Raw genomic sequence first — 53,627 nt, 5'->3', positions numbered from 1 at the left:
GATCAAGATCAAGATCAAGATCAAGATCAAGATCAAGATCAAGATCAAGATCAAGATCAAGATCAAGATCAAGATCAAGATCAAGATCAAGATCAAGATCAAGATCAAGATCAAGATCAAGATCAAGATCAGCAGAGTTGCTATTGAACCGTGGGCACAGCGATATATTGATTGGCCCCTCGCCGAAGATACCAGCGAAAGGGCCATGGAGAGAAAGGGAACTTACGGTGAAATAGGATCACTCGCCGGGAATGTTTCATCCAGCGCATTATCGACAGCGCTCTCCTTCGGCTGGGTCACCTCACCACATTTACATTCGGCCATACGACAAGACTCGCCATCACGATGGCCCATCGCGCAGGCCTCGCAGCAATAGGCCTTGCCATCCTGGACCACCGCATTGGCATCCACAGTGCAGGAACAGTGGTTGCAGGCACAGCGTTGCTCATTCATCACGGTTCTCCCCTATCGTCATCGAGCACCACCTCATCGCTCCACGGCTCGCCGTCCAGCGGCGCAGAACGGGCCAGTTCGGACTCGTCCAGGCCGATGCCGCCACCGATCTCGTAGGCCTCCACCTGGCGCAGGGTCATATCTGCCGGGCCGGCTGCCGTACCGGACTCATCCGCGTCCCAGGCATCGGTTTCATCAAACAGTGTCTCGGGACTCAGGTCATCAAGGCTGGCATTGTCCTCGTGCAGGCTGTCGGTCAGGGTCTCGCCTCCGGTCATGCCGCTTTCCGCGACACGCCGCGGCGGGTAGTCCTCAGCGATCTCCCGCGCCGGGCGCTGGTCGCCGACACGCCCCTGGCGTTCATCGCGACGTTCGCTGAAATCCAGCTCGTGGACGCTGCCCATGCGGTCCTCCGTGTCGTCGATCTCAATCTGCGGTCTTGGGGCATCGGGTTTAGGCATGAACGTTCTCCGTCAGTGGGTTTCACACGGTCGACTGCCCCAACGAAGAAATGATTCAGAGTTTCTTCAAAGGCACCGCCCCGCGCTTTTTTTGAACTCCGCGCCGCGCCGTCACCTCCCAATCTTGAGACCCGCGAACCGTCCCGGAGCCCGTCATGGCCAAGCCCCTGCAGGAGTACCAGCGCAAGCGCGATTTCAACGCCACACCCGAGCCGGCTGGCAAACGCGCCAGCGCACGCTCGGCCCATGCGCTGCAGTACTGCATCCAGAAGCACGATGCCAGCCACCTGCACTACGACTTTCGCCTGGAACTCGACGGCACCCTCAAGAGCTGGGCGATCCCCAAAGGCCCCTCCCTCGACCCCAAGGTCCGGCGCCTGGCGGTACATGTAGAGGACCACCCGCTGGACTACGCCGATTTCGAAGGACGCATTCCCGAAGGGCACTACGGTGCCGGCGATGTGATCGTCTGGGACCGGGGTGTCTGGCAACCCGAAGGCGACCCGCGCGAAGCCTATGCCAAGGGCAAGTTGCGCTTTCGCCTGCAGGGAGAAAAGCTGTCAGGGGTCTGGAACCTGTTCCGCACCCACATGGCCGGCAAGAAAGCGCAGTGGATGCTAGTCAAGTCCCATGACGGGCAGGCTCGCAGCGAAACCGACTACAGCATCGTCGAAGCCCTGCCAGATAGCGTGCTGAGCGAGCGCACCCTGCCGCCGCGGCGCCCCGCCAAGGCGACCACCTCCACACACAAGCCCAAGGCCGGGCACAAAGCCCTGCCGAAGGTACTGCAGCCGCAACTGACCACCTTGGTCGACTCCCCACCCAGCGGCGACTGGCACTACGAAGTCAAGTTCGATGGCTACCGGATTCTGGCGCGCATCGACGCTGACGACATACGCCTGTTCACCCGCAATGGCCACGACTGGAGCGCCAAGATGCCCCGTCAGATCGAGGCACTCGGCGCCCTGGGGCTCGACGCAGCATGGCTGGACGGCGAGATGGTGGTGGTCGGCGACAACGATGTGGCCGACTTCCAGGCCTTGCAGAACGCGTTCGACACCGAGCACGACGAACGCATCACCTATTACCTGTTCGACTTGCCCTGGCTGGGAGGCGAGGACCTGCGCGAACTGCCACTACAGGCGCGTCGCGTCACTCTGGCCAAGCTGCTGGAAACCAACGCTTCGCCGCTGCTCAGGTATTCCGCCGATTTCCAGGAACCGGTCGATTCGCTGCTCGACAGCGCCTGCCGGCTGGAACTCGAGGGGCTGATCGGCAAGCGTGCCGACAGCCCTTATGTGTGCCGGCGCAGCAGCGACTGGATCAAGCTCAAGTGCAAGCAGCGCCAGGAATTCGTGATCGTCGGCTATACCGACCCCAAGGGCAGCCGCCACGGCTTCGGCGCCCTGCTGCTGGCCCTGCACGACCACGCCAGCGGCCAGTTGCGCTACGCCGGCAAGGTCGGCACCGGCTTCAGCGCCACCACCCTGGACAGCATCCTCGCTCGCCTGAAACCGCTGCAGACCGCCAAGCCGCCCTTGCCCAACCCTCCCACCGGCGCCGAAGCGCGCGGCGTGCATTGGCTCAAGCCACAGCTGCTGGCAGAAGTCGCCTATGCCCAGATGACCCGCGAAGGCATCGTGCGCCACTCGGTGTTCCACGGCCTGCGCGACGACAAACCCGCCACCGCCATCGGCCTGGAGCAGGTCATGCCCGCCAAGCGCACAGCACAGACAAAACCCGAAACCCTGGGCACCCTGCGCCTGACCCACCCCGATCGCGTGGTCGACGCAACCACCGGTGCCACCAAGCGCCAGGTCGCACAGTACTATGCCCAGGTCGCCGACTGGCTGCTGCCACAGCTGAAGGATCGGCCTGTCGCTCTGGTTCGGGCACCGGACGGCCTGGGCGGCGAACTGTTCTTCCAGAAAAACGCCGGCCAGCTGCATCTCCCCCACGTGCTCAGCTACAGCAAGGCCCAGGCCGGCCAGGCGGCCATGGTGCTCAACCGCGTCGACAGCCTGCTGGGCGCGGTGCAGATGAACTCGCTGGAACTGCACACCTGGAATGCCACCACCAAGGACTTCGACAAGCCCGACCGCCTCGTGCTCGACCTGGACCCCGATCCCGCGCTGCCCTGGAAAGCCATGCTGGAGGCCACCCAGCTGACCCTTACCCTGCTCGATGAGCTGGGCTTGAAGGTATTTCTCAAGACCAGCGGCGGCAAGGGCATGCACCTCGTCGTGCCACTGACCCGGCGCGCGGGGTGGGACGAGGTGAAGGACTTCAGCCATGCCTTGGTCGAACACATGGCCGGGCTGTTCCCCGATCGCCTCAGCGCTGTGTCCGGCCCGAAGAATCGGATCGGACGGATCTTCATCGACTACCTGCGTAACGGTAAGGGCGCCACCACCGTCGCCGCCTACTCGCTGCGGGCCCGCGAGGGCCTGCCGGTATCGGTGCCGATCTGGCGGGAAGAACTGAGCCAGCTCAAGGGTGCCAACCAATGGAACATCGGCAACCTGCAGGCACGGCTTGCCGAGGTGGACGATCCGTGGGCCGAAATGGCCAGGACCCGCCAGTCGATTACCGTACGTATGCGCAAGCAACTGGGGATCGACTGATGGAACGATGGCTGGACCTGCGTGGCTGGAAGAAGAACACCCAAGGAGCACCGAGCCCATGAGCATCGACTATGACTTCGACCTGACCCACCTCGATCACCTTTTGCGCCGTTTCGGCGCGCGACCGCAGGCCATCGACCTCGATACCCTGCTGCAAGAGCTACTGCATGCGCTGCTAGCCGATCACCTCGACCTGCTCCCCCTGCCGGGCCAGGGGCGGACACTTGACCGCTGGCGGGCCCTGGCACGGGTCGCAGGTTGCGATCTGAGCCTGGCCAAACTCTATGAAGGCCATACCGACGCTTTGGCGATCCTTGCCGAATGCGGCGCCGCTCATCATGCCGGCGAAGGGATCTGGGGCGTGTGGGCTGCGGAGCCACCGGATGCCCGCACCCACATCATCGCCCAGCACGGCGAACGTGTTCGCCTGCAAGGCCGCAAAGCCTGGTGTTCAGGGGCGTTGCAGATCGATCGCGCGCTCGTGACCGCCTGGGAAGGCGACCAGTCGCTGTTGGTTGCCATCGAGCTGTCCGATCCCAGCCAGCGCATTCAGGTCGAGCACTGGCAGGCCGTTGGCATGGCCCGCACCACCAGTGTCACCCTCGAGTTCGACAATTCGCCGGGGCTGGCCATCGGCACGCCCGGCCAATACCTGGCCCGCCCGGGATTCTGGCAGGGCGGCGCGGGCATCGCCGCCTGTTGGTATGGCGCAGCGCAAGCCCTGGCGCAATACCTGCGTGAACACTGCCGCAAACCCCGCCCCGACCCACACGCCGATGCCCACCTGGGCGCGGTCGATGCGGCGTTGTTCGGGGCCCGTGCCGCCCTGCGCGAATGCGCCGCCTGGATCGACCAGCACCCTCACGACGACGCCAGTTTGCAAGTGCGCCGCACCCGCGCCCAGGTCGAGCAAGCGGTCGAGCAGGTCATCCATCATGTCGGGCGGGCGCTCGGCGCCACACCGTTCTGCCGCAGCGGCCATTTCGCCCGGCTCAGTGCCGACCTGCCGGTATATCTGCGCCAAAGTCACGCTGAGCGCGACCTGGCCGAGCTGGGCCAGCAATTGACGGGCATGCCGGCAAGCGTATGGCAACTATGAGCCAGAACCTGATACAGGCCGCCACCGGCACGCCATGGAGCGCCTGGCAGCAGTCCACTCAACTGGCCCGCGCCACCTGGCTGATGCCCGTCCGGCTATGCCCGCCCGGCAGAAGGCTGGTGCTGCTGGCGCCGCATCCGGACGACGAGATCCTCATGGCCGGCGGTCTGTTGGCCAGCTTCCAAGGCCGTGAACAGGACGTGCTGCTGATTTCTGCCACCAATGGCGAGGGCAGCCACCCGCATTCCTCGCAGTGGACCGAGCGGCGCCTGCGTCATCAGCGCCCCCTGGAAAGCCGGCATGCCTTGCAGTTGCTGGGCCTGGACCTCAACCGCCTCGATTGGCGACGGCTCAACCTCAAAGATGGCGCCCTGCCCCATGATGAAGCCTTCCTGGTCAATCACCTGGAACAATTGCTGCAGCCCGACGACCTGCTGCTGACCACCTGGCGCAGTGACGGGCACTGCGATCATGAGGCGGCAGGCCGTGCCTGCGCCCGGGCGGCCCACGCGCGCCGTGTGCAACTGGCCGAGGTGCCGGTGTGGGCCTGGCATTGGGCCGCACCCGACGATCCGCGACTGCCTTGGCCCAAGGCACACCGCCTGCAGCTCGACGAAGCGCGCCTGGCGCTCAAGCGCCAGGCCCTGGCCGCCCATGCCAGCCAGCTGCAGCCCGATGGTGAACGCCCTGCGGTGCTGCCGGATCAGCTGCAGGCCTGCCTGCTTCAACCCTTCGAGCTGGTCTTTCTGTCAATGGAGCCAACATGAGCCTGGACACACAGTACTTCGCCGACTTGTATGCCGGTAACGATGACCCTTGGGCCTTTCGCACCCGCTGGTACGAACGACGCAAGCGCGACCTGGCCTTGGCCAGCCTGCCGCGGCAATGTTATGAGCGCGTATTCGAGCCAGCTTGCGCCAACGGCGAGCTGAGCGTGCTGCTGGCCGAGCGCTGTGCCGACCTGCTGTGCCAGGACCTCGACGCAACGGCCGTGGCCTTGGCCCGCCAGCGTCTTGCAGGCGTAGGCCATGCCCGCGTCGAACAGGGCCACCTGCCGGGCGACTGGCCGGGCGGGCAGTTTGACCTGATCGTGCTCAGCGAGATCGGTTACTACCTGGCCCCCACCGACTGGCTGCAGGTGATCGAGCAATCGGTGGCCTGCCTGGCCTATGACGGCGGTCTGCTGGCCTGCCACTGGCGCCATCCCATCGCCGGCTGCCCGCAGGATGGCCGCGAGGTGCATGCCCTGCTGGCCAGGCATCTGCCGCTTTATCCGCTGCTGCGCCACGAGGAGGCGGACTTCCTGCTCGAATACTGGTCGTGTCAGCCCAGCGTCGTGGACCTCGACGAGACCTGCCCATGATCGCCGTCATCATTCCCGCCCACAACGAAGCCCGTCGTCTCGGGCACTGCCTGGCCGCCGTCAAGCAGGCCGTGGCACAGGCCGAGGCGGCGGGTCTGGTGGTTGAAGTGCTGGTGGTGCTCGATCGTTGTGTCGACGCTAGCGCGCGCATCGCCCGCCGCCACGGCGCACATACCCTGGCACTGGAGGCTGGCAATGTCGGTATCGCTCGGCGCCTGGGCGCGGCATGGATGATCGAGCGCGGCGCCCAGTGGCTGGCATTCACCGACGCCGACAGCCGCGTGCCAGGGCACTGGCTGGTGTCACAGCTGCAATGGCGTGCGGATGCGGTATGCGGCACGGTGCATATCGAGCGCTGGCAGCCCTGGCAGAATGCCGCTTTGCGCCAGCTCTACCTCAGCCGTTACCAGGCCCGGGATGGGCACCGGCATATCCACGGCGCCAACCTGGGGGTATGCGCCAAGGCCTATGAACGCGTCGGCGGTTTCCAGCCCTTGCCGGCCCACGAGGATGTGCAGCTGGTGCTGGCCCTCGAGGCCAGCGGTGCACAGATCGTCTGGACCGCGGCGCACAGCGTGGCCACCAGCAGCCGGCGGGACAGCCGCGCACGCCAGGGCTTCGGGGATTACCTGAGGGGCCTGGAAGGCCAGCTGCCGTAGCGATTGCGCAATGGACTATGACGCTTTGCGCGGTCGCTTGGCCGCCGGTTTCTTCGCCTTGGGCTTGCCGCCTAGGCTGCGCTTGAGCAGCTCGGTGAGGTCGATGATGTCCGCCCCCTTCTCGGCCGTCGTGCCCTCGCCTTTGTCCACGGTCGCGATCTTGCCCTTGCTGGCCTTCTCCTCCACCAGGTCGAGGATGGTCTGGCGAAACGCATCATGGTATTCGTCAGGCGTCCAGGCCCCGCTCATGTCTTCCACCAGGCGCCGGGCCATGTCCAGCTCACGCTTGTCGACCTTGCTTTGGGTCACGCTGTTGTCCAGCTCCAGCGTCTGGAGTCCACGCACCTCCTCGGGCCAGCGCAGGGTAATCAACACCAGGGCATCCTCCAGCGGGCGCAGCATCGCCAGGTGCTGGCGGGTGTGCAGCACCACGGTGGCCAGGGCCACCTTGCCGGTGCTGTGCAGGGTCTCGCGCAGCAAGGCATAGACCTTGCCGCCACGACGGTCGGGGCTCAGGTAGTAAGGCGTGTCGAACTGCTGCAGCGGAATGTCGCCGGCGTCGACGAACGAGAAGATATCGATGGTCTGGGTCGCCTCGGGCCTGGCCTTGCGAATTTCCTCCTCGCTGATCACCACGTAACGGCCCTTTTCGTACTCCACGCCTTTGACGATGTGCTCTTTGTCGATTTCCTTGCCGGTGATCTTGTTCACCCGTTTGTAGCCAACCGGCTCCATGCTGCGCTTGTCCAGCCAGTCGAAATCCACACGCTCGCTGCGCACTGCGGTGTTGAGCGAGACGGGGATGTGCACGAGGCCGAAGCTGATCGCGCCTTTCCAGATTGCCCGGGCCATGGTCGGCTCCTACGTATCGAAGGGTTGACCGGTCTGGCTGTAGCGCAACGCGCCACAGCGATCGCAACACTGGCAGTGAAGCCCGGCGAGTTCACACACCAGCAGGCTGCGCCACTGGCAGCCACGCAGCAGGCAGACAAGTTTCATCAGCCACCTCCCTGGCCCTGGGACGTCCAGGCCCTTATTGAAACTGACTGCACGGCGCCGCGAAGGTTTATCCGGATTACTCAGGGCAACGAGTTGCCACCGGTCACGCCGAACACTTCGCCGGTGATCCAACTCGACTCTTGGGTAGCCAGCAGTTCCACCAGTAACCGGCAAGGCTTGACTCTACCGTTAGGGGCAGACTTTACCCTTGGCGCTTCATTACCTGGAGTTCGCCATGAAGAGCAAACGCATGCTCGTAATCCTCGGCCACCCTTCGAACGACAGCTTTTGCGGAGCGGTGACCGAACGTTATGTCGAGGCCGCCACGCAAGCAGGCCATGAGGTACGTCTGCTGCGCCTGGACACCCTGGAGTTCGATCCGGTCTTGCACGATGGCTATAACCAGATCCAGTTGCTTGAGCCCGATTTGATCGACGCACAAAACGACATTACCTGGGCCGAACACCTGACATTGGTGTACCCGATCTGGTGGGGCGGCATTCCGGCGTTGCTCAAGGGGTTCTTCGACCGTGTGTTTCTGCCCGGTTTTGCCTTCAAGTACCGCAAGGGCTCGCCCTTCCCGGACAAGCTGCTCAAGGGCCGCACGGCTCACCTTCTGGTGACCATGGACACGCCGCCGTGGTACTACCGCTGGGTGTATCGCATGCCGGGCCTGCACCAAATGCGCAAGACCACCCTGGAGTTCTGCGGCATAAAACCGCTGAAAACCTTGACCTTCGGTCCGGTACTGGGCTCCAAGCCGGAACAGCGCGAAGCCTGGCTCAAGCAAGTCCAGGCGGTCGCCAGCCGCTGATCGGCCCCGGTTGGGCCGTGCCCCTGCGCGGCCCAGCCAAGTCTCCCTCCTGTGACACCTTGTCCAACCACGCTTCCCGCCCCCTGACGCTTGTGCAAAGATGTCGCGCGCCTGTACGAGCGCACGACATCTTTTCGCTTCTGATGCGTCAAAAAAGGGACTTTCATGTACATCGGCAAAGCCGCCCAGCTGTCGGGCACCACCGTCAAAAGCATTCGACATTACGAAGAAATCGGCCTGTTGCCGCCCCCGCAACGCGAAGGCAAATACCGCATCTACAGCCAGCAAAGCGTCGAGCTGCTGACCTTCATCAAATGCGCCCAGCAACTCGGTTTCAAACTCAAGGAAATGCAGGCCATTCTGCAGGACCATCGCGGCCAGGAGCTGCCCTGGGATCTGGCCATGCAGGCCATCGATAACAAAAAGCAGGAATTGATGGGGCAGATCCAGGCCTTGCAGCAAGTGCATGACGGCCTGGTCGAGTTTGAGCTGAGCCTCAAGGATGCGCAGATGCAATGCCAGTTCGAGCACCTGGAAAAAGCCCGCTGAATCCGCACCGCCGCCCCTGAACGGCCATGGCGCCCCGCGCCCTTTGCAGCACGCAGGCGCCCCGGCGATTTAGCCTGGCACGCCCTCACCCCTCGGCTGCTCGCCCTCTTGCACCGCTGGCTGCGGCACAATCGAGGCAAAGAACCACGGCGAAATCAGCGTAACCAACAGAATGGTCATGAAGCCGCTGGATGACAGCGCCAGTATCACCAATACGCCCAGGTCAATGACAGGTTTGTAGGCGGAGAACAGCAGCGCGACAAAACCCATCGAGAAGATCACGACGTTGACTACCGTCGAGCGCCCTACGCCCTGCATGGCCGTCAGGATGGCCTCGTCGATCTCGATACCCTTGTGCACCAGCATCTTGATCCGTGACAGCAGGTGAACGGCGTAATCCACCACGCCCACCACCAGGAACGTCACCAGTGTGGTACCGATGTTCAACTCGATGTCCAACAGGTACATGCAGCCGTACACCGTCACCGACGTGGTCAGCAACGTCAGCATGCCGAGGATGCCCAGGCGTACCGACTTGAGCCAGAACATCATCATCAAGGTCACCGCCAGCAACGCCAGCGAGAAGCTCAGCACCTGACCCTGGGTGATTTCCTGCAACACCCCGGTCCAGATGTACGGCGTGCCGGCATGGGTGACTTGCAGGTTGGCCGGTTTGTTGATGAGCAGCCAGGCGTCGAGTTTGTCGAGCATCGCCTGGTAATCGCCCGCCACGGAGGACGTCATGGTGAACAGCGTCACCGCCTTCGAGTAATCGGCATTGAGCACGTTCTGCAAGTCGGTGCCGCCACCGTTCTCGAACATCATGATGTGCTGTTCGATGAGCGAATTGCCGTCGACCTCGAAGGTCTCCGGTTTGCCGTCATCATCGACCACCGTCACCTGCTCCACCGCCTGCGGCACCCGCAGGAAAGCAGGGTTCATGTCGTTGAGCACCAGGTTCATGCGCTTGATGTAGGTCGCCACCGAATAGGTGTAACTCACGTTCGGCTGGGCCTTGATGAACTGGTCCAGACGATCGAGGAACTGCACGGTTTCAGTGGTCAGCGCGCCACGCGGCGTCTTGGTGTCGAAGGCGATCCAGCCCGGCGATGTACCCGCGACGCCGGCCCGGTTGATGAACTCGTCGGACATCCGCACCGGGCTGTCCTTCTTGAAGTAAGCAATGCCCGAGTCTTCGATATCCACCCTGAACGTGAACACCGTCATCATCGCCAACAGCGGCAGGGTTACCAGCAACACCGGCTTGCGCCAGCGAATCAGCCAGGCACAGAACACCACCAGATAGTGGGAGATCAGCGACTCTTTGCGTTGCACTTTGCGCGGGACGGCATCTTTGCCCCAGATCGAAATCCACGCCGGAATCAGCAGCAACGAGATGATCAACGCCGCCGTCAGGCCGATGGACATGAACACGCCAAAGTTGCGGATGCTGACAATGTTGTTGGTGGTGGAAATCATGAACGTCGCGATAGTCGTGACCGTTGTCAGCACTACCGGCGTGACCATCAGGCGCTGGGTTTCACGGTTGGCTTCGCGGAAAGACTTACCCGAATTGAGCTGTTCGTAATACTCGGCCATGACGTGGATCGCGTCGGCACAACAGATGGTGAACAGGAACACTGGCAAGACGCTGGTGAGCAAGTCCATCGGCACACGCAAGAGCGCCATCAGGCCCAGGGTCCAGATGGTGCAGAACAGAATGTTGAACAGCGGCAGCACCACGCCCAGTGGTTTGCGAAAGAAGAAAACCAAGAGGGAGGTCACCAACAGGAACACGATCGGGAACAGCATCGCCAGGTCGTGATCGATGATCTCCTGCTGGGCGGCGATAAAGATCGGCATGCCGGCGATGAACACCTCATCGGTGAACTCCGGGTGAGCGGCCTGGTACTTCGCGATGATCTCGCGGACCTGGTGATAGGCACGCAACTGAGCCTGAGCGTCGTCCTGTTTGGTGCCCAGTTCGGCGACGACCATGGCGACTTTCTTGTCCGCCGAGACGACGCCACCGACCATCTGCTCGTTGCCCATGATCTGCGCTTCGACCTTGGCCGGGTCCATGTCCAGGGCGTGCAGGGTCTTGTGGATCCACAACTCGCCATCGGCACTCAGGCTGATGTTCTCCAGGTCAGCCATCGAGGCCATTTCCTGGATCGGGTTGAGCCGTTCGGCAAGAAAGCTCAGGAACTGCAGGTCATGGCTGTCCCAGTGCCGGACAATGCCATGGTCGCGCAGCGCTTTGGCGGCAGCGTAATCGTTCTGCGAAAAGCCCTCGGCGAGGATCTGCTCCAGCAAGCCCTGGGCATCATGGTCGCCACTGTGCAGGCCGACGATGCGCTGCAGTTCGACACGGTCCTCATCGTTGGCCAGCATCAACCGGCGAATGGCCTGGGACAGCTCGAACTGGGCGTTCAGCGACGTGGTGTTGAAGACACTCTCGGGGTTGTTCAGCGCCACCATGACCGAGTCATAGGTGCCGGTGAACTCGCGCTGCAAGTCAATGATGGTCTTGCGTGCCGGGTGAGTGTCCTTGAGCAGATACGGATTGGTGTCCGACATCAGCGCGCCGAGGGTGTAGGTGAAGTAGGCGGTGATCGCCACCAGCACGAACACAATCGCCCGCGCATAGCGCTCGACGAAGTTCAGGTATCTTTCCATGAATGAAGGTTCCAGATGGACCGAGGGCGGCACTTAGCGGGCAGACACGGCGTATTCCGGCAAGTCGCCGGCTTTCAGCCCGCGCTTGATCGCGGTCTGCGTGAACAGGCGGTCGTCCAGCGCGACGTTGTACTGCAACTGGTTGAAGCGCAGTTGAGAGCGCGTACCGGCGATGAAATCCTCGGTTTCGCTGAAGGTAATGCTGTCGATCTGGTCGATGGTTTCAGTCTTCAGGGTGCGCATCTGCTTGAACATCACACCTTTTACATCGAAGAAGTCCTGGCGCAGCACCAGTGAGTTTTTCTTGTCGATCCAGACCTTGAGCTTGTTGTAGCCGGTCTTGGCCAGCACGGCAGGCGTGGCCGGCTCACGCTCGATCACGTAGCAATCGCGGCCCTGCAACTGCTCTTCGCCGACCAGCGTCTGGCGATAGTCTTCGGCGCGAATCTTGTCGAGGTCGGCATAGGAGTAGTCGCTGCCCATGAACGCCCCGCGTTTGTCGGTGGTGGAAATTCTTCGGGTCTGTCGGCTGACCGGCAAATACATCCATTGGCTGTCTTCGAGGCCCAGGGCTTCGCGCGGGTTTTCGATGTGGAAGGCGACGTCACGCACATCGCTCGGCGCCGAGAAGTACATGGTGAATTTGTCGCTGTCCGGGTAATCCTTTTGCAGGTAGCTGAACTCGCGGACGCGGCTATTACCTTGCTTGTCGATCAGGATCAGGGACACCTGGGACATGAAGCTCTTGCCGTCATCGCGGTCCCGGGCCTGGCGAATGATGTCGTCGGCCGTGCGGGTTTCAGCTGCCATCGCGGCAGCGGCGCTCAGCAGCAATGCGCTGACAGTCAGGGTCTTGAAGATGGGCAACATGGCGATTTCCTTTTCATTGTTTGAGTGATTCGCACACCGGCACCGGTGTGGTCAGAACAGATAGCCGGCGGACAAGCGCACCTGGTCGCGGTTGTCGTACTCACCGAACTGGCGGTCGGGCTTGCCGAAGAACACATCGACTTCCAGCCCCAACTTGAGCCAGTCCACCGGTTTGTAGGTGAAGATCCCCTGAACGAAACTGTCGTCCTGCGCTGGCGGCGACATGCCGAAAACCAGGCGGGTCTTGAGGCGATCCTGGAACTGCGAGCCTTCGGCAGACAGGGTTAACAGGTCGTCGCGTTTGCCCTGGACCATGCCGGGCTGCCAGTCGAGCAGCCGCTGGTGTTGCCACTGCATCGAGATCAGCCAGTCCCGCAGCAGGTAATCGACGCCCAGCAGCGACTTGGTCATCGCCGTCCGGTCGCTGCCGTAAGCGCGGTAAGGATTGGTGACGCGCCAATTATCGAAGTAGGCGACTTCACTGCGTACCACGATGCTGTGGCCGGCATCGATGGCCACACTGGCGCCGCCCATGGAATAGCGCGGGAATTGCCGTTCGAGGCGAATCAGGCCCTCTTCGGTTTGGCCTTCGACAGCGTAAACCGGGTCCTGTTGGCGGGCGTTGAGGGCAACGAAACTGACGTCCACCGTGCCGATCCGGCCGTTGGCACTGGCACCGTAACCAAAGCCACTGTGACCGTCATAACCGGGCCGCGAATCGACCACGAACATCTGCGGATCGGGTGTGGCAAAGATCGGTGCATCGAACTCGCTGCCGACGGCCGGCGCCTGGTTTTTCACAAAATCAGTGATCACCAGCGCTTCCAGCTCCCACTCGGCGACCGGCTGCACCAGGCGAATCATCGGCACGGCGATGCGGCTGTCTTCCAACAGGCCGATCACACCCTCGCGATAATCCAAGGGGTTGATCTGATCGAGCACCCGTAATTCATCTGCACGCCCCCACACCACCTGCTGCCAGCCCACCGTCAGCTCGCCGTCACCGACGTAATGCCCCCAGTAAAGGTGCCGCCAATCGGCGGTCGCCCGGTAATCGTCGCGGGCTTGGGCGCTGTAGGGGTTGTTGCCGTCATAACGGAAGTCGTAACGGGCTCGGCCCTTGGCTTTGTAGTAGCCGCTGTCCCAGGCATCCTCCAGGCTGAACTTGAGATACACGGCCTTTTGCGTGACCTGGTCGTCACCGTGCAGACGCACGGCCGTGGCAACGCCGATCTCCGCTTCATGATGCTCCGGCAACCACCCGGCGATCGCCACTGGCGAGCCTAGGCTGACCAGAGCGGCCAACAGGCCGCGATTGAGTCCCTGTCGAGCCATGGCTACATTCCCAACCCGGCACCGCCGTCGATCATCAGGCTTTGCGCCGTGACGCCACCCGCCTGCGGGCTCGCCAGATAACGGACCATGGCCGCCACTTCGTCACCCTGAATGAAGCGCCGCAGGGGCAACTTCTTCTTGGCATTGCGCAGGATCTGCTCGTGGGTGATCCCGGCGATGCGCGCCTGAGCCGCCAGTTCGCCCTGCAGCATCGGCGTGTCGATCCAGGCGGGCAGGATGGCATTGACCGTGATTCGCCGTGGCGCCAGGTCCAGTGCCAAGGCTTTGGTCATGCCGATGATGCCGTGCTTGGAGGCGCAGTAAGCGGTGTTGCGGACCTTGCCCGCTCGGCCGAGGATCGACGACATGTTGACGATCCGCCCACCCTCCGCCATCAATGGCAGGCACAACGAGGTGACGTAAAAGGTGCCGTTGAGGTTGACCGAAATCACCTTGTGCCAGTTGTCGAGGTCTTCGGGCTCGTTCTCGTCGCAGACCCCGGCGCTGTTGACCAGCACATCGATAAAGCCGACCCGGTTGGCCAGATCCTTGAACAGCAGTTGCAGGCCGGCCAGATCGGCGATGTTCGCTTGATGGGTTTCGATGCGAGCGGCAAATTCGCCCTCGGCGACCCACCCCTGCAAGGTTGCCAGGTCAAGATCCAGCAAGATCAAAAGGTGCTCGGCCTGGGCTGCAAAACTTTCCGCGACGGCGCGGCCAATACCCTTGGCCGCGCCGGTAATCACAATCGTGCGTGCCTGGCTCATAGCATTTTCAACCCGCCGTTGACGGACAAGACTTCGCCCGTGACGTACAGGCCGCGCTCGGCCAGATACAGCACCGCGTCGGCAATTTCTTCAGGCCGGGCGAACCGTTTGATCAACAGCCGCGACTGGATTTCCTGCTCATGGGCGCCGACCAGGGCTTCACTCATGTTGGTGCTGACGATGCCGGGGGCTACCGCATTGACCCGGATATTGCGCGGCGCCAATTCCACCGCCAGTGCGCGCGTCAATGCATCTACACCACCTTTGGCCGCGGCGTAGTTGCTCTGGCCCTTGCCGGGCTTTTGCGCGGCCACGGAACTCAGGTTGACGATGCATCCGCTGCGCTGGCGCATCATGCAGGGCAGCACTTGCTGACAGCACAACAACGTGCCGATCAGGTTGGTCTGGATGACCTCGGTGATGTCATTCAACGATTGCGTGGCGAGCAAACCGTCACGGGTAATACCGGCGTTGTTGACCAACAGGTCGATACGTTCGAAACGCTGCTCGATCCGTTCAAAGAACGCCCGAATGCTCTGCGCATCCTTGACATCACACTGCACGGCCAGGCATTCCCGGCCCAGCCCCTCGACCTGCGCCTGCAAGGCAGCGGCAGACGCCTCGTCACGGACATAACTGAAGGCAACCTGATAACCCGCGCCGGCCAGGGCCAGCACGATGGACTTGCCAATGCCGCGACTGCCGCCGGTCACGACCGCTATTTTCTGAGTCATGACCGCTCCTTACAGTGAGTTCTGAGTTTTGAACTGCGCGAGGGTGAAGCCGTGGGTCGCAGCCAGTGCGCGGACCTGCTGAACCTGCTCGCGGCTGATATCGCCGTAGGAACCGTGCTGGCTCATGCCGGACAAGCCCATCAACACCGACTCGGCCATGCACGCATACAGCTGACCTTTTTTCAGGTAGGCCCGCACGTTGGGCGCCAGGCCGTCGTCGAACGGCGTCTGGACGATGCCACCGTGCATGTAGAGGACGTCTTCGCGTTGGCCCGGCAGGTCTTGATGGACGTTCAGCGGCACGGCGATATCGCAAATCACGCTGCGCTCGGCGAAATGGTCGGCGCCGAGGAATGGCTGAGGCGCATTGGCCGCGCACAGGATGATCCGTGCGCCCTTGAGGGCGTCGAGATCGTTGGTGACAGTGATGAACGCGTTCGCGCCAAGGCGCTCATCCACCAGACGGGCGATGTGCAAACCGAGGTCGGCTTTTTGTCCATGTGAGTGCAACAAGCCATGAAAACCATCAAGGGTCAGCAGTCGCTGCGCCAACCGGTCGTGTTCGGCCGTGCCCTTGAGGATCGAACGGGCCGCGTCGGCGTAAATCAGTTGGGCAGTTTTCTCCAGGCGCCGAACCGAGCCTTCACGACCGCTGCCAATCAGAATCAGGTGATCGACGGTGGCGGACAGCACCGAGGCATAGGTCGACGCAACGTTACCGGCGGCACCGACAACGGCAGCGGTTTGCTCGCGCAGTGCCAGACCCTGCTGCACACAGCCTTGCTCGATGGCTTCAAGCCCCATGCCGATGGTCAGGGCATTGCCGGACGTCAGCGCCATGTCGGCAATCTTCAGCGCCTGACAATTGTTGGTGACGATCGAGGTGTACATCCCGAGGCCGGCGATGGTGCAGCCGTCGGCGCGGGCATCGGTGACACGTCTGCCGACTTCGTCGCGAATGGTGTCCAGGTCACCGCTCTGGATGTACTCGGCCATGGCATCCGAATCCATGCACAGCGGATACAACGTGAACTCCACCGCCATGCCGAGGCGCGATCGAATGATCACCGGGCCGACTGGCGCAGCGCGGCGTTCAGGCTTGGTGCGGTTGATGAACGTGCGTTTTTGTTCCGGGCTCAGGGCCGCCAGCGAGGGATCGACGTCACCGAGGATATCGGCATCGATCAGGTGATTGATGAACGCTACCCGAGCGACAACTTCGACCTTGGCATCGACTTTTTCAACGGGCTCGGCCACCCGATAATCGTCCTGGCGGGCTGGCACGGCGGCAATCGAGTCCGCGCAGATACCCGCCGCCAACGGCAACGCATCGCCACGGCGCAGCATGTCGCAGACCCGTTGCAGGGCACCGATCAGGCCGTCGATTTCGGTCAGGGTGATACAGGCTGGCGGCTCCAGACGAATCACGTTGGAGTTGCTGCCCGACGGTGCTACCCGCATCGCTTCGAACTGCAACAGGTAACCGGCGATCAAGTAACCCAAGGCATCGTTGTACTGGGCCGACGCCTGAACCAGCGAGCTGCTGACACTCAAGTCGTGCAATTCGAGACCCACCAGCAAGCCACGCCCACGCACATCGGCGATCACATCCGGATAGGCCGCCTTCAGTTCATTGAGCGAGGCTTTGAGGTAGGCGCCCTTGCTGCGTATGTCCTTGAGTATCGCGTCATCATTGGCGAACAACCGGCGCAATGCCGACAGCGCGATATGGCAGGACGCATCGTCCTCGGCGAAGGTCGAGCTGTGGATGTAGCTGAACTCGCCTTCGTAGTGGCTGCTGCGGATCACCGTCGCGGCGATTTTCATCAAGCCGCCGCCGAGGGCCTTGGACAGGCAGTAATAGTCGCCTTGCAGGTTGAACTGACTGCTGGCAAGAAAGGTCCCGGCGCGACCAAAACCCGACTGCACTTCATCGACGACCAGCGGGCATTGTTGCTCGTTGCACAGTTTGCGCAGCCCCAGATAGAACTCGGCCGCGAACTCGTTGATACCGCCTTCGCCCTGAATCGGCTCCAGCAACACGGCGGTAATCGCACTGAACGGCAGTTGCAGCACGTTCAGGTGCTCGCCGTCCCATTGCAGGCTCAACCAATGGTGCGTGTGCCGGGCAGGCAATTCCTGCAACTGATGGGGCTGCTGTGGGTCGATGAACTCGACGTTCAGACCAAAACGGGCAAACGGCGCCCGGTACTGACGGCCATAGGTCAGTTGCACGGTATTGACCAATTTGCCGTGGAAGCTGCCGCGCAGGGCGACAAACACAGGTTCGATGTGCAGCTGCGCCAAGTTGTGTTGGCGAACGGCTTCAACCACCTGACGCAAGGTCACGCTGTTCAGGGTGGCCGGCAGGACACCCGCAGGCAGGTCGAGGTCAGCCACATCCAGCTCGTGATAAGCGCGTTCGCTGGCGGTCAGGCTGGCCAGGGTGAAATCGATGTCGTCGAACTGCTTCTGCAGGCGCTTCTGGCGACTGAACTCCGCGTGCTTGACGGCAATTTCCACCGCCTCCGCGCCGCTGTTGGAGAAGGTCGAAATATAACGTTCGCTGTTCTTCAGTTCGCGATTGAAGGCGTCGCTGAGCGCTCGCCCCAACTGCCCGGCCGCACCGCGGATCGACATTTGTGCGTTGAACGGCACGTCGTTGCGCAGCAGCGCACAGAGCTGATCGACAAACTCCGGGTCGTTATGGCCAAACATTGCCGCACCGTAACCGCCGAGAAAGTCGGTGACCGTGACCGTGTCGCCCTTGGGGTTGCGGTAGAACAACTGGGTACCGAGGGCGCGCTCAAACTCACATTCCAGGCCCAGTGCCTGGAGCAGGCCGACGAATTTTGGCCGAACGAAATCGCGATAATCCATGACAGTCATATCCCTTGAAAATAAAAAATAGGTGGTCGTCAGCGTCAGTCTTGAGTGACCTTTGCGCTGTAGAGCACTTGATAGGCGGCGCTGAATCCGTTGTCGTCGCGGTTCAGCACCAGGCAATGAGCAAGGCTCGCGGGGTGGGGCGCGCCCTGAATAAACGGCAGGTTCGCTACTGGCTGCTGCAAACCGGCAATCGGCGGTACGCTTTGGGCCTGCAATGCGCAGCGCGCAAGAATCAGATCCACCAGGCTCGGCGCCGCACTGAGAATGCCGTTGATCGCCAACCCACTGGTGATGTGCGAGGCGCGCGCAAGGGCCAGCGTCTGGCATAACACGCGGTCTTTGTGCGCATCGCCGGTGCCGCTGCACACCAACACATCGGTTGGGCTGTCGGGCAGGCTCAAGCGACCGAGGGTGGCATAGGCCGTCATGTCGGCGAGGCACGCCTGAGGACCGGCCGGCAGGTCTTCACGCCGACGCAGCACCAATGCTGCCGCGCCTTCCCCGGCAATGCCGCCGGTGCCCCGATGGTCAAACGGCAGCAGCGTGTTCGAGCCGTTGGCGCTGATGACACCCGCCTGGACCAACCCGGACAGCGCCAGAGCATCCAGCTCACTGCCCGCACCGACAACGATTGCCGCGTCAATTCGGCCGTCCTGCAAAGCGGCCGTAGCCTCACGCAAGGCTGCCAGGTTGCCGGCGACACCTTGCATATAGGCGTTGCACTCCCCCACCAGTTTCAGCGCCAGGCTGGTGACACCCAGCAAGCAGTTGCTCAAGCCTTTGAGCACCAGAAAAGGGTCCTGGGCACGGTCTTGCAGGATCCGTTTGGCGAACGCCGCCATGTCGGCAACGCCGTCCTGCCGACAGCCGTGCAACAACTCGGCATAGGATTCCAGAGACGGATGGGTGTAGCCGCCCTGACAGCAATACAAACCGAATCGGACATCCGGCTGCTCACCGGCCAGGCCTGCTTCTTCCAGCGCCTGACGTACCGCGCTGACACCCCAGATCACTGCCGGCGTGCAGTAGCGCTGAAGGTTTTGCGCAAGGTCTTGTCGGCTGCGTTGATGGTCCTGATCCTGGATTTGCCCGAACGCCACCACGCGTTCGCTGCGAAACCGTCGGGCGTTCAGCGCCGTAATCGCACTGCGCCCTTCGTTCGCGGCCGCCCAAAAAGACTCGACGCCCCAGCCGCTGGGCAGCACGCAACCCGCACCGGCAATCGCGACCGCCTGTTTCATCGCGGCGCCTCCCGGTACTTGCCCAGCGCAAGCGAAGTGTTGAGACCGCCGAAACCGAAGGAGTTGCTCAGGGCAACGTCGACCTTGCGTTTGACCGTTTGATGGGCGCAGTAGTCGAGGTCGCATTGTTCGTCGGCATCATGCAGGTTCAGGGTCGGCGTGACCCGATCATCCCGGCAGGCCAGGGCCGTGAGCATGAACTCCGGGGCCCCGGCGGCCGCAATCAGGTGGCCGAACTGGGATTTGTTGGCCGTCACCAGCAAGCGCCGATAATGTTCGCGCTCGGTAAACAGGGTCTTGATCGCCAGGGTTTCGGCAGCATCGTTGAGGGGTGTCGAGGTACCGTGGGCATTGATCAGATCGACCTGTTGCGGCGCAAGCCCGGCATCCTTCAGGGCCGCCTGCATCGCCAGCACCGCTCCCCGGCCCTGCGGGTCGGGTGCGGTGATTTTGTAGGCATCCAGGCTGCTGCCGTAACCCAGTACTTCGGCGTACGGCGTGGCCCCTCGGGCGAGCGCCCGCTCGAGGGTTTCGAGCACGACAAAACCACCGCCTTCACCTGCGATCAAGCCACTGCGATGGCGGTCGAACGGCCGACACAGTTCGCTGCCCCAACGCTGTTCGCTGCTGGCGGCGCCGAGCAGATACAGCGCGGTCATGGTGTCCAGGCTCAGCACCGAGTCGGCGCCCCCGGCAATGGCCAGCTCGACCTCGCCGCGGCGGATCATCTGGAATGCATTGCCGATGGCCTGGGACGCTCCCGCGCAGGCACTGCTGATATTGATCACCGGGCCTTCACTGCCGATGCCATCGGCAATCACCCGCGCAAGGCGGTCGTTGCTCTGACACAGCGAACTGTCAGGATCGACCTGCGCTTGTCGCGCCATCAATTGCGCCCAAGACGGCGCCTGTGCCGGGTTGTCCGCCAGGCTGAGCAGCATGTCCTGCAAACGATGAGCGGGTGCGCCGGACGCTGACAATACCGCCGCGCCGCGCAACTGTTCGGCGCTCAAGCCGCTGTCGGCAATGGCTTGGGTGGCCGCAACCCAACCAAAGCGGGTGCGTTTTTCCAGCGACAAACCCCAGGCCGGATGGTCTTTCAAGTGTGCGGGCATCAAGCCCATATCCACGGGCGCCGCGTAACGCACGGGGAACGCACCCGCCTCGACGCCTTCCGGTTGCCATGGCCGAATGCAATGCTCGCCGGCCAACATCTTTTGCCACATGGACTGCCACTCGAAACCGAAGCCGGTGACGGCGCCCATGCCCGTGATCACGATCCGTGTGGGGCTCATGGGTAACTCTCCATTGTCTCTGTGTCCGACGACGCTCTGGCCAGCAGCACCGCGCCCCAATGCCCGCCTCGGCTGTGTTCGAGCAACAGCGTGTAACGGCTGGAATCCAGTGCCCAGGTCACCGCGATTTCGGTGAGCAAGGCGCTGGCGCCCAAGTCACCTACCAACGCCTTTGAGTGTTCGAGGGTGTGCCCCGACAGGCTGAACAACGCGGCAATCTGCGGATCCTGTGCATCGGCGACGACTTGCCCGACATCGCTCAGGCAAAGTTTTTCGTTGTTCAAGGCACGCTCAATGACGTCGCGACCAACCGCCAGTCCACGCTCGGGTTGCGCGCTGTAACCACGGGCAAACCCGACAATGCGCAGCGCAGATTGCGCACCACTGCCCGGGTTGGTCGTCAGCAACAGTGCCGCAGCACCTTCGCCGAAAACCCACGGGCCAGGGTTTACAGGTGGGTGAGTAGCGTCACGCAGGTACAACGCCGGGGTGATGTTCGGACTGCTGCTGACGACGACGGCAGCATCGGCGCGGCCTTCGTTCAGATGGGCGGCGGCCTCCATCAAAGCATCCAGCCCCGCATTGCCCTGGGAGCAAAAACCGCCCATGGGCCCCTTGCAACGCAAGGCCTCGGCCGCGTGGGCCATGACGCTGCTGTTGAGCATCATCAGCGCATGCAGCGGCGGCGTGTGGGCAAAGAATTGCGCCAACAGATCCGCCGGTTGTTCGCCAATGGCCTGCACGGCATCCCAGCACGAGCTGGGGCCATCCACTTCCGGAATGGCAGCGGTCAATGCGATCCGCTCGTCGCGCAGTTCCAGCCCACGCAAGGTCTCGGCGAGACGGCCGACGCAATACAGCAGGCGCGCGCCCTGAGGCTCCAGGCCGCGGGACAACTTGCGGTCGTACACACCGGCCGGCAAGGCGGGCGCTGCGACACAATGGGCCAGGCGTGCGGGGTCGAAGTCCAGCGGTTGCGCGGCCTGAGGTTGACTGTCACGGGACGCACATTCAGTACCGGCAGCGTTGAGTACCGACGCTGCGGTGATGTAAACGGCAGTTGAATTGGATCTGGTCATTTCATGCCCTGCCCAGCACCAATGAACTGTTCACGCCACCAAACCCGAAGGAGTTGGAGAGCACGACGTTGATCGGTTGCTGCAACGGTTCGCAAAGGAATTTCAACTGCGGAAATTCGGATTTTTCCGGCTGAAAATTGAGGGTCGGCAAGGCCACGCCGAACTGAATGCTCATCAACGACAGCACCGCCTCAATGGCACCACTGCCGGCCAACGAATGCCCAACGGCAGATTTGTTGGCGGTGAATGTCATGTTTTCCAGGGTTTCGCCGAAGGCCTGCGCCAAGCCCAGGGCCTCGCAACGGTCATTGGCCTGGGTCGACGTACCGTGAACATTCACATGGTCCACAACCGCACTGGTCAGTTCGGCATCGGCCAGGGCCGCCGTCATGCAGGCGGCATACTTGCTGCCGTCGCGACTGCTGGAGGTGATTTTTTCTGCCTCGCACAGGTTCGCGTAACCCAGCACCCGGCCCAGCGCACAGGCCTGACGACGCTCGGCATGCTCGCGGGATTCCAGCACCAGCAGCGCCGCCCCTTCACTCAGCACAAAACCGCAGCGGTCCGGCATGAACGGCCGGCTCTGTTGTTGTGGGGAAAAGTCCACTCGCTGGCAAAGTGCTCCCAGCCCATCAAAGCTGTAGTAGGACAATTCATGGGCCATCAACTCCACCGCGCCGCACAACGCCAGGTCGATCTCGCCACGGGCGATCGCTCGATAGGCGCTGCCGATGGCCATGGTGCCGGCGGCACAGGCATCGGAATGCGTGGAGATATGGTCACGTACACCCAACCATTCGGCGAGATGGCAGGTTTGCTGATCGATCCGCCGGGCAAACGCCCCACCGCTGAGGGTGTGGTTATCCAGGTAGTGGTCGAGATCGACCCGCCCCTGATCGTCCATGTAACGGCTGGCGTCCCGCAGATCACCGCTCACGCAATGTTTGTTCGCCCCGACAAAAATGCCGCTGGCGACCCGGGCAAATGCGCCGTCGGCCAACCCGGCATGGGCCAGCGCCTGACGGGCCACGTAATGCGCCAGCCATTCCTGGCGGGAGGTGGTCCGCAGATCGCCCGGGAAGGCTGCCGCGATGACCTGCCATTGTTGCTCATCGATAAATCCGGCCGCCGGGTTCGCAAACCCCAGTTCGACAAACGCCGGGTGCTGGCGAATGCAGGAACGCTTTTGGCTGATCGTCGTGAACAGCGAGGCCGCATCCAGTGCCATGGGCGCCACCAGGCCGTAGCCTGTGACCAGAACCTCTCGGGCCTGCATCAAGGCAACCCCTACGCCGAGGCTTGCAACTGGGTGGCCGCGTACTGCTCAACCAACAGACGCGAGATCGAGTCACCGTCCAGAGGGGTCAGGCGAGCACTGCAACCGCCACACACCACTTGTTTGCGTTCATTGAGTTGGGCGTGAACCGCGCCACACTCAGGGCAGGCCTCGGGGAGGTAGTTGAAAACGTTATGGCATTGCTGCGCCCAGTTACGCACGGTGGTGGCCGAGAAGACATCGCCCGGCAGCATACCCGCGCGCAACTGGCCCGGCGCGTAAGCGCTGAGGCTCTGCTCCAGCAAAGCCACGCCGTCCTGCGTGATACGGCCCTTTTCGACAAACCGGGTGGCGTCGCCGAACACCGCTACTGCGTGATCCAGCACGCTGGTTTTCGGCAAGGTGCAACCGTACTGACGGCCCAGCTGGAAGCTCAGGTCGACGATGTCCAGCGAGTCGGCGCTGAGGTCGTCAACGATACTGCTGTGCTCTGCCACGTCGCCCATATCCATCACCAACAACTGTGCAAGGATCTCCCGTGTACTGTTGATAATGCTGTCCAATTCCAATGGATTGTTCATTGATTGTTTCCCTACAAAAGCCGCATTGAATGAATGAAGTCATCGGGCCAAAAAAACTGTTTTCAGGCCAGATCTGTCGAGGGCCGGGAGTCTAAAGTCTCCCCTTAAGGGGAGAGTCAACTTGCCATCATGGCTTTTAAGAGAAATCCCGACGAACCCTTAAACCCTTGGTTTAAGCACTTCAATGGTGTTTGCATAGGGAGTGTAAATTGACAAAATCGATGGCTTGAAACAGCACGGTAGTTCCAGATTTGGCGCCCGAAGAAAGAGCACATCGAGAGCGCTAACACTTACTTGGCGTGAGAAGAGATCCAGCACTACCACTGGGCAACGCCATATGCTGACCCGTACCGATTCGCCGATCGCCTGATCGTACGCAACGCAACTCATTGCTCAAGCGGGCAGCACAACACCGCGCTCCTCGAAATATCGGTTCAATGTGGACGCCTCCCCCTCAGGATCTGCCAGCGCGACATAGGTATCAGGCCGCAACAGATAAGCAGCATTTCTGGCAACGCCGGCTTTCTCGTACGCCGGCTGCCAAGCGAAAACATGCAGGGCAATGCCGTGCTGCGTGCACCATTGGGCCAGGTCTGCCTTGGCCTCACCGTAAACCTGCACTTGCCACTCGATGGCTGTCAGTGAGTCGTAGTTGTCCGCCGTGCCCCCAGGCAGCCAAGGCAGGCGATCACCCCCCTGGACCTCGCCTGCCTTACCTTGGCTAAGCGGGCTGTCGCGGTAATCAAGGGTGGTTTGCGAAACCACACGGAACAGGTACTCACGCACGCTCGCGCGCTTGTACGCAACGCTGGCGAAGACCGGTGCGATGCGCGTGCGCACAAAGTCAGCCAATCCGCCCTGAGCAGTAACAAAGGTGAACAGCTTGTCAGTGGTCTCTACCAGCGTGCGGGCAAATGCCTGGCGTTCGATCTGGTAGCTGTCGAGCAAGGTTTCGGGCGCCTTGCCTTTGACCACCGCTGCCAGCTTCCACGCCAGGTTGATTGCATCCAGAATGCCGGTGTTCATGCCCTGCCCGCCTGCCGGGCTGTGGACATGCGCAGCATCGCCGAGCAAAAACGCTCTGCCCCGGCGGAAATGGTCCGTGACACGATGATGAACGCGGTAGCTGGAAAACCAGTTCACCTCGCTGATCTTGAGGTTCAAGCCGTTGATGGCATCGTGGCCAACGTCCGCGAACGTCAGCTGCTCGGGATGCTCGGCACGCTCGTCTCGCACGGTGCCAATCAGGCGGTATTGGTCCTTTTCGCCGTAGCACAGGAGCAGCACAAAGTCGGACTTGTCAAAAGCGATGTGCGCCTCACCCGCAGGCTCAATGCCCGTCACCCTGACATCCGCGACATAGAAAAGCTGCTTATAAGTGCCGCCCTCGAAACCGCTGCCGATCTGATGTCGAACGAGCGACCGAGCGCCATCGCAGCCTGCCAGGTAAGCCGCAGTCATGGCCACCTCCTGCCCATCAGCCTGTTTCAGCATGGCCGTGACGTGGCTTTCACCCTCTTCGAAGCGCAGCAGTTCGGTCTGCCATTGCACGTCCACGCCAAGGGCATGGAGTTGCTGCACCAGCAGGCGCTCATGGCGATCCTGGGGGTAGATCAACACGAAGGGGTATGGAGAAACCGCTCTGCCTGCATCGACCAAGGGGATGCGCGCTCTGTGGCTGCCTCGCGCCCACATGTTCATGGCAGGTGTTTTATAGCCGGCTTCTATCACTGCATCGGCTATATCGAGCTGGCGATACAGCTCTAGCGTGCGGGCTTGAACAGCCATGGCACGAGAAGCTTCGCCGGGCCCACTGTTCTTGTCGACGATCGTTACGCCGACGCCTTGCCTGGTGAGCCAAAGAGCAAGCACCAGCCCGGTCGGGCCAGCCCCAACAATAAGAACGTCGGTTTGCGCCGCCATGATCTCACCTCGAAAATAAATGGCCACTGCGTCATGAATGTTCCCGAGCGCAGCCAAAGTCCATCCGCAATTTTCTATTGATACCCCGAATACCTCTCGATAGAGTCCTTCCTCCCTCCTTTGCGGCCAGATCTGCCGTGCACCGCCCAGGCGTTGACTCGCGAAGCGGTCATACAGGTTGCCGACACTTATACGGGCGCTGTCGACGAGCGCGCCTCATTTCCGCTATCAAGTGTTAAGGCTGATTCCATGATCATTCGTCAGGCTACCCATGCCGACCATCCACAACTGCTCAACCTCTGGCTGCGCTCTGTCCGCGCCACTCATCACTTCCTGCAAGCGTCCGATATCGAGGCATTGCTACCTCAGCTTCGGGATGTCTACCTGCCCGCTGTTGAATTATGGGTCACTGTAAATGCCGAGGACTATCCGCTGGGCTTTATCGGGCTCAATGAAAACCACGTAGAGATGCTCTTCATCGAACCCGATCTGCGCGGGACAGGTATTGGCCGCGCGCTGCTGGATCATGCCCGCAGTTCGCGCAATCAGCTGAGTGTTGACGTGAACGAGCAGAACCCCGAAGCGGTAGGGTTCTATTTGCATTACGGGTTTGCGCAAACAGGTCGTTCGCCGCTGGATGGCGAGGGTCGCCCCTTCCCTTTGCTGCACATGAGCCTGCATCACTAGCCCAATAATCCCATCGACCCCAAATGCCTGTTGACTAAACACAGCCGCCTTGCGCACTATCCCGATGCACCTCTTGGCAACGGATCAACCATGATTCCCAACACTGACCACATGCTGACTGCCATGGGCCTCTACGCCCAGGCATGCGCATGCGTGTCCGTTGCCAAGAAATCCAAGAAACAGTCGCTCATTTGACCGGGGCGCTGTCCCGTCAGATGAGCTGACAGGACAGATAGCGCCAGGTCTCTTCCCCGCTTGATTCCCATCCCCTCCTCTGACGTCGACTAATCGGTCTGCCTGAGGAGTAATGCATGTCTAATTTGCGCGGTATCTGGGTTGCACTGGTCACACCTTTTCGTTCGGGGCAGGTCGATTTCGACGCCCTTCAAGGCTTGGCCAAGAAGCTCCTCAATGAGGGTGTGAGAGGCCTGGTGGTATGCGGTACCACGGGTGAAGCTGCGGCAATGAGCAAAGATGAACAGCTCGAGGCGCTGGATGCCGTGCTTGAAGTCGCCCAGCCAGGCCAAGTGATCATGGGGCTCTCGGGCAACAACCTGCAGGAAGTCCTGGCGTTCCAGCAAAAAATCCAGCGCCGCGACATCGCTGGCGTGCTTGTCCCAGCGCCCTACTACATCCGCCCTTCACAGCAAGGCATCGAATCTTTCTTCCAGGCCGTGGCTGACGCATCGTCAGTTCCCGTTGTGGTCTACGACATTCCGTATCGGACAGGTGTGAGGATCGAGCGCGAGACACTACGACGGATCGTGCGCCACTCGAACATTGCCGCGGTGAAAGACTGCGGTGGCGATATCGAAACAACGATGGCACTGATCAACGACGGCCATGTTCAAGTGTTAACTGGAGAGGATATCCAGATATTCACCAATCTCGCCCTGGGAGGTGCCGGCGCCATCTCGGCATCAGCTCACATCCATGCTGATCTCTACGCGCAACTGGTGCGCCACATGGACGAAGGCGACGTTGGTGCAGCTCGCTCGGTCTTCTATCGTCTTCTGCCCTGGATTCAATCGGCATTTGCGGAACCGAACCCCGCCATGGTGAAGGCAGCGCTTTCTGTTCAAGGGCTCATCGCCAATGAACTTCGTGAGCCCATGCAACCCTGCAGCGCACTGGCCATGGAACGGCTCCGGTCAGTCCTGCCGTCAATAACGCTATAACCGACCTCGGACGGTGGCTTTCGCCGAGCCCCCGCCAGGTATCCGCATTACCATGAGCGATGGAAACGGTCGCAACTGGTCGCGTAAACCGAGCATTCGCAATGCGTATGCGGCTGCTCGGTTGCAATGCCGACACGGGCCAGATCGAGCCGCGCGCTACACCGGTAACTCAGTGGTCAGCTTGACCTTCTCCATGGGCACTTCGGTCTTGACGTTCTGCACCACATCCAGGCTGGTCAGATGGGCCACCTGGAAACGCCGGTAGGCTTCCAGATCCGCCGCCACCACCCGTAGCAACAGGTCACAGTCGCCCGCCATCACATGACACTCCACCACCTCGGGCAGTTGGCGCACCGCGTTGATGAAGATGTCGGTGGTTTCCTGGTCCTGGCGCTTGAGCCACACCCGCACGAACAGGGTCAGCCCCAATGCCACCTTGGCCGGGTCCACCAGCGCCACGTAGCGCTCGATTACTCCCGCGTCCTCCAGCAACCGTACCCGCCGCAGGCACGGCGACGGGGACAACCCCACTTGCTTGGCCAGCTCCTGATTCTGCAGACGCCCGTCCCGCTGCAGGGCACGCAGGATGCGGCGGTCGATGGCATCAAGCTTGATTGGCATTGAAAACCTCAAATCGAGTGTTATTGGTAGCAGATGCCAAATCCTCAGTGAGCTATTGCAATTACGCAAGCCTATTTCAACAGCACATTGGAATAATTCTCCTCCACTGGAGGTGACCATGAATACCCTTGAACCCGCCCTGAACGATCCCACTGCCCCCGACAGCGAACTACGGCGTGGCGCCGTGGCAGCCCTGCCGATGCTGCTGGGCTTCATCCCGTTCGCCCTGGTACTCGGTGCGCAGGCGTCGCAGCACCAGCTCAATGCTGCTGAGGTTGCATTGATGACCGGCCTGAACTTCGGTGGCGGTTCGGAGTTCGCCGCCATCGAACTGTGGACCTCGCCCCCGGCGATACTGGTGATCGTCGCCATGACCCTGCTGGTCAACAGCCGCCACCTGCTGATGGGCGCTACCCTGGCGCCCTACCTGCGCCACCTGCCCCTGAAGCAAGCGCTTGGCGCAGTGTTTTTCATGTGTGACGAGAGCTGGGCCATGGGCTTGGCCGATGCCCGTCGGCACAATGGCTTCAGCCTGCGCTACTACATGGGCGTGTCGCTGTGCCTGTGGGCCACCTGGGTAACCTTCACCACCCTGGGGGCGCTGGTCGGGCCGCTGCTGGGCGACCTGCGCAGTTATGGCTTCGACATGGCCTTCGCCGCCGTTTTCCTGGTACTGCTCAAGGGCATGTGGAAAGGCGTGCACGCCGCCCTGCCCTGGCTGTTCAGCCTGGTAACCGCCGCGCTGTTCCACCTGTTGATCCCCGGCGGCTGGTACGTCCTCGCGGGCACCGTGGCTGGCCTGGTCAGCGCCTACCTGTGGGCCAAGCCATGATCGACATCACTACCCTGGCCACGATCCTCGGCATGGCCCTGGTCACTTACCTGACACGCGCACTGGGCTTTTTGCTATTGCGCAATCGGGTCATGGGGCCGCAACTCACTCAAGTGCTCAGCGCCGCACCGGGCTGTGTGCTGATCGCGGTGATCGCGCCCAAATTCGTCAGCGGCGACCCCGCCGACTCGATCGCACTGGCCCTGACCCTGCTTGCCGCCACGCGTTACTCCATTCTGCCGGTGGTGCTGTTCGCCATCGTTGTCACCGGTGCGTTGCGTGCGGTGCTGCATTGACGCCGGCAGCGCTAAGCCAACTGCGCCAGCGCTTCCTCCACCTTGATGACCATTCGATTGCCGCGGGCAACAGGCAGGCGCCACACGGCGATATCGACACCCAGGGGGACGACCCGGGCGATCGGCATGATCAGCTCGCCACTGTCGAGGTAGCGCTGCACCAGGCTCTGCCGCCCGATCAGCACACCTGCGCCCAGCAGCGCCTGCTGCACGGCGATGGAGTACAGCGAGAACCCTGGCCCCTGGGCCACGAATGGGACATCGGGCATGACCGCACCAGCCCACGCCGCCCAATCGCTCCAGCCGACATCGGCGATGCAGCGCGTGTCGCACAGATCTTCGGGGCGCTCGATACCAGCGGCCAGGGCCGGGACACACACCGGGACCACCGCCTCACTGCACAGCACGCGCTGCCCGTGCCCAGGCTTGTCGGTGTAGAACAGGCACAGGTCATAAGGGCTGCGCTTGAGGTTGGGTGGCTCGTCCACCGCCGTGACCGAGATCTCGATGGGCGCCAGCAGCTCGGTCAGGCGCGGCAGCCGCGGGCCGATCCACAACTGCGCCAAGGCAGGTGATGTGACGATATGCACCCGCTGCGGCGCAGCCAGCCGGCGCAGGGTACGCGCGGCTTCTTCCACCGCATCGAAGGCCTCGGTGAACTGGGCCTTCACGCTTTCGCCCAGCGGCGTGAGCCTGACGCCTTTGGCGTGGCGTTCGAACAGCATGGCACCGTACTGGGCCTCGAGTGTCTTGACCAACGCGGCGATGGCACCCGGGCTGACTTTCAGCTCGTCAGCCGCGCGGGCAAAGCCCCCCAGCCGGGCGGAAGCTTCGAAGGCGCGCAGTGCATTGAGCTGCAGGGTATGGCGGGTTGGCGCGTGCAACGGCATGGTGTGAGCCCTAGTTTTTTTAGGCCTAATATTCCATAAATCTGCCGTTGCCAGCAATTCTGCCGCGCATTAACGTGACCTCTACAGGCTTGCCAAAGCCCTATCGGCGCTGGCCTGCAGCGATCCCGGCCGCAGCTTGCCGGGCCATTTCAGAAGGCATTCCAATGCAACCATCCAACAGGGCCCAAGCGTTCATGCAGGGCGCCCGCGCAGTCCTGCCGCTGACCACCGGGATCGTGCCGTTCGGCCTGATCACCGGGGTCACGGCGATCAACCTGGGGCTGTCGCCAAGCGAGGCCATGGGCATGACCCTGCTGTTCTACTCGGGCTCGGCGCAGATGGCCGTGCTGCAATTGATGCAGAACGGCGCCTTGCCCATCACCATGGTGGTCACCGCGCTGGTGATCAACCTGCGCTTTCTGATGTACAGCGCCTCGCTGGCGCCGCATTTCAGCAACCTGCCACCCCAGCGCCGCTGGTCGATGGCCTACCTGCTTTCGGACCAATCCTTCGCCCTGTGCACCCTCAGGCTCAACGCACGGGAGGGCCTGGGCGGGTTCGCCTTCGAGTACTACCTCGGCACCGCCATGGTCATGTGGCTGGGTTGGAACCTCGCCGTGCTGGTGGGCGTGGCGGTGGGCTCCGGCATACCGCCGACCTGGTCGCTGGGGTTCGCCATCCCGTTATCGTTCCTGGCGCTGCTGGTGCCCGCCATCCGCAACCGGGCGATGCTCGGGGCGGCAACAGTGGGCGGGGTGCTGGCGGTACTGGCCATCGACATGCCCTACAACCTGGGGATGCTGGTGGCCGCGCTCGGCGGCATCCTGGCCGGGCTGGCGCTGGAGCAGCTTGGCATGGCTCAGACCGTGGAACAGCACGCTGACCAGGAGGCCTCATGAGTCAGGCATGGCAATGGATCACTTTCCTGCTGGCGGGCCTGGGCACTTTCGCCCTGCGCCTGTCGTTCATCGAGTACTACCGCAGCCTGCGCATACCACCGTGGTTCCGGCGGGCGCTGGCCTATGTGCCGGCGAGCGTGCTGGCAGCGCTGGTGCTGCCGGCGGTGGTGTATCAGGACCGGCATGCGGCGTTCGACTGGAGCAACCCGCAGATACCCGCGGCGATACTGGCCGGCGTGATGGCCTGGCGCACTCGCAGTACCCTGTTGACGCTGGGGGTTGGGATGGGGGTGTTGTGGGCGCTGAAGTATTGGGGGATGTGACAGGCGTTGGGGCGTGATGCCCTAGGATCAGAGGGCGCTCCGGAAAGCCGATGAATACAGCCTCAAACAATCATTAACTACATAGTGTTTATGCCCGCCTTGGACGTGTAGGTCTTTTGCTACATGCCTTCAAGAATGCTCCTTCCTGCGCGCGAGACACCTTCTGACTTCTTCCTGAATACCGCCTCGGTATGGTTTCCCTCCTGCATTTTCAGGTCGCCCGACCGAGGCCATTGCACTGCACCGCCCCCCTTGTGGGAGCGGGCTTGCCCCGCGATGCGTAGCCAACAGGCGACCTCCTTTTCAGCAAGGAGCGCCAAACCAGATGGCAACCACCCCCGACAAGGCCAGCCCTTCAGGCAAGGGCATTTTACAAGTAGCGATCACACCACTCGCCGAAATCCAGGCCAAGGACGTCGGCCGTGGCGCCGCAGTGTTCGATGCCTGGCTACGGGAAGTCAGTGCCGGCCATGCCACCCTCGAGCGCCTCAAGGCCGTCGCCGGCAATGTGCCAGTGGCGGGCAACAGCATCGCCCTGATCGAAGCACTGAGCGCTATCGTTACCCTGGCCCGCAGCCAGGTACCCGACCCACTCGACTGCGCCACCTTTGCCCTCAATCTGATCGCCTTGGTCACCTCGCCCGCCGGTGAGGCACCAGCGCGCATGAGCTTGCGGCCGATGCTGCTGTTCGTGCGCCAGGAGGGTAAGCAGGTGCTCGACGATGCCTCGGTCGAACTGCTGGCCGGCCACCTCAACGCCGATATCGTCGGCAGCCTCGATAATTTCGTCAGCCAGGCCACCGGCAAACTCAAGGGCATCCTCGCCGAGGCCGCCACCCTCGGCGAGCAGATCATCCTCGACATTGCCCGTGGCCTGGCCACCCTGGCCGAAGGCGCCGGCCCAAGACACGCCCGCCCGGCATCCACCCCAAGCAGCGCGCTGATGCACAACCCGCTGGCCACGCTCGACAACTACCTGGCCGGCGCCTTCAGCGCCTACAAGCACGCTGGCAAGGGCATGACCAACGTCAGCCCCACCCTCAGCCCTACGGCCAAGGCCGAACTGCTAGCCCACAGCGCGCACCTGCGCACCTTGGCGCCACTGATATGCGGCATGATCCTCAAGCTGGGCGACGCTGGCAGTCCCGGTTCCATCGAGGCCCTGAGTCAGACCCTGGCCAGCAGCGTCAAGCAGTGGCGCCAACGCAACCCGCAACAGGTGGCGGCCAACATCAAGCCCGGCGGCACCAGCAAGGCCCGCCACCAGCTGGCCGAAGGCAAGCTGGAAACCCAGAAAGAGCAGGCGCCCGCGTCCCAGGCCGCCAACCAGTGCAAGAACGGCGCCCCGGCCAACACCTGCAACAGCATCAACTTCGCCCTGGGCAGCGAGACCCTGCAGCACACCGATTTCAGCCTGCCCGGCCCGTTCCCGATCACCTGGACCCGCACCTACCACTCGCGCCTGGCCGCCCTCGACAGCGCCAGCCTCGGCGCCCGCTGGATCACCGCGTTCACCACCTGCATCGATGTGCAGGACGATGGCCTGCTGCTGCACGATATCGACGGCCGCAGCCACGCCTACCCGCTGCCCAAGGTCGGCAAAACCCATTACGACGCGGTCGAGTACCGTGGCCTGACCCGCACCACCGACACCCAGCTCATCCTGTCGCGCGGGCAGGAGCGCCACGAGACCTACGAGCGCGTCGGCGATCGCTTCCACCTGGTGCATATCGTCATGCGCAACGGCGTCGGCGCGATGCTGCACTACGAGCACAGCCACAACGGCCGCCCGGTGCTGTCGGACATCAACACCTACGCCGACAACGACCCGTCCAAAGTCCACCTGCAACTGGGCACGCTGCTCGATGACCACGGCCATATCCAGGGCCTGTGGCAAGTGGTCGACGGCAAGCCGCTGCGCCAGCTGTGCGCCTACCACTATGACGACCAGGGCGACCTGATCGCCGCCCAGGATGAACACGGCGCCGCCTGGCGCTACCAGTACCAGCACCACCTGATCACCCGCTACACCGACCGCACCGAGCGCGGCCTGAACCTGGAATGGGACGGCAGCGGCCCGCACGCCCGGGCAATCCGCGAATGGGCCGACGACGGCAGCTTCGAAACCCGCCTGACGTGGGACGCGCACATCCGCCTGACCACCGTAACCGACGCCCATGGCGGCCAGACCCGCCACTACTATGACGCCGAGGGCTACACCTACCGCATCCAGCACGCCGACGAGCGCTCCGAGTGGCTGTTCCGCGACGCCCGCAAGAACGTGATCCGCCACCTGCACGCCGACGGCAGCCAGGACCGCTACACCTACGATGAGCGCAGCAACCGCCTGCAGCACATCCGCGCCGACCATAGCGTGGTGCACTACGCCTACGACGACAAGGACCAGCTGATCAAGATCAGCGATGCCGAAGGCGGCCTGTGGCTGCGTGACTACGACGATGCCGGCAACCTGGTCGAAACGGTCGACCCGCTGGGCAACAAGACCGAGTTCGCCTACACCTCGACGGGACTGTTGAAGGCGATCAAGGACGCCAACGGCAACGAAAAGAAGATGGCGTACAACGACGCCGGGCAACTGCTCGAATACACCGACTGCTCCGGCAAGACCAGTAAATGGGAGTACGACGAACTGGGGCGCCTGGTGCAGGCCAGCAATGCGCTGGGCGAGAGCATCCAGTATGCCTACAAGGCGGGGCAGTTGAGCAAGGTTACCCATGCGGACATGACCGAAGAGCGCTTCGAACGCGATGCCGAAGGCCGGTTGCTGGCCCATGTCGATGCGCTGGATCGGTCTACTACCTGGAGCTATACCCATGCTGGGTTGCCAAGTGAGCGTGTCGATGCCGCGGGGTACACGTTGCGCTACCACTGGGACAAGCTAGGTCGACTGGTCTGCCTGGACAACCAGAACGGAAGTAGAGCGGCGTTCTGCTACGACCTAGTCGGACGTTTGTCGCAGGAAACCGGTTTCGACGGTTTGGCTAAGCACTATCGGTATGACGTGCATACCGGGCGGCTGGCGTTCACGCAGGTTGGCCAGCGTCGCGTAACCATTCGTTTCGATCGCATGGGCCGACTGATCGAACGTACTGCCAGCCTCGGTGAACAGGTGGAATCGGAGCATTATGCCTACAACGGCAATGGCCAACTGCTCCAGGCCCGCAATGCCGTCAGCATGTTGCAATGGTTCCATGACCAAGCCGGCAACATGGTCCGCGAGCACCTGCATTATCTGGGTATCGGCACACCCATGGTTGCCGTCTGGCAGCATGAATACGATGCGTTGAACCAGCGTGTGGCAACCATCCGGCCCGATGGCCACAAGGTCAGTTGGTTGACTTACGGTAGCGGCCATGTCGCTGGCATGACGCTCGATCATCACGAAATGCTCGCCTTCGAGCGTGACGACCTGCACCGCGAAATTGTTCGCCATCAAGGCAACAAACTCATGCACAAACAGCAGTGGACTCTGCGGGGAAGGCCGCAAGAGCAATTGATTGGCGGTGCCGATGGCGAATCTGTCCTGCTCAAACGGGAGTATCAGTACGACACGGTCGGCCAACTGACCGGTATTCGCGATACGCGTCGTGGGCAATTGGCTTACCAATACGACCCGCTTGGCCGGCTGCTGCAGGCCGCCAGCCGTTTAGGCGTTGAAACTTTCGCGTTCGATCCCGCGGGCAACCTCATTGACGAAGCCCAACAACTCAATCGCCCTCTGGAAGAAAAGGCCAGGCATGGGAAGCTGATGGACAACCGCTTGCGCGAATACGGCGGTGTCCATTTCAAATATGACGAGCGCGGCAACCTGATTCACCGGCTGCAAGAGGGCAAGCATGCTCATCTGACCTGGGACTTGTTCGATCGCCTGACGCATTACAACGATGACCGGCTCAAGGTCGATTTCAGTTACGACGCTTTAGGTCGTCGGTTGCACAAGCACTCCGTTGCCCATTACTGGGATAGGCCTGAAGCCGGTACTGGCTGGAACCAGATGCAGCGAGCCAAACGACAGCGCGAGTTGAAATGCGGTTTTACGCTGTTCGGCTGGGATGGCAACGCGCTTGCCTGGGAGAGTTCCCCACCGCGTGACGACAGTGATACCGGCAGAACCGTGCACTACTTGTATCTGCCAGGCAGTTTTGTGCCAGTGGCCCAAGCGGTGCGCAATGGTCCGGTTCGCCTGCACAAGCAACCAGACTGGAATGGCCGTGAATATGATTTTGACCAAGACCCTCTGTGGCACACCGAAGTGAAGCCTCAAACGTTCGACAGCATGTACTGGTACCAATGTGATCATCTGGGTACGCCGATGGAGTTGACGGATGAGGAAGGGCGTGTGGTGTGGGCGGCACGTTACACGGCTTGGGGAGATCTTGCCGATTTGCAGGATGGTCAAGATGCTATTGGCGCAGTGAGGAACCCGATACGCTTCCAGGGACAGTATCAAGATCACGAGACAGGGCTGCATTACAACCGGTTCCGCTATTACGATCCGAGGAGTGCTCGTTACGTATCGGAGGATCCGGTCGGGTTCATGGGTGGACTGAATGCATACGAGTATATCGGTGGAGATCCCGTAAGCGGTAATGATCCGTTGGGGCTGGCGCCGTGGGAATTGAATGGGGATGGCGACACCAGCATATGCACGTATTACGATTTTCGGTCTTGTGAGACTACAGGTGATCTAAGTAGTTACTACCAAACCGCTGCGAAGATATGCCGTGGGGGACGAACAGATGTGAATTTCGTGCTAGGAGCAGGTGTATTAAATGCATGGATTTGGGGTGGACAGGATTCGAGTGCTGAAATTTCCGACAAGATCAGACGTAGTTTGATAGCCAGTGATAAAGCAGAGGTGGCAGTGCATGGGGTAAATGGCGTGACAGGAAATGCCATCGATGCTTATCATGACAAGGCATTCGGTGAGGCGGGACTGGGAACTCGTTTTTATGGAGGTAATATCTGGTTTCAAGGCATTTCACCTAACCCGGTTCCTTTTGATTCGGAGGGGAAATTCAGGTTCGATCCGCGGCGTTTACTTCCTACTGGAGATAGCCGTAAGTCTTTGGGTTGCTTAAAGGATTAAATTTAAAAGGATTGAGTTTATGAAATGGATCAATTGCTTGTTGCTGTTGAGGTTGGCTTTTTTTGCCTTATTGCTTCTTATTTATTTTTTGTTTTGCTATATCTCCCTGAAGGTTGGTGGCGGGGCTGATGTTCTCAGCTTTATTCGGCATGTAGTGCTGGTCACTGGATTGGTGCCTTTGCTTGCGTGGCTGATTTTGATTTTTTTTGCAGTTCCTCCGATTTTTATCAGGCTGGTCATTTTTGTTGTGGTGTTGATGGTATACCACTATTTCCTATTTGCGGTATCGGCACATTATGATGGGCTTTATTATTGGAGTGTTCAATTGGGTGAGGTGTTGATTTTCCTTTTGATGGTGCGAGTCGTGAGAGCGAGGGCGGAAGCTGAGCGAAACACCTGAGCTCAGTATTTAAGGGTGATTTATGTGAGCATTACAAGAGGGTGAGAGAGGTCTGTCGCGGGAATGATTTTGTTGTTAATAGGGCTATTGCAGTCGGTCTTGCTAGTGCCTGGATTCGTGGAGTTGCATCAGCATCAAAAGCCGATGTGTATGATGTCATCAGGAATAGTCTGATTGCTAGTGACAAAGCAAAGGCGAGCATCCATGGCTACAATGGCGTAACGGGGAATATGATTGATGCATACCATGATTAAGCATTTGATGCGGCAGGGATTGGCGCGGGGTTCTATGGTGGGAATATATGGCCACAAAATATAGCACCTAACCCTGTCCCGTTTGACCCAGACGGTAAGCTACGTTTTGATCCTCGCAGACTGTTGTCTGAGACAAGCGAAAGTAAGTCGGTAGGTTGTTCGAAAAATTGAATGACAGAATTGAAAATTATGTGGTTGTTTAGCGTTACCAAGGTGGCTGTGGCGATCCCATTTGTGTTGATTTATATGTTTCTTTGCTATGTTGGGCTTGTGGGGGCGACCTTCGAGTTTTGTTGATGTTGTGTTTTATGTGTTTTTGATAAATGGGCTTATTCCTTTTATTTCGTGGCTGGCTTTGATTTTCGCATCGAGCAGCACTGCTTTTGTAAGGCTATTTATTTTTCTATTGCTATTACTGCATTTCATTACGCTGTTGCTGTTTTTGGTGCGCATGGGCATTTTCTTTATTGATGGCTTCAACTTGCTGAAATGGCAGCCATGTGGTTGTTGGTTTGCTTGATTAAAGGGTGGCGCCTATTTGTGTTTGCGGGGCGATAACTAATGGTGTCTAGTGGGTTTATTTGTGTGCTCTTTTTGGGGGCGAACAGAGAAAAGGACAGATTCATATTTTTCGCTCTAATTGCTGCCTGCGTGGAGCCGAAGGGGACACGAAACTCAGGCGATGACGGCTGAAGAGCTCAGTACGATTCGATAGGCCATCCAACGAGAAAACTGACCTGCAACAGTCGTTTCGTGGGCGATCCTATGCGAATCACCGGAAAATGTATCGTGCAGATGAAGCAGGGTAGGCGGAAATTAGAGTAGAGAAAAACAGTCCATCCCGGTTTATGGAGGAATATATGGTTTCAAGGTGTACCTCCCAATCCTATTCCTTTGATGCTGACGGTAAGCTCAAATATGAGCTGCGACGATTGATGCCTGGCGCTAGTGATTCAGAGTCGCCAGGCTGTGCTAAGAAATAATTTTCTAGAGATCTCTGAAGGTGGTTTGTTGTGTTGAAGGCATTAAGGTTTTTCCTTGCGATTCCGCCGATTCTGGTTTATGTGCTTTTCTGTTATTTAGCGACACGGGGAGGAGAGCTCACTTTGCTTCAAATATTAAGGCATGTGATTCTTGTTACCGGGCTCGTGCCTCTCTGCTCGTGGCTACTGGTGATATTCAAGAGCACTTCAGCTACGATTGTAAAATCGTTTATTTTTGCCATTTTGATAACGATGTATCATGTTTTTCTTTTCGCAGTCTCCGCGCATCGCGATGGACTTCATTATTGGGGGGTTCAGCTTGTTGAATTGCTGGCTTTGTTCGCATTTGTAAGGTTTATTCGCAAGGGGTCTAATTGATTAAGGTGGTCTAATCGATATCCTTAAGAGAGGGCGGAGTGCTAGATCCTGGCGCGAAGCCGCTGAAGTCAAATCTAGGGATTCTCCGATCAAGGATGATGTTGCGCTGTCGATATTTGGGGCGATCAAACAGTCTCGGCAAGCCGGGTTTGGGCTTGCGTTTCATTGAGCGCAGCGGAATGACCGACTGCATCCGATATCGATCGCAGTAACGGCGCAAGGCCTCGGCGTCGTAGCCTTTGTCAGCCAGCAACCATTTGCATCGTTTGCGTGGACAACCACGCTGGTTTGTCGGGATGCTGACATCATCAAGCAACGGCTGGGCATAGCTGATGTCGCTGGCTTGGCCGCCAGAGAGAAGGAAGCGCAACGGTATCCCATTGGCGTCGCAGAGCATATGGATTTTGGTTGTCAGGCCGCCGCGACTGCGGCCTAGAGCGTGATCGGCAGGCTCGTCAGGCCCCCTTTTTTCCGCGCTCCAGATGAAGCACGGGTTGCTCGAACAGCGGTCGAATCGATCATCCAGGTGTGGGGATCGATCAAGCCTTTGTCATTGAGTCTGAGGTGCAATCGTCTGAGCATCTGATCGAATGTTCCGCGGTTTCGCCAGAGTCGGAAGCGGTGATAGACCGTCGCCCAAGACCCGAAGCGCTCGGGCATATCTCGCCAGGCTGCTCCTGAGCAGAGCACCCAGAGCACACCATCGAGCATCAAACGATCACTGCTGCGGGGCCTGCCCCTGACGTGGGCCGCCGTAAAGAGGTCGGCGACCACTGCCCACGCTTCATCCGAGAGTTCATAACGCTTTGCCATCACAGAATTCCTTTCCGTAGATGGCCGGCGACTGTACAGAACCCAGGCTGTTCCGAGGCCACATTTCAGTTTCTTGGGATTTCAGACATAGCCTAGTGCTGGTCAACGGCTATCAGTTTCTGATCGCCCCCCTCCTCATTTCGACCAACCCCTGGTTCATGCTGACCCTGCTGCCCACTCTGCTGTTCGCTTCGACCACTGGGGTCATGGTGCATGAGGCGATACACGGATTGTTGCACCCCAACGCCCGGCGAAACCGGCTCATGGGGCAAATGATGGCGGTGTTCATGGGCATCGCTTATGACTTGCAACGCTTCGATCATCTGCGGCATCACCGCATCAGCCGAACCGAGCAGGACTGCGACGAGATCTATATCGCCCCGCAGCCATCAACGCGTAAAGTGGTCAATTATTACTATCGCAAATTGTTTGGCGCCTACTGGCACGACTTCCTGCTGACCACCATCGTGTGTTTCCTCCCGGCCCGTTTCATCCACCCGGTCATGAGCTGCATCTATGGCGCGAGACTCGTGCCATCCGACGCGTGCGCACTGTCCATTACCCTGCGCAACAAAAAACTGGGCGCCCTGCGCATCGAGGGCACATGCACCTTATTGCTGCTGACGTGCAGTGCGCTGCTGTATGGCGCACATTGGTGGATACTGATGACGCTCTACGTGCTCAGAGCCTTCATTCTCACTGTGCTGGACAGCTTCGCCCACTACCAGACCCCCATCAATGACTCGCTCTTTACGCGCAACGTTAAAGTGCCGCTGTTCTTCGAGCGAGTGTGCCTGATGAATTTCAACTACCACGGCGTCCATCATATTTTTCCTACAGTCCCGTGGAATAAAATCCCACAGCACATGCAGTACTTCGCACCGAACTTCTACTTGATTACTCATGGTGGTCTGTTACGGTCACTCAAAGCCAAATACAGGCCTCCCCGCGCGTTCAGTGCCTGGCCAAGTGGCTGGTTGGCGGGTGGGCACAGCGAGGAAAGACAACGTCCAAGTCGAATCTCTGCAAACGTGCCGTGAGTATTCTCACAGACAGCAAGCGATATGCATCAAACTAAGCAAAAACTTACAAGAACGTATGGGCCAGGCAATTGATCGCAACGCAGTGCCCGCATTATCGAGGACTTTCTATGCGACCGCAGTACGAACCCGCCTGGGTTGAGAGCACGGCCCAGGCCAAGTGGCTTGACGATGAAGTATTCAAAGCTGTCGAAGATGAAAGTCGGCCTAAGTACTACGCCTGCTCCATGTTGCCCTACCCTTCCGGCAAGTTGCACATGGGGCATGTGCGCAACTACACAATCAATGACATGTTGACCCGCCACTTGCGCATGAAGGGCTACAACGTGCTGATGCCGATGGGGTGGGATGCGTTCGGTCTTCCCGCAGAGAACGCCGCGATGCAGTCGGGTGTATCGCCCGCACAATGGACACGAATGAACATCGCCGACATGAAGTCGCAGATGCAGCCGTTGGGGCTGGCGTTCGACTGGTCACGGGAAATCGCCACCTGCGATCCGGAATACTACAAGTGGAACCAGTGGTTTTTCTTGAAGTTGCTGGAAAAGGGCGTCGCCTACAAGAAGACCCAGATCGTCAACTGGGACCCCGTCGACCAGACCGTGCTGGCCAACGAGCAAGTGGTGGATGGCCGAGGTTGGCGATCGGGCGCCCTCGTCGAAAAACGCGAGATCCCCGGCTACTACCTGCGCATCACCCAATATGCAGAAGAGCTGCTGTCTGCCATCGAAACCCTGGAAGGTTGGCCGGACATGGTCCGCAGCATGCAACGGAACTGGATCGGCAAGGCCAGTGGGGTGCGCCTGGCCTTTGTCCACACGGTCGAGGACAGCAACGGGCAAATGATCGACGCAGGCAGGCTGTGGGTGTTCACCACACGTGTCGATACCCTGATGGGCGTGACGTTTTGTGCTGTATCACCCGATCATCCACTGGCCAAACGCGCCGCACAGCTCGATCCTGGGCTTGAGCCGAACGTACAGGCATTTCGGCAGGCGGCACAGGCCAGCCCCGCCGCTGGCGCGCAGGTCAAGCTTGGTGTACCGAGCGGCCTGCATGTCGAGCACCCATTGACCGGCGAACCGATCGCTGTGTGGATCACCAACTATGTGGTGGGTGAGCATGGGGATGGAGCATTGATGGGGGTGCCGGCCCACGATCAGCGCGATTTCGACTTTGCCCGTCAATATGACTTGCCCGTATACCCCGTCATCGCTTTCGAAGGTAAGCCCTACGACGCTGCGACCTGGTCGGATCGCTACGCCAGCCGCGAAGGTCGCCTGATCAACTCGGGCAGCTACGATGGCCTTACGGTGGAACAGGCATCCCAGGCAATCGCCGATGCTTTGGCCGAGCTAGGGCGTGGCGAGCTGACCACCACGTGGCGCTTGCGTGACTGGGGAATTTCTCGGCAGCGCTATTGGGGCACCCCGATTCCGATCATTCACTGCGAACACTGCGGCGATGTACCAGTGCCCTACTCGGACCTGCCGGTGGTCTTGCCGCGCGACTGCATTCCCGACGGCAGCGGCAATCCTTTGTTGCAGTGCGAAGCGTTCCTTCACGTAGCGTGCCCTCGCTGCGCCGCCCCCGCTCGGCGGGAAACGGACACCATGGACACCTTTGTCGACTCGAGCTGGTACTTCATGCGCTACTGCGATCCTGACTGCCACACCACGATGGTAGGGCCAGGCCATCGGTACTGGATGCCCATCGACCAGTACATCGGTGGCATCGAGCATGCGGTGCTGCATCTGCTCTATGCCAGGTTTTGGACCAGGGCGATGCGCGACGAAGGTTTGGTGGAATTCAGCGAACCGTTCAAAAACCTGTTCACCCAAGGCATGCTGTTGCGAGACAGTTACTACCGCAAGGCTGAGGACGGTAGCCGCCGATGGTTCTACCCCGCAGAAGTATCGGTGCATTACGATGAAAAAGGTCGCCCGATCAGCGCAACAGCTATCGAAGATGGCTTGCCCGTGACCCTCGGCGGTGTGGAGAAGATGTCCAAGTCGAAGAACAACGTGGTCGAACCCAAGGACATCATCAACCGCTTTGGCGCAGACACTGCCCGGTTGTTCACTATCTTCGCCGGCCCCCCTGACCAGAGCACGGTGTGGAGCGACAGCGGTGTCGAAGGGGCTTATCGCTTCCTGCGCCGTCTGTGGAATTTCGCCGTCGATGAGCAGACGCGTTGGAGCGAAAGCGACGCCCATGTGACGAACACCGCACAAGCCAACCAAGTGCGCTTCATGACCCATAGCCTGCTGCAGCAAATCAATAACGATTATGAGCGGCTGCAGTACAACACCGTCGTATCAGGTGCCATGAAGTTGTTCAAGGTGCTGGAGAGTGCCCCGAGCGCGGGTCGCCAAGTCTGCCGGGAAACCCTGTCCATTCTCTTGCAAGTGCTGCAACCTGTGACGCCGCATATCACCCAGGTGCTATGGGAAGTATTGGAGTTCCCCGGCGCCATCTACAACAGTGCGTGGCCAACTCCGGACAGCGACGCCTTGAGGCAGGACCAAGTGAAGTTAATGGTGCAGATCAATGGCAAGCTGCGCGGCGAGATCCAGGTCCAAGCCGATGCAGACCATGACACGATACGTCACCAGGCGCTGTCCGATTCGGCCTTGAGCAAGTATCTGGAAGGTGCGGGAAAGATGATCGTCGTACCTAACCGATTGGTGAACTTCATCGTCTGACCGTGCAGGTGGCACCAGCACATGGAAATGCCGGCATTCTCGCGATATGCCGGCTTTTCGTTCAATCTCAGTGAAAGATCCTACTGCACCCTCAAGGTATAAGCGCATTACCACTTGCCTGCCGCGCAATTCGTGTCTCGCAGAACCTCGACTCACCCCCGCCGCAACCACTCGATAAACTGCGCAAACAACTCCGACTGCGAATTGACCTCCAGCTTCAGATACAGGTTCTTGCGGTGCATGCGCACCGTCTCCGGCGAGATCCCCAGTTCATGGGCGGTGGACTTCACCGAATGCCCCTGCAACACCATCTGCGCCACTTCCCGCTCACGCTCGGTCAGCACCCCGCAACCAAAGCTGTCGAACGCGGCCTGCACACTGCCCTTGGCCTCCGGTTGCTGCGCCAGCCCGTGCCGAGCAAAGCGCAGCAGCAGTTCGCGCACCATCGGCTCGACCGCCTGCAGCAGGTGCAGTTGCTCGATACCCAGTCGGGCACCGCTGCAGCCTTGGAACAGGCTGAGGGAAATCTTGCTGTCATTCTCCAGGTCGACGATGAAGTAGCTGTCCTCGCTGCAACCGGTGCCCAGGTAGTAGGCCTTGTAGTAGTCACTGTCGAAGAAATTGTCCGGAGCGATGTCCTCAAGGTGGTAGAACCCCTGGGCCAGGCCCTTCTGCACCGCCAGGCAAAAGGGATCGAGCAGGTAGCCGGCGGCGAAATAGCGTTCCAGCACCGCCTCGTGGTAACGGTCCGGAATACCCTGCTGGTACAGCAGCTGCGGCGCCTGGGCCTTGCGCTCCAGGCTGATCAGCATCGACTCGGCGCCCACCAGCTGGCTGATGGCGGCCGCCAGCCAGGCCAACGCATCCGGGCCCTCGCTGTGGGCGAAGGCCTGTTGCAGGGCCGCGTGCCATTGCTGCAAGGCATGAAACGGCAGGCTTATTGTGGTGTTTTCGTGTGCTCGGCTCATGCCCCGCAGTCTACCGGCCGGGGCATGGGCGCGCACCTGTGGCGGCAGGTGGGTCATTGGCCGTGGTACAGGCCCTGTTCGGCCAGCTCCCGCGCGGCATCGAGAATGCAGCTGCGCAGGGTATCGACGATCTGGTCCACCTGGGCGTGGGTGATGATCAGCGGCGGCGACATCACGTTCAGGTGCATGATCGGCCGCACCAGCAAGCCCTTGGCCTGGGCCCGCACATGGATACGCTCGCCGATGTTCACTTCATCGGGGAACAGCGCCTTGGTCTGCTTGTTGCTCACAAACTCGACGCAGGCCATCAGCTTCATGCAGCGCACCTGGCCCACCAGCGGCAGGTCGGCCAGGGTCTGCAACTGCTGCTCCAGGTAGCTGCCGACATCGTTTACATGGGCCAGCAGGTTTTCCCGCTCGATGATCTCGATGTTCTTCAGCGCCGCCACGCAGCACACCGGGTGCCCGCTGTAGGTGAAACCGTGGGTGAAGCAGCGGCCCTTGCCGAGTTCGGCGATCACCTTCCACAGGCGCTCGGAGAAGATGCAGGCGCCCAGCGGCAGGTAGGCCGAGGTCAGGCCCTTGGCGGTAGTGATGATGTCGGGCGTGACTCCGAACAAGGCCTCGGACGCGAAGAAAGTGCCCAGCCGGCCGAACGAGGTCACCACTTCGTCGGCGACGAACAGGATGTCGTAGGTCTGGCACACCTGCCACATGCGCTGGAAGTAGCCTTCGGGCGGGATGATCACCCCGCCCGAGCCCATGATCGGCTCGGCGAAGAAAGCGGCGACGTTGTCGGCGCCCAGCGAGAGGATCTTGTCCTCGAACTCGGCCACCAGGAAGTCGAGGAACTCGGCCTCGTCCATGTCGTCGGCGGCCCGGTAGAAGTTGGGGTTGGACACGTGGTGAATCAGCTCGTGGGCGTAGTCGAACTCCGGCACCCGGTCGGCGGCCTTGTTGCCGATCGACATGGTCAGGCAGGTGGAGCCGTGGTAGGCGTTGTAGCGGGCGATCACGTGTTTCTTGTGCGGCTTGCCGCGGCAGTTCTGGTAGTACTGGATCAGCCGGTAGGCGGTATCTACCGCGGTGGAGCCACCGGTGGTGAGGAACACGTGGTTGAGGTCGCCCGGCGCCAGGCTGGCGAGTTTCTCGCACAGTTCGATGGCCTTGGGGTTGGCCATGTCGGAGAACGGGTTCGAGTAGGCCAGTTGGCGCACCTGGTCGGCGATGGCCAGGGCCATTTCCTCGCGGCCCAGGCCGATGTTGGTGCACCACATGCCGCCGACGGCATCGAGGAAGCGGTTGCCCTCGGTGTCCTGGATATAGGCGCCTTCACCGGCCTGGATATTCAGCGCGCCCTGCTCGGCGTGCTCGTCGAACACATGGTAGCCGTGCATGTAATGAGCCTTGTCGGCCAGCACCAGGCGGTCGTTGTCAACGGTGGCGGCCAGCTTGCGAATGGGGGTAGCCATGAGCGGTTCCTTGTCGAAGCGATACGGTGAAAGGTGTCAGATGCCGGTCTTGACCGTGCTCCAGACCCGGGTGATGGCGCGCATGGCCTGCGGGTCCTGGGCTTTCTGGGTGAACAGGCGTTCGCGGGTCTGGTCGTCCGGGTAGATCGCCGGGTCATTGCGGATATCGGCCTGCACCAAGGGCGTGGCGGCAGCATTGCTGTTGGCGTAGTGGATGTAGTTGGTCACCTCGGCCATGGTCTTGGGTTGCAACAAGTATTCGATGAAGCGATGGGCATTGGCCGCATGCGGGGCATCGCTGGGCAGGTAGAGGCTGTCGAACCAGATCAGCGAGCCTTCCTTGGGGATGAAGAACGCCAGGTTGATGTCCTTCTTCGCTTCCACCGCGCGGGCCTGGGCGGTGGCGTAGTCGCCGGACCAGGTCAGGGCCATGCACACGTCGCCGTTGGGCAGGCTGGTGAGGTAGTTCACCGAGTCGAACTTCTTGATGAACGGGCGGATGCCCAGCAAGACGTCCTGGGCCGCCTTCAGGTCGGCGGGGGCGGCGCTTTTCGGGTCTTTGCCGAGGTACTTGAGGGCCAGCGGAATGACTTCGCTGGGGGCGTCCATCAGGGTCACGCCGCAGTCGGCGAAGCGCGAGACGATCTTGGGGTCGAACAGCATGGCCAGCGAGCCGATGGGCGCGTCGGGCATGCGTTGCTTGATCTTGTCGACGTTGTAGGTGATGCCCGAGCTGCCCCAGGTATAGGGCGCCGAATAGACCATGCCGGGGTCGTAGGCTTGCATGCTCTGCACCACGTGCGGGTCGAGGTTGGCCCAGCTGGGCAGCTTGGCCTTGTCCAGCGGCTGGAACACCTTGGCCTTGATCAGCGGCGGCACCAGGGAGGCGTTGAGCATCACCAGGTCGTAGCCGGAGCGGCCGGTGAGCAGTTTGGTCTGCACCGTTTCGTAGCCGTCGAAGGTGTCGTAGATCACCTTGATGCCGGTCTGCTTCTCGAAATCGGCGAGGGTGTTTTCACCGATGTAGTCGGTCCAGTTGTACAACCTGAGTGTGTTGCCGTTGTCCGCTTCGCCGGCCAGGGTGGCGGTGGCGGTACAGCACAGCAACAGACTGGAAATCACCTTGAATGCCTTGCGCATAGCAACTCCATCGTGTGATCAGGATCGGCTCGGGTGAGCGGATGGGGTAACTATCGGGGGGATTGCGGGTGGGGGCTATAACCCGAATGGGTGGGGGGCGATGCGATTTTGTGTCGGGCCAACAAGGCGGGCAGCGGAGATGCCACAGGCATGACTGGCCCGAAACAAACTGTGGGAGCGGGTTTACCCGCGAAGCGCCGCGCGGGCGGCGCTCGATCTCATAGGCGCTGCAAGAACACCGGTGGACACCTGGTGGCCCTGTCCCAATATCCCGCCATGCACCTGGAGGCCATTACCGAATCCTGATTTTTCAGGGCCGATAATGTGACGCCAAACAGCCTGCCTTGAGATCGCATGAGGGCCACCAAGTGCATGACGGTACCCTTGCAGCGCTCTCAAGATCGAGCGCCGCCCGCGCGGCGCTTCGCGGGTAAACCCGCTCCCACAGTTTGTTTCGGGCCAGTCATGCCTGTGAGATCACCGCTGTCCGCCCTGTTGGCATGGCGCGATTTCTCGGTGGGCGCGGCTATTGCGGCGCCAGGGGATACAGCGCGTCGTCAAACTGCTCCAGCCTTGGGAAGGTCATCGGCAGATCATCCGACAGCTGCTCCAGCCGCTGCTGGTAACTGCGCAGGAAATCCTTGCGCGCTTCATCACTGATATACGGTACATGCCACGCCACGAACGGCTCCAGCACCTCGAAGCCGACATAGGCCAAGGTGCCGCGCAGAATCGGCCGCAGCATGTCCTCCAGCGGCCCGTGGATCGCCCCATCGCCAAACATGTGCTCACGCCCGCCCAGGGTCACGGTGACCAGCGCCCGCTTGCCCGCCAGCCCGCCCTGGTCATAGAAGCGCTTGCCGCCGTAGCACACCCCCGACACCAGCACCCGGTCGATCCAGCCCTTGAGCATCGCCGGCGCCGAGAACCAGAAGATCGGGAAGTTCAGCACCAGCAGGTCGGCCCACAGCAGCTTGTCCAGCTCCTGCTGGATATCCGCCGCGATGGACCCGCTCTTCACCCCCAGCCGCTGCTCCAGTGCATACACCAAATACTCCGGGTTCTCTCGGTGGCTGAAGTCTTCGGCGCTGGCCACCGGGTTCCAGCCCATCACGTACAGGTCACTCACCTGCACCTCATGGCCCTGGGCACGGAAGGTCTCGGCCGCCTGGTCACGCAGTGCGGCAGTAAAGGATTGCGGCTCGGGATGAGCGTGAACGATCAGTACTTTCATGGATGTTCCTTAAACGGTTTCCAGGGCAGATTCGGTTTTGCGGGCCGCCAGCAAACGGTCGAGCCAGTCGGGGTCCATTTCCGGCTCGCAGGAGAACAGCAAGCCGGTGTAGTCGCGGTACGGTGGCCGGAAGATCGCTTCGCGGCTGCCGTGGTCGACCACCCTGCCCCGCTGCATCACCAGCACCTCGTCGGCGATGGCGCGCACGGTGGCGACGTCGTGGGTAATGAACAGGTAGGCCACGCCCAGCTCACGCTGGATGCGGTCGAGCAACTTCAGCACGCCCTCGGCCACCAACTGGTCGAGGGCCGAGGTCACTTCGTCGCAGATGATCAGTTGCGGCTCGGCCGCCAACGCCCGGGCAATGCAGATCCGCTGCTTCTGCCCGCCGGACAGTTCGCGTGGCAGGCGATCCATGTACTTGGCCGGTTCCAGGTCGATCATGCGTAGCAGCTCGGCGACCCGCTCGCGCAGCGCCTTGCCCTTCAAGCCCAGATAGAAACTCAGCGGCCGGCCAATGATGTCGACGATGCGCTGGCGTGGGTTGAGCGCTGTGTCGGGGATCTGATAGATCATCTGGATACGCCGCAGCTGCTCCTTGCTGCGCTGGCGATAGTCCGCCGGCAGCGCTTGGCCCTCATACAGCACCTGGCCCGAAGTCGGCTGCAGCAGGCCGCTGATCAGGCGTGCCGTGGTGCTCTTGCCACTGCCGGACTCGCCGATCACCGCCAGCGTCTGGCCGCGATACAGCTTCAGCGAGACATCGTGCAGCACCGGCTGATGGCCATAACTAGCATCGACCTGGCGCACTTCCAGCAACGGTTGTTCATGGCTGGGGCAGGCCTTGGCAGAGGTATGGAAATTGCGTACCGCCCACAGCGATTGGGTGTAGGCCTGCTGCGGCGCACTGAGCATGGTGCGGGTCTGCGCCTCTTCCACCAGGCTGCCATGGCGCAGCACCATGATGCGGTCGGCCATTTGCGCCACCACCGCCAGGTCGTGGCTGATGTACAGCGCGGCACTGCCGAAGGTCTTGACCGCATCGCGGATCGCCGCCAGCACCTCGATCTGGGTAGTGACGTCCAGCGCCGTGGTCGGCTCGTCGAAAATGATCAGGTCCGGGTGGCAAGCCATGGCCATCGCCGTCATTACCCGCTGCAACTGGCCGCCGGACAACTGGTGCGGGTAGCGCTGGCCGATGTGCTCGGGGTCGGGCAGGCGCAGGATGCGGTACAGCTCGACCGCCTCGGCCTCGGCCTGGGCGCGGTCGATGCCGCCGTTGATCACGGCGGTTTCCACATGCTGGTCGATCAGCCGGTGCGCCGGGTTGAACGAGGCCGCCGCGCTCTGCGCCACGTAGGCGATGCGCAGGCCGCGCAGCTTGCGCAGGGTGTCGGCGCTGGCCTGGAGCAACTCGATGCCATCGAAGCACACGCTGCCGCCGGTGATCCGGCAACCGTCGCGCACATAGCCCATGGCGGCCAGGCCCAGCGTCGACTTGCCGGCCCCGGACTCGCCGATAAGGCCCAGCACCTCACCGCGCTTGAGGGTCAGGTCGATGCCTTTGATCAGCGGGTGCCAGGCGTTTTCGTAATGCCCTTCGATACGCAGGTCGCGGATCGTCAACAAGGTGTCTTGGCTCATGCTCAGCACTCCTTCAGGCCACTGGACAGGTGCAGCACCCAGTCGACGACAAAGTTCACGCTCACGGTGATCAACGCCACCGCCAGCGCCGGCAGCAGCGGGCTGACGTCACCAAAGGTGATCAGCACCGCGTTGTCGCGCACCATGCTGCCCCAGTCGGCGGTGGGCGGCTGGATGCCCAGGCCGAGGAACGACAAGGCGCTGATGAACAGGAAGACGAAGCAGAAGCGCAGGCCAAACTCGGCGATCAAGGGCGCCGCGGCGTTGGGCAGCACTTCCCGGCTGACCAACCACCACAGTCCCTCGCCGCGCAACCGCGCGGCCTCGACGAAGTCCTGCACCACCACGTTCATGGCCACCGCCCGCGCCAGGCGGAACACCCGGGTGGCGTCCAGCAGCGCGATCACCAGCACCAGCGAGGTGGCCGTGGTGCCGACTACGCTGAGGATCAGCAAGGCGAAGATCAGTTGCGGGATGGCCATCAGGATGTCCACCACCCGTGACAGGCCCTGGTCGATCCAGCCGCCCTTGATTGCCGCGACCAGCCCGCACAGTCCGCCCAGCAGGAACGCCAGGGTGGTGGTCAAAAAGGCGATGCCCAAAGTATTGCGGGCGCCGTACAGCAGGCGGCTGAACATGTCGCGGCCCAGGTTATCGGTGCCCAGCAGGAACTCCGGGCCCCAGGGCGCGAACCCCTCGCCCACCACCTGGGTTTCGCCGTAGGGCGCCAGCAGTGGCGCGAACACCGCCACCAGCAGGTAGGCGACTATCACCAGCAGGCCGAACTTGGCGCTCAGGGGCGCGCGCAGCAAAGGTGTGATCAGGCTCATGGTCTACCCCTTCGGGTGCATCAGGCGTGGGTTGCTGGCGATCGACAGCACGTCGGCGCCGGTATTGAGCAGGATGTAGGTGCCGGCGAAGATCAGGCTGCAGGCCTGCACCACCGGGATGTCGCGCTTGGCCACCGAGTCCACCAGCAGCTGGCCCAGGCCCGGGTAGACGAACACCACCTCCACCACCACCACGCCCACTACCAGGTACGCCAGGTTCAGCGCCACCACGTTGACGATCGGCGCCAGGGCGTTGGGCAAGGCGTGCCTGAAGATGATCCGCGCAGGCGACACGCCCTTTAGCCGGGCCATCTCGATGTAGGGGCTGGCCAGCAGGTTGATCAGCGAGACGCGGGTCATGCGCATCATCTGCGCGATCACCACCAGGCTCAGGGTCGCCACCGGCAGCAGCGACACCTGCAGCACCTCACCCAGCGACGCCCCCGGCGCCAGGCTGGAGATGCCCGGCAGCCATTCGAGCTTGACCGCGAACACCAGGATCAGGATGTAGGCGACGAAGAACTCGGGGAACGACACCGCGCTCAGCGCACCGGTGTTCAGCAGCCGGTCGAACCAGCTGTTGCGGTAAAGCGCCGCGAGCATGCCCAGCAGCAACGCGGTGGGCACCGAGAACAGCGCCGCCAGCAGGGCCAGGCTGAAGGTGTTGCCCAGCCGCGCGCCGACCAGTTCGACGATCGGCCGCTGGTTGGCCAGGGACACGCCCAGATCGCCGTGCAGCAAGCGCCAGGCCCACTGCACGAAGCGCTGCACGGGCGACAGGTCGAGCCCCAGTTGGGCGCGGAACGCCGCCACGGTTTCCGGGGTGGCCGACTGGCCGAGCATGGCCTGGGCGATATCGCCCGGGAGCATGCCGACGGCCAGGAAGATCACCACCGACACCGCGAACAGCGACAACAGGCCCAGGGCCAGGCGCTGCATCAGTAACTTGCCAAGGGTATTCACCATTGCACTCCTTCAACGCACGCGAAGTTCAGGCCTGCCACCAGCGCTCGATCACCCGCAGGCCATCGAGTTCGCCGTAGGGTGCGGTCTGCCCGCCATGCACCACCCGGGTCGAGCGTGCGGCCACGGAGCTGGCAAACAGCGGCACGATCGCCCCGCCATCGTCGCGGCACAGCGCCTGCATCTCGTTGTACATTTCGCGGCGCAGCGTCTCGTTCATTTCGCCGCGGGCGGCGTTGAGCAGCTGGTTGAAGCGCGGGTTGTCCCAGTGGGTCTCGTTCCACGCCGCGCCCTTGGCGTAGCCGATGCTGAACATGCGGTCGGCGGTCAGGCTGGAGTACCAGAACGAGGTGGTGAAAGGTTGTTTCATCCAGACATTGGAGAAGAAGCCATCGGCCGGTTCGCGCACCACGTCGATGTCGATCCCGGCCTGGCGCGCCTGCTCCTTGAACAGCACCGAGGCATCCACCGCGCCGCTGTAGGCGGCATCGGAGGCCTGCAGGCGCACCTTGAGGCTGTCCATGCCGGCCTGACGCAGATAGAAGCGCGCCTTGTCCGGGTCGTAGGCGCGCTGTTCCAGGGCCGGGTTGATGAAGCGGTTGGCCGGCTGCAGCGGATGGTCGTTGCCGACCTGGCCGTAGCCATACAACACCGAGGCCAGCAGCGCCTCGCGGTTGACCGCGTGCTTGAGGGCCAGGCGCACGTTGTTGTCCTTGAACTGTGCGCTGTCGGTGAGCATCGGGAAGGTGTAGTGCTGGGCGCCCTTGGTTTCCTCAATCACCAATTTCGGATTGCGCTTGAGCAGGGCCACGGTTTTAAGGTCGACCTTGTTGATCACATCGACCTTGCCGGTGACCAGCGCGTTGACCCGCGCGGCGCCGTCGGCGATGGCGAGCAGCTCGGCGCTGGCGAAGTGCGCCCTGCCCGGCTTCCAGTAGTCGGGGCTGCGCTCCAGGTCCATGCGCACGCCAGGCTCGAAGCCCTTGATGCGGTAGCCGCCGGTGCCGATGCCGGCCTGCCAGTTGGCCAGGCCATCTTTGGCAGGCATGATCACCAGGTGATAGTCGGCGACCACGTAGGCGAAATCGGCGTTGCCCGAGTGCAGTTCGAACACCACGGTGTCGGGGGCGCTGGCGTGCACCTGGGCGACATCGCCCAGCACGGTCTTGGCGGCGGAGGTGGATTTCTCGCCCAGGTGGTGCTGGATCGAGGCGACCACGTCGTCGGCGGTGAGGGTCTTGCCGTTATGGAAGGTCACACCCTGGCGCAGGGTGAAGGTCCAGGTTTTCGCGTCCGGGCTCGAGACCCAGCGCTCGGCCAGCTCAGGGATGGCAGTGCCGTCCACGGCGATTTCGGTGAGGGTGTTGTACACCGCCGAGAAGCCGATGAAGGTGAAGGTGTCGACCCAGGAGCCCGGGTCCTTGGAGTCGGTGGTACTGCCCCCCGCCAGGCCCAGGCGCAGGGTGCCGCCGGGTTTTGGCATGGCCTCGGCAGCATGACCGCCCAGTGGCAGGCCGAGGGAAAACGCCCCGGCGATGGCCGCGGCGGCGGCGCTGTATTTCAGGAAGTCCCGGCGCGGCAAACCGCCGTCGAGAATGGCCTGAGGACTGTTCTTGTTGTTATCGCTCATGCATGTGCCCCTGTTGAACCGCAAGGAATTGTTGTTCGGTCAAAGCGGAGTGCGTAGAAGCTGTGTATTATTTGTAATTGTTACCGTAACAAATACATTAGCGGCACGACAAGCTGTTTTCCAGGGCCCCAAGCAGGGCAATTTTCATCGTGTAACATGAGCGTTTTCGCAGGGAGCCACTTCCTCCATGAGCCAGTCGACCCGCCTGATCACGGCTTCGTACATTCTCTCGTTCGTGGCGGCCAATGCCCCACAGAAGCTGCGCACCGAGACCATCGCCAAGTGGGTGAAAGTGCACCCCACCCGCGTGCGCGGGCTGGTGTCGCAGATGGTCAAGGCCGATATCCTCACCTCGTACCGCGGCGCCCAGGGCGGCGTGACCCTGGCCCGTCCGCCGCAGCAGATCACCCTGCGCGAGGTGTATGACGCGGTGCAGGAAAGCTCGCTGATCGCCGAGAAGATCGACAACCCGTTTGCCGGGCTGGAGGATCACTGCAAGGTGTTCGAGGTATTCACCCGGTTGTTTGCGATGCTGGAGCAGAACATGCGCCTGGATCTGGGGGCGATCACGGCGGATCAGCTGTTCGTGGCGTTTGATACACCGCAGGAGCAGGTTGGTTGATAGCGCTGGCGCTCTGCGCCAGATC

General features: G+C 61.4%; 44 protein-coding genes and 1 pseudogene. 18 read left to right on the top strand and 27 right to left on the bottom strand.

Annotation, left to right across the window (positions count from 1 at the left end; translation table 11 throughout):
* Nucleotides 1-222: 222 nt before the first annotated feature.
* Both ACO6VM_RS12965 and ACO6VM_RS12960 read right to left on the bottom strand, forming a co-directional pair.
* Complete coding sequence (locus ACO6VM_RS12965) at nucleotides 223-453, bottom strand: metallothionein (protein ID WP_401058921.1); 231 nt, start codon at nucleotides 451-453, stop codon at nucleotides 223-225.
* Nucleotides 453-914, bottom strand: coding sequence for a phosphotransferase system, HPr-related protein (locus ACO6VM_RS12960; protein WP_422403388.1), 462 nt, complete (start codon nucleotides 912-914; stop codon nucleotides 453-455). The genes ACO6VM_RS12965 and ACO6VM_RS12960 overlap by 1 nt, the downstream gene beginning before the upstream one ends.
* Before the next feature lie 155 nt (nucleotides 915-1,069).
* Between ACO6VM_RS12960 and ligD the strand changes: the two genes are divergently transcribed.
* From ligD to ACO6VM_RS12935, 5 genes are read left to right on the top strand one after another with little or no spacing between them, the layout of a single operon-like run.
* Nucleotides 1,070-3,538 (top strand): DNA ligase D, encoded by a 2,469-nt coding sequence (gene ligD, locus ACO6VM_RS12955; protein ID WP_422403387.1) that lies wholly within the window; start codon nucleotides 1,070-1,072, stop codon nucleotides 3,536-3,538.
* A 58-nt stretch (nucleotides 3,539-3,596) separates the two neighbouring features.
* Nucleotides 3,597-4,637 carry an acyl-CoA dehydrogenase gene (locus ACO6VM_RS12950; RefSeq protein ID WP_422403386.1) on the top strand — a complete coding sequence of 347 codons (1,041 nt, stop codon included), beginning with the start codon at nucleotides 3,597-3,599 and terminating at the stop codon, nucleotides 4,635-4,637.
* The gene (locus ACO6VM_RS12945; RefSeq protein ID WP_422403391.1) at nucleotides 4,634-5,404 is read left to right on the top strand and encodes a PIG-L deacetylase family protein; all 771 of its coding nucleotides are present in this window, start codon (nucleotides 4,634-4,636) and stop codon (nucleotides 5,402-5,404) included. The genes ACO6VM_RS12950 and ACO6VM_RS12945 overlap by 4 nt, the downstream gene beginning before the upstream one ends.
* The gene (locus ACO6VM_RS12940) at nucleotides 5,401-6,000 is read left to right on the top strand and encodes a class I SAM-dependent methyltransferase (RefSeq protein ID WP_401058927.1); all 600 of its coding nucleotides are present in this window, start codon (nucleotides 5,401-5,403) and stop codon (nucleotides 5,998-6,000) included. Before ACO6VM_RS12945 ends, ACO6VM_RS12940 begins: the two co-directional genes overlap by 4 nt.
* Nucleotides 5,997-6,659, top strand: a complete 663-nt coding sequence (locus ACO6VM_RS12935; protein ID WP_401058928.1) for a glycosyltransferase — start codon at nucleotides 5,997-5,999, stop codon at nucleotides 6,657-6,659. Before ACO6VM_RS12940 ends, ACO6VM_RS12935 begins: the two co-directional genes overlap by 4 nt.
* A 15-nt stretch (nucleotides 6,660-6,674) precedes the next feature.
* On the opposite strand, the gene ACO6VM_RS12930 is transcribed toward ACO6VM_RS12935, so the two are convergent.
* Both ACO6VM_RS12930 and ACO6VM_RS12925 read right to left on the bottom strand, forming a co-directional pair.
* Nucleotides 6,675-7,511: a Ku protein gene (locus ACO6VM_RS12930; RefSeq protein ID WP_401058930.1), complete on the bottom strand. Its 837-nt coding sequence runs from the start codon at nucleotides 7,509-7,511 to the stop codon at nucleotides 6,675-6,677.
* A 9-nt stretch (nucleotides 7,512-7,520) separates the two neighbouring features.
* Complete coding sequence (locus ACO6VM_RS12925; RefSeq protein ID WP_189654474.1) at nucleotides 7,521-7,658, bottom strand: PSPA7_2676 family Cys-rich small protein; 138 nt, start codon at nucleotides 7,656-7,658, stop codon at nucleotides 7,521-7,523.
* A gap of 235 nt (nucleotides 7,659-7,893) precedes the next feature.
* Between ACO6VM_RS12925 and ACO6VM_RS12920 the strand changes: the two genes are divergently transcribed.
* Together ACO6VM_RS12920 and ACO6VM_RS12915 are read left to right on the top strand one after the other, a co-directional pair.
* Nucleotides 7,894-8,472, top strand: coding sequence for an NAD(P)H-dependent oxidoreductase (locus ACO6VM_RS12920; RefSeq protein ID WP_125858872.1), 579 nt, complete (start codon nucleotides 7,894-7,896; stop codon nucleotides 8,470-8,472).
* A 165-nt stretch (nucleotides 8,473-8,637) separates the two neighbouring features.
* Complete coding sequence (locus ACO6VM_RS12915; protein WP_003253954.1) at nucleotides 8,638-9,021, top strand: MerR family transcriptional regulator; 384 nt, start codon at nucleotides 8,638-8,640, stop codon at nucleotides 9,019-9,021.
* Between the two features lie 69 nt (nucleotides 9,022-9,090).
* Here ACO6VM_RS12915 and ACO6VM_RS12910 read toward each other — a convergent pair whose 3' ends face one another.
* From ACO6VM_RS12910 to ACO6VM_RS12855, 12 genes are all read right to left on the bottom strand, one after another.
* Nucleotides 9,091-11,700 (bottom strand): efflux RND transporter permease subunit, encoded by a 2,610-nt coding sequence (locus ACO6VM_RS12910; RefSeq protein WP_422403385.1) that lies wholly within the window; start codon nucleotides 11,698-11,700, stop codon nucleotides 9,091-9,093.
* Nucleotides 11,701-11,733: 33 nt separating this feature from the next.
* Entirely contained in the window at nucleotides 11,734-12,570 is an 837-nt protein-coding gene (locus tag ACO6VM_RS12905; protein ID WP_258704443.1) for an outer membrane lipoprotein-sorting protein, read from the bottom strand.
* A gap of 51 nt (nucleotides 12,571-12,621) precedes the next feature.
* The gene (locus ACO6VM_RS12900) at nucleotides 12,622-13,905 is read right to left on the bottom strand and encodes a DUF1302 family protein (RefSeq protein ID WP_422403384.1); all 1,284 of its coding nucleotides are present in this window, start codon (nucleotides 13,903-13,905) and stop codon (nucleotides 12,622-12,624) included.
* Between the two features lie 2 nt (nucleotides 13,906-13,907).
* A complete protein-coding gene (locus tag ACO6VM_RS12895; RefSeq protein ID WP_422403383.1) occupies nucleotides 13,908-14,672 on the bottom strand; it encodes an SDR family NAD(P)-dependent oxidoreductase in 765 nt (254 codons plus the stop codon).
* Entirely contained in the window at nucleotides 14,669-15,406 is a 738-nt protein-coding gene (locus ACO6VM_RS12890) for an SDR family NAD(P)-dependent oxidoreductase (RefSeq protein ID WP_422403382.1), read from the bottom strand. The genes ACO6VM_RS12895 and ACO6VM_RS12890 overlap by 4 nt, the downstream gene beginning before the upstream one ends.
* 9 nt (nucleotides 15,407-15,415) lie before the next feature.
* The gene (locus tag ACO6VM_RS12885; RefSeq protein WP_422403381.1) at nucleotides 15,416-18,286 is read right to left on the bottom strand and encodes an aminotransferase class III-fold pyridoxal phosphate-dependent enzyme; all 2,871 of its coding nucleotides are present in this window, start codon (nucleotides 18,284-18,286) and stop codon (nucleotides 15,416-15,418) included.
* A 44-nt stretch (nucleotides 18,287-18,330) separates the two neighbouring features.
* Nucleotides 18,331-19,536 (bottom strand): beta-ketoacyl synthase N-terminal-like domain-containing protein, encoded by a 1,206-nt coding sequence (locus tag ACO6VM_RS12880; protein WP_422403380.1) that lies wholly within the window; start codon nucleotides 19,534-19,536, stop codon nucleotides 18,331-18,333.
* Nucleotides 19,533-20,831, bottom strand: a complete 1,299-nt coding sequence (locus ACO6VM_RS12875) for a beta-ketoacyl-[acyl-carrier-protein] synthase family protein (RefSeq protein WP_422403379.1) — start codon at nucleotides 20,829-20,831, stop codon at nucleotides 19,533-19,535. The genes ACO6VM_RS12880 and ACO6VM_RS12875 overlap by 4 nt, the downstream gene beginning before the upstream one ends.
* Nucleotides 20,828-21,742, bottom strand: a complete 915-nt coding sequence (locus ACO6VM_RS12870) for a beta-ketoacyl synthase (protein ID WP_422403390.1) — start codon at nucleotides 21,740-21,742, stop codon at nucleotides 20,828-20,830. The genes ACO6VM_RS12875 and ACO6VM_RS12870 overlap by 4 nt, the downstream gene beginning before the upstream one ends.
* Nucleotides 21,743-21,911: 169 nt before the next feature.
* Complete coding sequence (locus ACO6VM_RS12865) at nucleotides 21,912-23,186, bottom strand: beta-ketoacyl-[acyl-carrier-protein] synthase family protein (protein ID WP_422403378.1); 1,275 nt, start codon at nucleotides 23,184-23,186, stop codon at nucleotides 21,912-21,914.
* An 11-nt stretch (nucleotides 23,187-23,197) separates the two neighbouring features.
* Entirely contained in the window at nucleotides 23,198-23,767 is a 570-nt protein-coding gene (locus tag ACO6VM_RS12860; protein ID WP_401058949.1) for an acyl carrier protein, read from the bottom strand.
* Between the two features lie 393 nt (nucleotides 23,768-24,160).
* On the bottom strand, nucleotides 24,161-25,690 hold the full coding sequence (locus tag ACO6VM_RS12855) for an FAD-dependent oxidoreductase (RefSeq protein WP_422403377.1): 1,530 nt from the start codon (nucleotides 25,688-25,690) through the stop codon (nucleotides 24,161-24,163).
* Between the two features lie 249 nt (nucleotides 25,691-25,939).
* Here ACO6VM_RS12855 and ACO6VM_RS12850 point away from each other — a divergent pair, with 249 nt between their 5' ends.
* On the top strand, nucleotides 25,940-26,377 hold the full coding sequence (locus ACO6VM_RS12850) for an acetyltransferase (protein ID WP_401058953.1): 438 nt from the start codon (nucleotides 25,940-25,942) through the stop codon (nucleotides 26,375-26,377).
* A gap of 311 nt (nucleotides 26,378-26,688) precedes the next feature.
* Nucleotides 26,689-27,555 (top strand): 4-hydroxy-tetrahydrodipicolinate synthase, encoded by an 867-nt coding sequence (gene dapA, locus ACO6VM_RS12845; protein ID WP_422403376.1) that lies wholly within the window; start codon nucleotides 26,689-26,691, stop codon nucleotides 27,553-27,555.
* A 156-nt stretch (nucleotides 27,556-27,711) separates the two neighbouring features.
* Here dapA and ACO6VM_RS12840 read toward each other — a convergent pair whose 3' ends face one another.
* Nucleotides 27,712-28,176, bottom strand: coding sequence for an Lrp/AsnC family transcriptional regulator (locus ACO6VM_RS12840; RefSeq protein WP_401058955.1), 465 nt, complete (start codon nucleotides 28,174-28,176; stop codon nucleotides 27,712-27,714).
* Between the two features lie 118 nt (nucleotides 28,177-28,294).
* Here ACO6VM_RS12840 and ACO6VM_RS12835 point away from each other — a divergent pair, with 118 nt between their 5' ends.
* Nucleotides 28,295-29,008: an AzlC family ABC transporter permease gene (locus ACO6VM_RS12835; RefSeq protein WP_401058957.1), complete on the top strand. Its 714-nt coding sequence runs from the start codon at nucleotides 28,295-28,297 to the stop codon at nucleotides 29,006-29,008.
* On the top strand, nucleotides 29,005-29,304 hold the full coding sequence (locus ACO6VM_RS12830; protein WP_125464332.1) for an AzlD family protein: 300 nt from the start codon (nucleotides 29,005-29,007) through the stop codon (nucleotides 29,302-29,304). The genes ACO6VM_RS12835 and ACO6VM_RS12830 overlap by 4 nt, the downstream gene beginning before the upstream one ends.
* A gap of 11 nt (nucleotides 29,305-29,315) precedes the next feature.
* Here the strand turns inward: ACO6VM_RS12830 and ACO6VM_RS12825 are convergent, their stop codons facing one another.
* The gene (locus tag ACO6VM_RS12825; RefSeq protein ID WP_401058959.1) at nucleotides 29,316-30,194 is read right to left on the bottom strand and encodes a LysR family transcriptional regulator; all 879 of its coding nucleotides are present in this window, start codon (nucleotides 30,192-30,194) and stop codon (nucleotides 29,316-29,318) included.
* A 164-nt stretch (nucleotides 30,195-30,358) separates the two neighbouring features.
* On the opposite strand from ACO6VM_RS12825, the gene ACO6VM_RS12820 reads away from it, so the two are divergent.
* From ACO6VM_RS12820 to ACO6VM_RS12805, 4 genes are all read left to right on the top strand, one after another.
* Entirely contained in the window at nucleotides 30,359-31,093 is a 735-nt protein-coding gene (locus ACO6VM_RS12820; RefSeq protein ID WP_422403375.1) for an AzlC family ABC transporter permease, read from the top strand.
* Nucleotides 31,090-31,416: an AzlD domain-containing protein gene (locus ACO6VM_RS12815; protein ID WP_422403374.1), complete on the top strand. Its 327-nt coding sequence runs from the start codon at nucleotides 31,090-31,092 to the stop codon at nucleotides 31,414-31,416. Before ACO6VM_RS12820 ends, ACO6VM_RS12815 begins: the two co-directional genes overlap by 4 nt.
* A 325-nt stretch (nucleotides 31,417-31,741) precedes the next feature.
* Entirely contained in the window at nucleotides 31,742-36,526 is a 4,785-nt protein-coding gene (locus ACO6VM_RS12810; protein ID WP_422403373.1) for an RHS repeat-associated core domain-containing protein, read from the top strand.
* Between the two features lie 19 nt (nucleotides 36,527-36,545).
* Nucleotides 36,546-36,926: a hypothetical protein gene (locus ACO6VM_RS12805; protein WP_401058966.1), complete on the top strand. Its 381-nt coding sequence runs from the start codon at nucleotides 36,546-36,548 to the stop codon at nucleotides 36,924-36,926.
* Nucleotides 36,927-38,635: 1,709 nt separating this feature from the next.
* On the opposite strand, the pseudogene ACO6VM_RS12800 reads toward ACO6VM_RS12805, so the two are convergent.
* A pseudogene (locus ACO6VM_RS12800) lies at nucleotides 38,636-39,354 on the bottom strand (IS5 family transposase); the annotation flags it as partial.
* A gap of 95 nt (nucleotides 39,355-39,449) precedes the next feature.
* Here ACO6VM_RS12800 and ACO6VM_RS12795 point away from each other — a divergent pair.
* Together ACO6VM_RS12795 and leuS are read left to right on the top strand one after the other, a co-directional pair.
* Nucleotides 39,450-40,394, top strand: a complete 945-nt coding sequence (locus tag ACO6VM_RS12795) for a fatty acid desaturase family protein (protein ID WP_422403372.1) — start codon at nucleotides 39,450-39,452, stop codon at nucleotides 40,392-40,394.
* 110 nt (nucleotides 40,395-40,504) lie between these two features.
* The gene (gene leuS / locus ACO6VM_RS12790; RefSeq protein WP_422403371.1) at nucleotides 40,505-43,099 is read left to right on the top strand and encodes a leucine--tRNA ligase; all 2,595 of its coding nucleotides are present in this window, start codon (nucleotides 40,505-40,507) and stop codon (nucleotides 43,097-43,099) included.
* 152 nt (nucleotides 43,100-43,251) lie between these two features.
* Here leuS and ACO6VM_RS12785 read toward each other — a convergent pair whose 3' ends face one another.
* The 8 genes from ACO6VM_RS12785 to ACO6VM_RS12750 form a co-directional block, all read right to left on the bottom strand.
* Nucleotides 43,252-44,067, bottom strand: a complete 816-nt coding sequence (locus ACO6VM_RS12785; RefSeq protein WP_223811829.1) for a helix-turn-helix domain-containing protein — start codon at nucleotides 44,065-44,067, stop codon at nucleotides 43,252-43,254.
* A gap of 53 nt (nucleotides 44,068-44,120) precedes the next feature.
* Nucleotides 44,121-45,539, bottom strand: a complete 1,419-nt coding sequence (locus tag ACO6VM_RS12780; RefSeq protein ID WP_422403370.1) for an aminotransferase — start codon at nucleotides 45,537-45,539, stop codon at nucleotides 44,121-44,123.
* Nucleotides 45,540-45,575: 36 nt separating this feature from the next.
* The gene (locus tag ACO6VM_RS12775; protein ID WP_125464338.1) at nucleotides 45,576-46,679 is read right to left on the bottom strand and encodes a polyamine ABC transporter substrate-binding protein; all 1,104 of its coding nucleotides are present in this window, start codon (nucleotides 46,677-46,679) and stop codon (nucleotides 45,576-45,578) included.
* 526 nt (nucleotides 46,680-47,205) lie between these two features.
* Nucleotides 47,206-47,913, bottom strand: coding sequence for an NAD(P)H-dependent oxidoreductase (locus tag ACO6VM_RS12770; protein ID WP_422403369.1), 708 nt, complete (start codon nucleotides 47,911-47,913; stop codon nucleotides 47,206-47,208).
* 9 nt (nucleotides 47,914-47,922) lie between these two features.
* Nucleotides 47,923-49,557 (bottom strand): ABC transporter ATP-binding protein, encoded by a 1,635-nt coding sequence (locus ACO6VM_RS12765; protein WP_422403368.1) that lies wholly within the window; start codon nucleotides 49,555-49,557, stop codon nucleotides 47,923-47,925.
* Nucleotides 49,558-49,559: 2 nt separating this feature from the next.
* Nucleotides 49,560-50,387, bottom strand: a complete 828-nt coding sequence (locus tag ACO6VM_RS12760) for an ABC transporter permease (protein WP_110992877.1) — start codon at nucleotides 50,385-50,387, stop codon at nucleotides 49,560-49,562.
* Nucleotides 50,388-50,390: 3 nt separating this feature from the next.
* Nucleotides 50,391-51,350 carry an ABC transporter permease gene (locus ACO6VM_RS12755; protein WP_422403389.1) on the bottom strand — a complete coding sequence of 320 codons (960 nt, stop codon included), beginning with the start codon at nucleotides 51,348-51,350 and terminating at the stop codon, nucleotides 50,391-50,393.
* 28 nt (nucleotides 51,351-51,378) lie between these two features.
* The gene (locus ACO6VM_RS12750) at nucleotides 51,379-52,980 is read right to left on the bottom strand and encodes an ABC transporter substrate-binding protein (protein ID WP_422403367.1); all 1,602 of its coding nucleotides are present in this window, start codon (nucleotides 52,978-52,980) and stop codon (nucleotides 51,379-51,381) included.
* 187 nt (nucleotides 52,981-53,167) lie between these two features.
* On the opposite strand from ACO6VM_RS12750, the gene ACO6VM_RS12745 reads away from it, so the two are divergent.
* Entirely contained in the window at nucleotides 53,168-53,602 is a 435-nt protein-coding gene (locus tag ACO6VM_RS12745; protein WP_125464342.1) for an RrF2 family transcriptional regulator, read from the top strand.
* Nucleotides 53,603-53,627: the final 25 nt, after the last annotated feature.

Origin of the sequence: Pseudomonas sp. GZD-209 (assembly GCF_049310485.1) — a bacterium.
Classification (GTDB): Bacteria; Pseudomonadota; Gammaproteobacteria; order Pseudomonadales; family Pseudomonadaceae; genus Aquipseudomonas; species Aquipseudomonas sichuanensis.
This window is presented reverse-complemented; position numbering and strand designations above follow the sequence as displayed.

What these genes read in the sequence shown, in the direction of transcription:
- dapA (WP_422403376.1), top strand. Translation starts at nt 26,689, where the DNA reads ATGTCTAATTTGCGCGGTATCTGGGTTGCACTGGTCACACCTTTTCGT.
- ACO6VM_RS12865 (WP_422403378.1), bottom strand. Translation starts at nt 23,186, where the DNA reads ATGCAGGCCCGAGAGGTTCTGGTCACAGGCTACGGCCTGGTGGCGCCC.
- ACO6VM_RS12895 (WP_422403383.1), bottom strand. Translation starts at nt 14,672, where the DNA reads ATGAGCCAGGCACGCACGATTGTGATTACCGGCGCGGCCAAGGGTATT.
- ACO6VM_RS12880 (WP_422403380.1), bottom strand. Translation starts at nt 19,536, where the DNA reads ATGAAACAGGCGGTCGCGATTGCCGGTGCGGGTTGCGTGCTGCCCAGC.
- ACO6VM_RS12885 (WP_422403381.1), bottom strand. Translation starts at nt 18,286, where the DNA reads ATGGATTATCGCGATTTCGTTCGGCCAAAATTCGTCGGCCTGCTCCAG.
- ACO6VM_RS12920 (WP_125858872.1), top strand. Translation starts at nt 7,894, where the DNA reads ATGAAGAGCAAACGCATGCTCGTAATCCTCGGCCACCCTTCGAACGAC.
- ACO6VM_RS12775 (WP_125464338.1), bottom strand. Translation starts at nt 46,679, where the DNA reads ATGCGCAAGGCATTCAAGGTGATTTCCAGTCTGTTGCTGTGCTGTACC.
- ACO6VM_RS12770 (WP_422403369.1), bottom strand. Translation starts at nt 47,913, where the DNA reads ATGAAAGTACTGATCGTTCACGCTCATCCCGAGCCGCAATCCTTTACT.
- ACO6VM_RS12745 (WP_125464342.1), top strand. Translation starts at nt 53,168, where the DNA reads ATGAGCCAGTCGACCCGCCTGATCACGGCTTCGTACATTCTCTCGTTC.
- ACO6VM_RS12945 (WP_422403391.1), top strand. Translation starts at nt 4,634, where the DNA reads ATGAGCCAGAACCTGATACAGGCCGCCACCGGCACGCCATGGAGCGCC.
- ACO6VM_RS12950 (WP_422403386.1), top strand. Translation starts at nt 3,597, where the DNA reads ATGAGCATCGACTATGACTTCGACCTGACCCACCTCGATCACCTTTTG.
- ACO6VM_RS12805 (WP_401058966.1), top strand. Translation starts at nt 36,546, where the DNA reads ATGAAATGGATCAATTGCTTGTTGCTGTTGAGGTTGGCTTTTTTTGCC.
- ACO6VM_RS12785 (WP_223811829.1), bottom strand. Translation starts at nt 44,067, where the DNA reads ATGAGCCGAGCACACGAAAACACCACAATAAGCCTGCCGTTTCATGCC.
- ACO6VM_RS12820 (WP_422403375.1), top strand. Translation starts at nt 30,359, where the DNA reads ATGCAACCATCCAACAGGGCCCAAGCGTTCATGCAGGGCGCCCGCGCA.
- ACO6VM_RS12940 (WP_401058927.1), top strand. Translation starts at nt 5,401, where the DNA reads ATGAGCCTGGACACACAGTACTTCGCCGACTTGTATGCCGGTAACGAT.
- ACO6VM_RS12905 (WP_258704443.1), bottom strand. Translation starts at nt 12,570, where the DNA reads ATGTTGCCCATCTTCAAGACCCTGACTGTCAGCGCATTGCTGCTGAGC.
- ACO6VM_RS12930 (WP_401058930.1), bottom strand. Translation starts at nt 7,511, where the DNA reads ATGGCCCGGGCAATCTGGAAAGGCGCGATCAGCTTCGGCCTCGTGCAC.
- ACO6VM_RS12965 (WP_401058921.1), bottom strand. Translation starts at nt 453, where the DNA reads ATGAATGAGCAACGCTGTGCCTGCAACCACTGTTCCTGCACTGTGGAT.
- ACO6VM_RS12910 (WP_422403385.1), bottom strand. Translation starts at nt 11,700, where the DNA reads ATGGAAAGATACCTGAACTTCGTCGAGCGCTATGCGCGGGCGATTGTG.
- ACO6VM_RS12780 (WP_422403370.1), bottom strand. Translation starts at nt 45,539, where the DNA reads ATGGCTACCCCCATTCGCAAGCTGGCCGCCACCGTTGACAACGACCGC.
- ACO6VM_RS12935 (WP_401058928.1), top strand. Translation starts at nt 5,997, where the DNA reads ATGATCGCCGTCATCATTCCCGCCCACAACGAAGCCCGTCGTCTCGGG.
- ACO6VM_RS12860 (WP_401058949.1), bottom strand. Translation starts at nt 23,767, where the DNA reads ATGAACAATCCATTGGAATTGGACAGCATTATCAACAGTACACGGGAG.
- ACO6VM_RS12765 (WP_422403368.1), bottom strand. Translation starts at nt 49,557, where the DNA reads ATGAGCCAAGACACCTTGTTGACGATCCGCGACCTGCGTATCGAAGGG.
- ACO6VM_RS12960 (WP_422403388.1), bottom strand. Translation starts at nt 914, where the DNA reads ATGCCTAAACCCGATGCCCCAAGACCGCAGATTGAGATCGACGACACG.
- ACO6VM_RS12830 (WP_125464332.1), top strand. Translation starts at nt 29,005, where the DNA reads ATGATCGACATCACTACCCTGGCCACGATCCTCGGCATGGCCCTGGTC.
- ACO6VM_RS12855 (WP_422403377.1), bottom strand. Translation starts at nt 25,690, where the DNA reads ATGGCGGCGCAAACCGACGTTCTTATTGTTGGGGCTGGCCCGACCGGG.
- ACO6VM_RS12750 (WP_422403367.1), bottom strand. Translation starts at nt 52,980, where the DNA reads ATGAGCGATAACAACAAGAACAGTCCTCAGGCCATTCTCGACGGCGGT.
- ACO6VM_RS12900 (WP_422403384.1), bottom strand. Translation starts at nt 13,905, where the DNA reads ATGGCTCGACAGGGACTCAATCGCGGCCTGTTGGCCGCTCTGGTCAGC.
- ACO6VM_RS12825 (WP_401058959.1), bottom strand. Translation starts at nt 30,194, where the DNA reads ATGCCGTTGCACGCGCCAACCCGCCATACCCTGCAGCTCAATGCACTG.
- ligD (WP_422403387.1), top strand. Translation starts at nt 1,070, where the DNA reads ATGGCCAAGCCCCTGCAGGAGTACCAGCGCAAGCGCGATTTCAACGCC.
- ACO6VM_RS12840 (WP_401058955.1), bottom strand. Translation starts at nt 28,176, where the DNA reads ATGCCAATCAAGCTTGATGCCATCGACCGCCGCATCCTGCGTGCCCTG.
- leuS (WP_422403371.1), top strand. Translation starts at nt 40,505, where the DNA reads ATGCGACCGCAGTACGAACCCGCCTGGGTTGAGAGCACGGCCCAGGCC.
- ACO6VM_RS12915 (WP_003253954.1), top strand. Translation starts at nt 8,638, where the DNA reads ATGTACATCGGCAAAGCCGCCCAGCTGTCGGGCACCACCGTCAAAAGC.
- ACO6VM_RS12925 (WP_189654474.1), bottom strand. Translation starts at nt 7,658, where the DNA reads ATGAAACTTGTCTGCCTGCTGCGTGGCTGCCAGTGGCGCAGCCTGCTG.
- ACO6VM_RS12760 (WP_110992877.1), bottom strand. Translation starts at nt 50,387, where the DNA reads ATGAGCCTGATCACACCTTTGCTGCGCGCGCCCCTGAGCGCCAAGTTC.
- ACO6VM_RS12810 (WP_422403373.1), top strand. Translation starts at nt 31,742, where the DNA reads ATGGCAACCACCCCCGACAAGGCCAGCCCTTCAGGCAAGGGCATTTTA.
- ACO6VM_RS12850 (WP_401058953.1), top strand. Translation starts at nt 25,940, where the DNA reads ATGATCATTCGTCAGGCTACCCATGCCGACCATCCACAACTGCTCAAC.
- ACO6VM_RS12835 (WP_401058957.1), top strand. Translation starts at nt 28,295, where the DNA reads ATGAATACCCTTGAACCCGCCCTGAACGATCCCACTGCCCCCGACAGC.
- ACO6VM_RS12890 (WP_422403382.1), bottom strand. Translation starts at nt 15,406, where the DNA reads ATGACTCAGAAAATAGCGGTCGTGACCGGCGGCAGTCGCGGCATTGGC.
- ACO6VM_RS12875 (WP_422403379.1), bottom strand. Translation starts at nt 20,831, where the DNA reads ATGAGCCCCACACGGATCGTGATCACGGGCATGGGCGCCGTCACCGGC.
- ACO6VM_RS12815 (WP_422403374.1), top strand. Translation starts at nt 31,090, where the DNA reads ATGAGTCAGGCATGGCAATGGATCACTTTCCTGCTGGCGGGCCTGGGC.